This window comes from Micromonospora sp. NPDC048842 (assembly GCF_040649935.1).
Classification (GTDB): domain Bacteria; phylum Actinomycetota; class Actinomycetes; order Mycobacteriales; family Micromonosporaceae; genus Micromonospora; species Micromonospora hortensis.
Genome location: NZ_JBEZGK010000024.1, coordinates 1 through 56742, shown reverse-complemented (window position 1 = coordinate 56742; position 56742 = coordinate 1). Strand labels below are relative to the sequence as shown.

56 protein-coding genes and 1 riboswitch are annotated in these 56742 nt (G+C 71.9%); of the genes, 41 read left to right on the top strand and 15 right to left on the bottom strand.

The genetic code is table 11. From position 1 onward, the window contains the following. Positions 1-18 precede the first annotated feature (18 nt). The 6 genes from AB0C19_RS26860 (at position 19) to AB0C19_RS26835 (ending at position 8957) form a co-directional block, all read left to right on the top strand. Positions 19-1929 carry a primosomal protein N' gene (locus AB0C19_RS26860; RefSeq protein WP_357189745.1) on the top strand — a complete coding sequence of 637 codons (1911 nt, stop codon included), beginning with the start codon at positions 19-21 and terminating at the stop codon, positions 1927-1929. Between the two features lie 257 nt (positions 1930-2186). After that, positions 2187-3170, top strand: a complete 984-nt coding sequence (locus tag AB0C19_RS26855; protein ID WP_357189743.1) for an AAA family ATPase — start codon at positions 2187-2189, stop codon at positions 3168-3170. Positions 3171-3465: 295 nt separating this feature from the next. Then, entirely contained in the window at positions 3466-5949 is a 2484-nt protein-coding gene (locus AB0C19_RS26850) for a tetratricopeptide repeat protein (protein WP_357189741.1), read from the top strand. Positions 5950-6034: 85 nt separating this feature from the next. After that, positions 6035-6592 (top strand): peptide deformylase, encoded by a 558-nt coding sequence (gene def, locus AB0C19_RS26845; protein ID WP_357189739.1) that lies wholly within the window; start codon positions 6035-6037, stop codon positions 6590-6592. A gap of 5 nt (positions 6593-6597) precedes the next feature. Next, the gene (gene fmt / locus AB0C19_RS26840; protein WP_238686778.1) at positions 6598-7524 is read left to right on the top strand and encodes a methionyl-tRNA formyltransferase; all 927 of its coding nucleotides are present in this window, start codon (positions 6598-6600) and stop codon (positions 7522-7524) included. Further along, a complete protein-coding gene (locus tag AB0C19_RS26835; protein ID WP_357189737.1) occupies positions 7521-8957 on the top strand; it encodes a transcription antitermination factor NusB in 1437 nt (478 codons plus the stop codon). The genes fmt and AB0C19_RS26835 overlap by 4 nt, the downstream gene beginning before the upstream one ends. A 74-nt stretch (positions 8958-9031) precedes the next feature. Here the strand turns inward: AB0C19_RS26835 and AB0C19_RS26830 are convergent, their stop codons facing one another. Continuing rightward, the gene (locus tag AB0C19_RS26830) at positions 9032-9922 is read right to left on the bottom strand and encodes a septum formation family protein (protein ID WP_357189801.1); all 891 of its coding nucleotides are present in this window, start codon (positions 9920-9922) and stop codon (positions 9032-9034) included. 82 nt (positions 9923-10004) lie between these two features. Then, a complete protein-coding gene (locus tag AB0C19_RS26825; RefSeq protein ID WP_357189735.1) occupies positions 10005-10895 on the bottom strand; it encodes a septum formation family protein in 891 nt (296 codons plus the stop codon). A 253-nt stretch (positions 10896-11148) separates the two neighbouring features. Here AB0C19_RS26825 and rpe point away from each other — a divergent pair, with 253 nt between their 5' ends. The 7 genes from rpe to ribH all read left to right on the top strand — a co-directional run bounded on the left by rpe (position 11149) and on the right by ribH (position 17358). After that, on the top strand, positions 11149-11829 hold the full coding sequence (rpe, locus tag AB0C19_RS26820) for a ribulose-phosphate 3-epimerase (protein ID WP_357189733.1): 681 nt from the start codon (positions 11149-11151) through the stop codon (positions 11827-11829). A 1-nt stretch (position 11830) separates the two neighbouring features. After that, positions 11831-12787, top strand: coding sequence for a response regulator (locus tag AB0C19_RS26815; RefSeq protein WP_238686775.1), 957 nt, complete (start codon positions 11831-11833; stop codon positions 12785-12787). Between the two features lie 78 nt (positions 12788-12865). Then, positions 12866-13036: riboswitch (FMN riboswitch) on the top strand. A 166-nt stretch (positions 13037-13202) separates the two neighbouring features. Next, complete coding sequence (gene ribD, locus AB0C19_RS26810) at positions 13203-14264, top strand: bifunctional diaminohydroxyphosphoribosylaminopyrimidine deaminase/5-amino-6-(5-phosphoribosylamino)uracil reductase RibD (protein WP_357189730.1); 1062 nt, start codon at positions 13203-13205, stop codon at positions 14262-14264. A gap of 1 nt (position 14265) precedes the next feature. Beyond that, a complete protein-coding gene (locus AB0C19_RS26805; RefSeq protein WP_357189728.1) occupies positions 14266-14904 on the top strand; it encodes a riboflavin synthase in 639 nt (212 codons plus the stop codon). After that, positions 14904-15593, top strand: coding sequence for a nicotinamide riboside transporter PnuC (gene pnuC / locus AB0C19_RS26800; RefSeq protein ID WP_357189726.1), 690 nt, complete (start codon positions 14904-14906; stop codon positions 15591-15593). The genes AB0C19_RS26805 and pnuC overlap by 1 nt, the downstream gene beginning before the upstream one ends. After that, positions 15590-16855 carry a bifunctional 3,4-dihydroxy-2-butanone-4-phosphate synthase/GTP cyclohydrolase II gene (locus AB0C19_RS26795; RefSeq protein ID WP_357189724.1) on the top strand — a complete coding sequence of 422 codons (1266 nt, stop codon included), beginning with the start codon at positions 15590-15592 and terminating at the stop codon, positions 16853-16855. Before pnuC ends, AB0C19_RS26795 begins: the two co-directional genes overlap by 4 nt. Positions 16856-16857: 2 nt before the next feature. Next, on the top strand, positions 16858-17358 hold the full coding sequence (gene ribH / locus AB0C19_RS26790) for a 6,7-dimethyl-8-ribityllumazine synthase (RefSeq protein WP_091401939.1): 501 nt from the start codon (positions 16858-16860) through the stop codon (positions 17356-17358). A gap of 28 nt (positions 17359-17386) precedes the next feature. Here the strand turns inward: ribH and AB0C19_RS26785 are convergent, their stop codons facing one another. The 3 genes from AB0C19_RS26785 to AB0C19_RS26775 are packed head-to-tail and all read right to left on the bottom strand — an operon-like array spanning position 17387 to position 19839. Beyond that, positions 17387-18130: an amino acid ABC transporter ATP-binding protein gene (locus tag AB0C19_RS26785; RefSeq protein ID WP_357189722.1), complete on the bottom strand. Its 744-nt coding sequence runs from the start codon at positions 18128-18130 to the stop codon at positions 17387-17389. Positions 18131-18133: 3 nt separating this feature from the next. Beyond that, positions 18134-18970 (bottom strand): amino acid ABC transporter permease, encoded by an 837-nt coding sequence (locus AB0C19_RS26780; RefSeq protein ID WP_357189798.1) that lies wholly within the window; start codon positions 18968-18970, stop codon positions 18134-18136. 5 nt (positions 18971-18975) lie between these two features. Further along, positions 18976-19839, bottom strand: a complete 864-nt coding sequence (locus AB0C19_RS26775) for an ABC transporter substrate-binding protein (RefSeq protein WP_357189720.1) — start codon at positions 19837-19839, stop codon at positions 18976-18978. A gap of 133 nt (positions 19840-19972) precedes the next feature. Here AB0C19_RS26775 and AB0C19_RS26770 point away from each other — a divergent pair, with 133 nt between their 5' ends. The 9 genes from AB0C19_RS26770 (at position 19973) to pheT (ending at position 28334) form a co-directional block, all read left to right on the top strand. Further along, complete coding sequence (locus AB0C19_RS26770; protein WP_030335709.1) at positions 19973-20236, top strand: phosphoribosyl-ATP diphosphatase; 264 nt, start codon at positions 19973-19975, stop codon at positions 20234-20236. 49 nt (positions 20237-20285) lie between these two features. Further along, positions 20286-21131, top strand: coding sequence for an ATP phosphoribosyltransferase (hisG, locus tag AB0C19_RS26765; protein WP_030488425.1), 846 nt, complete (start codon positions 20286-20288; stop codon positions 21129-21131). Between the two features lie 323 nt (positions 21132-21454). Then, entirely contained in the window at positions 21455-21928 is a 474-nt protein-coding gene (locus tag AB0C19_RS26760) for a PH domain-containing protein (RefSeq protein ID WP_357189718.1), read from the top strand. 360 nt (positions 21929-22288) lie between these two features. Beyond that, on the top strand, positions 22289-22939 hold the full coding sequence (infC, locus tag AB0C19_RS26755; protein WP_124818759.1) for a translation initiation factor IF-3: 651 nt from the start codon (positions 22289-22291) through the stop codon (positions 22937-22939). Positions 22940-22959: 20 nt separating this feature from the next. Further along, positions 22960-23154 (top strand): 50S ribosomal protein L35, encoded by a 195-nt coding sequence (rpmI, locus tag AB0C19_RS26750; protein ID WP_007458415.1) that lies wholly within the window; start codon positions 22960-22962, stop codon positions 23152-23154. Positions 23155-23186: 32 nt separating this feature from the next. Further along, complete coding sequence (gene rplT / locus AB0C19_RS26745; RefSeq protein WP_030488429.1) at positions 23187-23579, top strand: 50S ribosomal protein L20; 393 nt, start codon at positions 23187-23189, stop codon at positions 23577-23579. A 29-nt stretch (positions 23580-23608) separates the two neighbouring features. Then, complete coding sequence (locus AB0C19_RS26740) at positions 23609-24460, top strand: RNA methyltransferase (protein WP_357189716.1); 852 nt, start codon at positions 23609-23611, stop codon at positions 24458-24460. Positions 24461-24679: 219 nt separating this feature from the next. Continuing rightward, positions 24680-25747, top strand: coding sequence for a phenylalanine--tRNA ligase subunit alpha (gene pheS, locus AB0C19_RS26735; protein ID WP_357189714.1), 1068 nt, complete (start codon positions 24680-24682; stop codon positions 25745-25747). A gap of 40 nt (positions 25748-25787) precedes the next feature. Next, positions 25788-28334, top strand: coding sequence for a phenylalanine--tRNA ligase subunit beta (gene pheT / locus AB0C19_RS26730; protein WP_357189712.1), 2547 nt, complete (start codon positions 25788-25790; stop codon positions 28332-28334). Between the two features lie 297 nt (positions 28335-28631). On the opposite strand, the gene AB0C19_RS26725 is transcribed toward pheT, so the two are convergent. The 5 genes from AB0C19_RS26725 to AB0C19_RS26705 all read right to left on the bottom strand — a co-directional run bounded on the left by AB0C19_RS26725 (position 28632) and on the right by AB0C19_RS26705 (position 34852). Then, entirely contained in the window at positions 28632-30623 is a 1992-nt protein-coding gene (locus AB0C19_RS26725) for a hypothetical protein (RefSeq protein ID WP_357189710.1), read from the bottom strand. Then, positions 30620-31789: a 5'-methylthioadenosine/S-adenosylhomocysteine nucleosidase gene (locus AB0C19_RS26720; protein WP_357189708.1), complete on the bottom strand. Its 1170-nt coding sequence runs from the start codon at positions 31787-31789 to the stop codon at positions 30620-30622. The genes AB0C19_RS26725 and AB0C19_RS26720 overlap by 4 nt, the downstream gene beginning before the upstream one ends. Next, the gene (locus tag AB0C19_RS26715) at positions 31786-32520 is read right to left on the bottom strand and encodes an NUDIX domain-containing protein (RefSeq protein WP_357189706.1); all 735 of its coding nucleotides are present in this window, start codon (positions 32518-32520) and stop codon (positions 31786-31788) included. The genes AB0C19_RS26720 and AB0C19_RS26715 overlap by 4 nt, the downstream gene beginning before the upstream one ends. 417 nt (positions 32521-32937) lie before the next feature. After that, entirely contained in the window at positions 32938-33648 is a 711-nt protein-coding gene (locus tag AB0C19_RS26710; RefSeq protein ID WP_357189704.1) for a 5-formyltetrahydrofolate cyclo-ligase, read from the bottom strand. A 10-nt stretch (positions 33649-33658) separates the two neighbouring features. Beyond that, positions 33659-34852, bottom strand: coding sequence for a helix-turn-helix transcriptional regulator (locus tag AB0C19_RS26705; RefSeq protein WP_357189702.1), 1194 nt, complete (start codon positions 34850-34852; stop codon positions 33659-33661). Positions 34853-35070: 218 nt separating this feature from the next. Here AB0C19_RS26705 and AB0C19_RS26700 point away from each other — a divergent pair, with 218 nt between their 5' ends. The 8 genes from AB0C19_RS26700 to argH all read left to right on the top strand — a co-directional run bounded on the left by AB0C19_RS26700 (position 35071) and on the right by argH (position 43067). Beyond that, positions 35071-35394, top strand: coding sequence for a hypothetical protein (locus AB0C19_RS26700; RefSeq protein WP_357189700.1), 324 nt, complete (start codon positions 35071-35073; stop codon positions 35392-35394). A 123-nt stretch (positions 35395-35517) separates the two neighbouring features. Beyond that, positions 35518-36519, top strand: a complete 1002-nt coding sequence (argC, locus tag AB0C19_RS26695; protein WP_357189698.1) for an N-acetyl-gamma-glutamyl-phosphate reductase — start codon at positions 35518-35520, stop codon at positions 36517-36519. Then, the gene (gene argJ, locus AB0C19_RS26690) at positions 36516-37688 is read left to right on the top strand and encodes a bifunctional glutamate N-acetyltransferase/amino-acid acetyltransferase ArgJ (protein ID WP_357189696.1); all 1173 of its coding nucleotides are present in this window, start codon (positions 36516-36518) and stop codon (positions 37686-37688) included. The genes argC and argJ overlap by 4 nt, the downstream gene beginning before the upstream one ends. Positions 37689-37861: 173 nt before the next feature. Next, positions 37862-38767 (top strand): acetylglutamate kinase, encoded by a 906-nt coding sequence (argB, locus tag AB0C19_RS26685; RefSeq protein ID WP_091402003.1) that lies wholly within the window; start codon positions 37862-37864, stop codon positions 38765-38767. Beyond that, positions 38764-39993 carry an acetylornithine transaminase gene (locus AB0C19_RS26680; protein WP_357189694.1) on the top strand — a complete coding sequence of 410 codons (1230 nt, stop codon included), beginning with the start codon at positions 38764-38766 and terminating at the stop codon, positions 39991-39993. The genes argB and AB0C19_RS26680 overlap by 4 nt, the downstream gene beginning before the upstream one ends. Continuing rightward, on the top strand, positions 39990-40958 hold the full coding sequence (gene argF, locus AB0C19_RS26675) for an ornithine carbamoyltransferase (protein ID WP_357189692.1): 969 nt from the start codon (positions 39990-39992) through the stop codon (positions 40956-40958). The genes AB0C19_RS26680 and argF overlap by 4 nt, the downstream gene beginning before the upstream one ends. Continuing rightward, positions 40955-41470 (top strand): arginine repressor, encoded by a 516-nt coding sequence (locus AB0C19_RS26670; RefSeq protein ID WP_350855532.1) that lies wholly within the window; start codon positions 40955-40957, stop codon positions 41468-41470. Before argF ends, AB0C19_RS26670 begins: the two co-directional genes overlap by 4 nt. A 133-nt stretch (positions 41471-41603) precedes the next feature. After that, positions 41604-43067: an argininosuccinate lyase gene (argH, locus tag AB0C19_RS26665; RefSeq protein ID WP_112668626.1), complete on the top strand. Its 1464-nt coding sequence runs from the start codon at positions 41604-41606 to the stop codon at positions 43065-43067. A gap of 43 nt (positions 43068-43110) precedes the next feature. On the opposite strand, the gene AB0C19_RS26660 is transcribed toward argH, so the two are convergent. From AB0C19_RS26660 to AB0C19_RS26650, 3 genes are all read right to left on the bottom strand, one after another. Then, positions 43111-43464 (bottom strand): MmcQ/YjbR family DNA-binding protein, encoded by a 354-nt coding sequence (locus tag AB0C19_RS26660; RefSeq protein ID WP_357189689.1) that lies wholly within the window; start codon positions 43462-43464, stop codon positions 43111-43113. 108 nt (positions 43465-43572) lie between these two features. Beyond that, the gene (locus AB0C19_RS26655; RefSeq protein ID WP_357189687.1) at positions 43573-43998 is read right to left on the bottom strand and encodes a DNA-binding protein; all 426 of its coding nucleotides are present in this window, start codon (positions 43996-43998) and stop codon (positions 43573-43575) included. Positions 43999-44085: 87 nt separating this feature from the next. Then, a complete protein-coding gene (locus AB0C19_RS26650) occupies positions 44086-44541 on the bottom strand; it encodes a hypothetical protein (protein WP_357189685.1) in 456 nt (151 codons plus the stop codon). Positions 44542-44725: 184 nt separating this feature from the next. Here AB0C19_RS26650 and AB0C19_RS26645 point away from each other — a divergent pair, with 184 nt between their 5' ends. The 5 genes from AB0C19_RS26645 to AB0C19_RS26625 all read left to right on the top strand — a co-directional run bounded on the left by AB0C19_RS26645 (position 44726) and on the right by AB0C19_RS26625 (position 48755). Next, on the top strand, positions 44726-45364 hold the full coding sequence (locus AB0C19_RS26645) for a DNA-3-methyladenine glycosylase (RefSeq protein ID WP_357189683.1): 639 nt from the start codon (positions 44726-44728) through the stop codon (positions 45362-45364). An 88-nt stretch (positions 45365-45452) separates the two neighbouring features. Then, positions 45453-46538 carry an exo-alpha-sialidase gene (locus AB0C19_RS26640; RefSeq protein WP_357189682.1) on the top strand — a complete coding sequence of 362 codons (1086 nt, stop codon included), beginning with the start codon at positions 45453-45455 and terminating at the stop codon, positions 46536-46538. Positions 46539-46540: 2 nt separating this feature from the next. Continuing rightward, complete coding sequence (locus AB0C19_RS26635; protein ID WP_357189680.1) at positions 46541-46816, top strand: ubiquitin-like small modifier protein 1; 276 nt, start codon at positions 46541-46543, stop codon at positions 46814-46816. Positions 46817-46977: 161 nt separating this feature from the next. Continuing rightward, positions 46978-48120: an LLM class flavin-dependent oxidoreductase gene (locus AB0C19_RS26630; protein ID WP_357189678.1), complete on the top strand. Its 1143-nt coding sequence runs from the start codon at positions 46978-46980 to the stop codon at positions 48118-48120. Next, positions 48117-48755: an FMN reductase gene (locus AB0C19_RS26625; protein ID WP_357189676.1), complete on the top strand. Its 639-nt coding sequence runs from the start codon at positions 48117-48119 to the stop codon at positions 48753-48755. The genes AB0C19_RS26630 and AB0C19_RS26625 overlap by 4 nt, the downstream gene beginning before the upstream one ends. Here AB0C19_RS26625 and AB0C19_RS26620 read toward each other — a convergent pair. Then, positions 48748-49620, bottom strand: coding sequence for a universal stress protein (locus tag AB0C19_RS26620; RefSeq protein WP_357189674.1), 873 nt, complete (start codon positions 49618-49620; stop codon positions 48748-48750). The genes AB0C19_RS26625 and AB0C19_RS26620 overlap by 8 nt on opposite strands. A 126-nt stretch (positions 49621-49746) precedes the next feature. Between AB0C19_RS26620 and AB0C19_RS26615 the strand changes: the two genes are divergently transcribed. The 5 genes from AB0C19_RS26615 (at position 49747) to AB0C19_RS26595 (ending at position 54493) form a co-directional block, all read left to right on the top strand. Next, positions 49747-50247 (top strand): helix-turn-helix domain-containing protein, encoded by a 501-nt coding sequence (locus AB0C19_RS26615; protein WP_357189672.1) that lies wholly within the window; start codon positions 49747-49749, stop codon positions 50245-50247. Positions 50248-50295: 48 nt separating this feature from the next. Then, positions 50296-51771, top strand: a complete 1476-nt coding sequence (locus tag AB0C19_RS26610; RefSeq protein WP_357189670.1) for a serine hydrolase domain-containing protein — start codon at positions 50296-50298, stop codon at positions 51769-51771. Between the two features lie 30 nt (positions 51772-51801). Next, entirely contained in the window at positions 51802-52302 is a 501-nt protein-coding gene (locus AB0C19_RS26605; RefSeq protein ID WP_357189668.1) for a GNAT family N-acetyltransferase, read from the top strand. Positions 52303-52311: 9 nt separating this feature from the next. Further along, a complete protein-coding gene (locus AB0C19_RS26600; protein WP_357189666.1) occupies positions 52312-52953 on the top strand; it encodes a hypothetical protein in 642 nt (213 codons plus the stop codon). A gap of 202 nt (positions 52954-53155) precedes the next feature. Continuing rightward, positions 53156-54493, top strand: coding sequence for a hemolysin family protein (locus AB0C19_RS26595; protein WP_357189664.1), 1338 nt, complete (start codon positions 53156-53158; stop codon positions 54491-54493). Positions 54494-54515: 22 nt separating this feature from the next. Here AB0C19_RS26595 and AB0C19_RS26590 read toward each other — a convergent pair whose 3' ends face one another. Next, positions 54516-54905 (bottom strand): PaaI family thioesterase, encoded by a 390-nt coding sequence (locus tag AB0C19_RS26590; protein ID WP_354945736.1) that lies wholly within the window; start codon positions 54903-54905, stop codon positions 54516-54518. Between the two features lie 100 nt (positions 54906-55005). On the opposite strand from AB0C19_RS26590, the gene tyrS reads away from it, so the two are divergent. Further along, positions 55006-56298 (top strand): tyrosine--tRNA ligase, encoded by a 1293-nt coding sequence (tyrS, locus tag AB0C19_RS26585; RefSeq protein WP_357189796.1) that lies wholly within the window; start codon positions 55006-55008, stop codon positions 56296-56298. Positions 56299-56742: the final 444 nt, after the last annotated feature.

Sequence of the window (56742 nt, the reverse complement as noted above, 5' to 3'; positions counted from 1 at the left end):
CCGGTCGCGCGCGTCTGCGTGGATGTTCCACTGGCGCACCTGGACCGGCCGTTCGACTACCTGGTGCCGGCGGAGCTGGACGAGGTGGCGGTGCCCGGTACCCGGGTGAAGGTGCGCTTCGCCGGGCAACTCGTCGACGGGTGGTTGCTGTCGCGCGCCGACGACTCCGGGCACACCGGCCGCCTCGCGTACCTGGAGAAGGTGGTCTCCCCGGAGCCGGTGCTGGCCCCCGAGGTCGCCCGGCTGGCCCGGGCGGTCGCCGACCGGTACGCGGGCAGCCTCGCCGACGTACTCCGGCTCGCCGTGCCGCCCCGGCACGCGCGGGTGGAGAAGGAGCCCTACGACGAGCCACCCGCCCCGGCGGCCCCCACCGGGGCGGTCGACCCGCGCGGGTGGCGCGACTACCCGACCGGCCCGGCGCTGCTGCGGGCGCTCGCCGACGGCCGGGCGCCCCGCGCGGTCTGGTCGGCGCTGCCCGGTGAGGACTGGGCGGCCCGTTACGCCGACGCGGTGGCGGCCACCGTCGCCGGTGGGCGCGGCGCGGTGGTCGTGGTGCCCGACGCGCGTGACCTCGACCGCCTCGACGCGGCGCTCACCGGTGTGCTCGGCCCGGGGCGGCACGTCAGCCTCTCCGCCGCGCTCGGCCCGGCCCGGCGGTACCGGGCGTTCCTCGCCGCTCGCCGTGGCCAGGTGCCTGTGGTGATCGGCACCCGGGCGGCGATGTTCGCCCCGGTGGCCCGGCTCGGCCTCGTCGCCGTCTGGGACGACGGTGACGACCTGCACTCCGAGCCCCGGGCGCCCTACCCGCACGCCCGCGACGTGCTGCTCACCCGCGCCCACCTCGCCGAGGCCGGTGCGCTCGTCGGCGGGTACGCCCGGACGGCCGAGGCGCAGCTGTTGGTGGAGACCGGCTGGGCCCCGGAGGTGGTCGCCGACCGGGTCACAGTGCGGGCGCGGATCCCGGCCATCGCGCCGACCGGGGACGACCCACAACTGGCCCGCGACCCCGGGGCCGCCACGGCCCGGCTGCCCAGCCTGGCCTGGACGGCCGCCCGCGACGCGCTCCGCCAGGACCTGCCGGTGCTGGTGCAGGTGCCCCGCCGCGGCTACCTCCCGTCGATCTCCTGCGCCGAGTGCCGCACTCCGGCCCGCTGCGCGCACTGCGCCGGCCCGCTCGCGCTGCCCTCGGCCGGTGGTACCCCGGCCTGCCGGTGGTGCGCCCGGGTGGCGGCCGCGTACGCCTGCCCGGAGTGCGGTGGGCGGCGGCTGCGGGCCGCGGTGACCGGCGCTCGGCGGACCGCCGAGGAGCTGGGCCGGGCGTTCCCCGACGTGCCGGTGCGCACCTCGGGGCGCGAGGAGGTGCTGACCGACGTTCCCGGCGGCGCGGCCCTGGTGGTGGCCACCCCGGGCGCCGAGCCGGTCGCCGAGGGTGGCTACGGCGCGGTGCTGCTGCTCGACTCGTGGGCCCTGCTGACCCGGGCCGACCTGCGCGCCGGCGAGGAGGCGCTGCGCCGCTGGCTGGCGGCTGCGGCGCTGGCCCGCCCGGCGCCGGCCGGTCGGGTGGTGGTGGTTGCCGACGGCGCGCTCGCCCCCGTGCAGGCGCTGCTGCGCTGGGACGCCGGCTGGTTCGCCGGTCGGGAGCTGGCCGAGCGCCGCGAGTTGGGCTTCCCGCCCGCAGTGCGGATGGCGAGCGTCACCGGGGCGGCCGAGGCGGTGGCGGACCTGCTGGCGGCGGCCCGGCTGCCGGACGATGCCGAGGTGCTCGGGCCGGTGCCGGCCGAGGAGGGCCGGGAGCGGATGTTGGTCCGGGTGCCCCGGGCCCGGGCCGCCGCGCTCGCCGAGGCTTTGCACTCGGCCGCTGGCGTCCGGGCCGCTCGCAAGGCCGCCGATCCGGTTCGTCTCCAGGTCGATCCGCTGAGCCTTTTCTGAGGCGTTTCGGCCGGTGCCGACCGTCACGGACCTCGCCCGCTACCAGGGGCCCTCGCACACCGCGTCCGGCAAAGCGGTGGCGCCCGAGTGGTAGCATCGCCCGTCATGCCAAGGCGTACGACGGGCTCCAGGTTTCGAGGGGGCGTCAGCCGCGCCGAGCTGGAGCCGTCGCGGGATGGCGCGACGATGGCGGGAACGCGTCGGTCGGGCGCGAGGTCGATGATGTCAATGAGCCGGTGATCAGGGGTGGACCAGTCGTGACCGTTGGACAATCGATCGTCTTCAACGGCGACCTCGGCAGTGGCAAGAGCACCGTGTCGGTCGAGATCGCCAAGCGGCTCGGCATGCGCCGGGTCAGCGTGGGGGACCTCTACCGGGAGATGGCGCAGCAGCGGCAGATGACCGCGCTGCAGCTCAACCTGCACGCCGAGCTCGACCAGGCCGTCGACGGCTACGTCGACCAGCTTCAGCGGGACATCGCCGCCTCCGGTGAGCGCCTCATCATGGACTCCCGGCTGGCCTGGCACTTCTTCACCGACGCGCTCAAGGTGCACATGATCACCGAGCCGGGCGAGGCGGCCCGCCGGGTGCTCGCCCGCCCCTCCGGGCCGGCGGAGAGCTACGCCTCCCTGGACGAGGCCAAGGCCAAGCTCCGGGAGCGCAGCGCGAGCGAGCGCAGCCGGTTCATCATCCGTTACGGGGTGGACAAGGCCCGGCTGCGCAACTATGACCTGATCTGCGACACCACCCGGGCGTCCGCCACCGAGGTGATCGAGCACATCGTGGCCGCGTACGAGGGCACGCTCGGCGCCGAGGTGCTGCGCGACGCGCCGCCGCTGCTGCTGCTGGACCCGGCCCGGGTCTACCCGACCGAGGACATCGCCACCCTGCGTGGTCTGTGGGACACCGACTTCGTCGGTGGGGTGGCCGAGGCCGGCGACGAGGCCCTCGAACCGCTGAAGATCGGGTTCACCGGCGAATACTTCTTCGTCGTCGACGGCCACCGTCGCCTCAGCGCCGCCCTGCAGAACGGGTTCTCGATGGTCCCCGCCCAACTGGTCGCGGAGGTCGACGAGCCGGTAGTGGGTGGGATGACAGCTATCGACTACTTCGCCGCCCAGGTGCGCCCCGGTCTGATCTACGACTGGGAGGCGGCTCACAAGATCCAACTGCCGCTGCCCGAGCCCGCTCTGCTCCGCGGCGACGCGGTGCTCGCGGGGGACCCGGGCGCCAGCGTCTGAACCCAGCGTGCGGCCGGACCGACGCGCGGGGTACGCGCGCCGGCCCGGGTCACCGGGTCGCACGGCGGTCGCGGAACGGCTCAGCCGAGGATGACGCCTGAGGCGCCCACTCCGCCGTGCCGGAGAAGATGTCCTCGTAGGGCATCCGCCAGGCGCGGACCCGACCGGTGGTCACGTAGCCGGTACGGGCGACGTGGAACTGTCATACATTGGCAGCCGTCTATCGAGCGGCGAGGGGCCGGAATTACCCTGCCCGTGCGCATCCGGGGGGCCGGATGACCGGGGTGGGGGTCGCATGTCTGAGCAGTGGATACCTTCCGGCACTCATCAGACGTCACACGGGTCACCCGAGCTGGCCCGCGCCGGCACCGAGGCGCAGACACTGTCCGAGTTGGCCGGGTTGCTGCGCCAGCTACGCCGCCGCGAAGCCCGGCAGCAGGGCGAGACCCTGCTGACGTACCGGCAGTTGGCTGCGAAGACCGGCTGGTCGCGCGGGATCATCGGGGAGTACTTCGCCGGCAACATCCTGCCGCCGCCGGAGCGGTTCGACGCCCTCATTCGACTGCTCGGGGCCACTCCCGCCGAACAGGGAGTGCTGGCCACCGCGCGGGACCGGGTCGAGGAGCGACGTCGACGCCCGAACCGCGACCACGCCACCACCGGGCGGGTGGTGGCGCGGGCCAGGGCCGGCGGCCCACGCGCCGGCGCCCCGTCCCCACGGTTTCCGATACCCCGCCAACTGCCCCCGGCGCTGCCCGGCTTCGTCGGGCGGGCGGCCCAACTCGCCCAGCTCGATGCCGAATGCGCTCGCGCCGTGGCGCCCGGGGACGACGGCGTGGCGTCGGTCACCGTCATGACGTTGTCGGGTACGGCCGGGGTCGGCAAGACGACCCTCGCGGTCACCTTCGCGCACCGGGTCGCCGATCGCTTCCCGGACGGGCAGCTCTACGTCGACCTGCGCGGGTTCGACGCCACCGGGACTGTGGTGACGGCCGTCGAGGCGGTCCGAGGTTTCCTGGAGGCCCTCGAGGTACCGCCCGAACGCATCCCCACCCACCTGCCCGCGCAGGTGGGCCTCTACCGCAGCCTGCTCGCCGGCCGCCGGATGCTGGTGCTGCTGGACAACGCCCGCAACGCCGACCAGATCCGACCCCTGCTGGTCGGCAGCCCGCACTGCCTGGTCCTGGTGACCAGCCGCAGTCGGCTCGCCGGGCTGATCGCCGCCGAAGGCGCCCGGCCGATCGGCGTCGACCTGCTCAGCACCGCTGAGGCCTGGCAACTGTTGGCGCGGCGGCTCGGCGCGGACCGGCTGGCGGCCGAGCCGCAGGCGGTGGACGAGATCATCGAGCGGTGTGCGCGGCTGCCGCTGGCGCTGGCCGTGCTCGCCGCGAGAGGTGCGGAGAAGCCGACGTTCCCGCTGGCCACCCTCGCGGCCGAACTGCGGGCGGCGCCGCGACCACTCGACTCGTTCGACGGAGGGGACGCCGGCACCGACGTGCAGGCCGTCTTCTCCTGGTCGTACCGGAACCTGACCCCGGCAGCGGCCCGCCTGTTCCGGCTCTTCGGCTGTCATCCCGGACCGGACATCGGGTTCGCCGCGGCGGCCAGTCTGGCCGGGCTACCCCCGGCCCAGGTGCCCCGACTGCTGGCTGAGCTGGCCCACGCGCACCTCGTCACCGAGCACACCCCCGGCCGGTTCGGTGCTCACGACCTGCTGCGGGCGTACGCGGCCGAGCAGGTCGAACGTCTCGAACCGGAGCAGGCCCGGCGGGCCGCGATCCGGCGTGGGCTGGACCACTACCTGCACACCGCGCACGCGGCGGCGCTGCTGCTGCAACCGGGACGGGACCCGGTCACCCTCGCCGCCGCCGCGCCGGGTGTGCTGCCCGAGGAGATCACCGACCTCGGTCAGGCGCTCGCCTGGTTCAGTGTCGAGTACCCGGTGCTGCTGGCGGCGGTCGCGCACGCGAGGCGGGCCGGGTTCGACGGCCACGCGTGGCAGCTGGCCTGGACACTGGTGGACTTCCTGCAACGCCGGGGGCGGTGGCCGGACCTGGCCGTGGCCCAGCGCAACGCCCTGGCCGGGGCACAGCGGGCCGGTGACCGACCCGGGCAGGCGAACGCCCACCGCGACCTCGCCCGGGTGCTGTCGCGGCTGGGTCGGGTGAACGAGGCGGCGAGGAACTACCGGCAAGCCCTGGCGATCTTCGCCGAACTGGGCGACCACACCGGGCAGGCGCGCACCCACCGGGCGTTCGGCGCGATGCTCGACGGGCTCGACCGGCACGCCGAGTCGCTGGAGCAGAGCGAGCGGGCCCTGGCGCTGTACCGGGCCGCCGGGCACGTCGCCGGGGAGGCCAGCGCCCGCAACGCGGTGGGGTGGGCGTACGCCCAGCTCGGCCGGTACGAGCCCGCGCTCGGGCACTGCCGGGAGGCGTTGGCGCTGCTGAGGACGACAGGCGATCGGCACGGCGAGGCGAACACCTGGGACAGCCTCGGCTTCATCCACGCCCGACTGGCCGACCATCGAGCGGCGATCCGCTGTTTCCAGCGGGCGATCGGGCTGTACCGGCGGGTCAGCGACCGCTACGACGAGGCGGACACCCTCTCCCGGCTCGGCGAGAGCCGGCAGGCGGTGGGGGACACGGCCGGGGCCGCGCGCACCTGGCGGCGGGCCCTGGTCATCCTCGACGATCTCGGCCACCCGGACGCCGAGCGGGTGCGGGAGCTGTTTGCCGGGGAGCCCGGCGGTGACCCTGGGCACACCGGCGGTGGTTGAGCGAGGTGCGCCGCCCGACGCCCGGCCGGGCACTCCGTAGACTGGTACGGCACCGCTCGTCCACCCGAAGAAGGAGCCGTCCCGCGTGACCGTCCAGCCCATCCGTCTGTTTGGGGATCCGGTGCTGCGCACGCCGGCCGATCCGGTCGTCGACTTCGACGCCGAGCTACGTCGGCTCGTCGCCGACCTCACCGACACGATGCGTGAGCAGAACGGCGCCGGCCTGGCCGCGCCGCAGCTCGGTGTGAGCCTGCGGGTGTTCACGTTCGACGTCGACGACGTCCTCGGACACCTGATCAACCCGGTGCTGGAGTTTCCCGACGAGGAGGAGCAGGACGGCCCGGAGGGCTGCCTGTCCATCCCCGGGCTCTACTTCGACACCAAGCGTCGGCAGAACGTCATCGCCAAGGGCTTCAGCTCGTTCGGCGACCCGATGCAGATCGTCGGCACCGGCCTGATGGCGCGCTGCGTGCAGCACGAGACCGACCACCTCGACGGGGTGCTCTTCCTGGACCGCCTGGACCCGGAGGGGCGCAAGGAAGCCATGAAGGCGATCCGCCAGGCCGAGTGGTACGACGCGGCGGCCCCGCCCACTGTCAAGCTCAGCCCGCACATCAGCGACCCCTTCGGTCTGGGGCGCTGACCCGGATGCGCGTGATCTTCGCCGGTACGCCGGCCGTCGCCGTACCCGCCCTGGCCGCCGTCGCCGCCTCCCGACACGAGCTGGTGGCCGTGGTCACCCGGCCCGACGCGCCCGCGGGGCGTGGGCGGGGCCTGTCCCGCTCGCCGGTCGGCGCGTGGGCCGACGAGCACGGCGTCGAGGTGCTCACACCGGCCCGTCCCCGCGAGCCGGAGTTCCTCGACCGGCTGCGCGAGCTGGAGCCGGCCTGCGTGCCGGTGGTCGCCTACGGCGCGCTGGTGCCGCCGGCGGCCCTGGAGATCCCCCAGCACGGCTGGATCAACCTGCACTTCTCCCTGCTGCCCGCGTGGCGTGGCGCCGCACCCGTGCAGCACGCCGTGCTGCACGGCGACGAGCTGACCGGGGCCAGCGTCTTCCAGTTGGAGGAGGGCCTGGACACCGGCCCGGTCTACGGCACGCTGACCGACGAGATCCGCGCCACCGACACCTCCGGCGATCTGCTGGGGCGGCTCGCCGACTCCGGTGCCGGGCTGCTGGTGGCGGTGCTCGACGCGATCGCCGACGGCACCGCCCGCGCCGAGCCGCAGCCGGCCGACGGGGTGTCGCTGGCGCCGAAGCTGACAGTGGACGACGCGCGGGTGCGCTGGAGCGACCCGGCCTTCGCCGTGGATCGGCGGATCCGGGCCTGCACGCCCGCGCCGGGTGGCTGGACCACGTTCCGCGACGAGCGGGTGAAGCTCGGCCCGGTCGTCCCGGTGCCCGACGGCCCCGAGCTGAAGCCGGGGGAGTTGCTGGTGGAGAAGTCCCGGGTGCTGGCCGGCACGGCGACAGTGCCGGTACGTCTCGGCGAGGTCCGCGCCGCGGGCAAGCGGGCGATGGACGCGACCGACTGGGCGCGCGGCGTCCGGGTCGGCACTGGAGAGGACTTCGCGTGACGGCACCGGAGGGAACCCGACCGACTCGCTCCGGCCCGTCGACCGGCCGTGGCGGGGATCGCCGCCCGGTCCGACCACCGCTGGACCGACCGCGCCGCGCCGCGTACGAGGCGGTGGCGGCGGTGCACCGCGACGACGCGTTCGCCAACCTGGTGCTGCCCATCATCCTGCGGGAAGAGGGGCTGTTCGGTCGGGACGCGGCCTTCGCCACCGAGCTGACCTACGGCACTCTGCGCCACCTGGGCACGTTGGACGCGATCCTGACCGACGCGGCCGGCCGGGATGTGGCCCGGATCGACCCGCCGGTACGCGACGCGCTGCGGCTCGGGGCGTACCAACTCCTGCACACCCGGGTGCCGCCGCACGCCGCTGTCTCGTCGACTGTGGACCTGGTCCGTTCGGTCGCACCGGGCGCTACCGGGTTCGCCAACGCGGTGCTGCGCGAGGTGTCCACCCGTGACGCGGACGCCTGGGTGGCGAAGCTCGCCCCACCGATGGAGACCGACCCGGTCGGGCACCTCGCGTTGGCGTACAGCCACCCGCAGTGGATCGTGCGGGCCTTCTCCGAGGCGCTCGGCGGCGATCTGGGTGAGACGGAGCGCCTCCTGATCGAGGACAATGAGCGCCCGCCGGTGCACCTGTGTGCCCGGCCCGGCCTGATCGACCCGGTCGAGCTGGCCGACCAGGTTGGTGGAGCGCCCGGTGCCTTCTCGCCGTACGCCGTCTATCTGCCCGGCGGGTCGCCGGGCGACATCCCCGCGGTGGTCGACGGCCGGGCCCACGTCCAGGACGAGGGCTCCCAACTGGTGGCCACCGCGCTCGCCGACGCGCCGCTGGACGGCCCGGACGGGCGTTGGCTGGACCTGTGCGCCGGCCCGGGTGGCAAGGCCGGGTTGCTCGGCGCGCTGGCCGCGCAGCGGGGTGCCCGGGTGACAGCTGTGGAGGTGGCCGAGCACCGCGCCCGGCTGGTCTCCCTGGCGACCCGGGATCTGCCGGTGGCCGTGCTGACGATGGACGGCCGTGAGGTCGGCGGGGACCCGAAGCTGCCGGAGCAGCACTTCGACCGGGTGCTTGTCGACGCGCCGTGCACCGGGCTGGGGTCGCTGCGTCGTCGGCCGGAGTCGCGCTGGCGTCGCCAACCGTCCGACCTGCCGCCGCTGACCCGGCTGCAACGGGAACTGCTCGGCGCGGCGCTACGGGCGGTCCGCCCGGGTGGCCTGGTCGCCTACGTCACCTGTTCGCCGCACACCGTCGAGACGCACGTGACGGTTACCGAGGCGGCCCGCCGTAGCGGGGTTGCTGTGGACTTCGTGGACGCCCGCCCGCTGCTGCCGGCCGGCATGCCCGGTCTCGGTGACGGGCCGACAGTGCAGCTCTGGCCACACCGCCACGGCACCGACGCGATGTTCCTCGCCGTCCTGCGCCGAGGCTGATCCGTTCCACGCGTCCGGCCGGTCAGCCGACCGGCCGGACGCGGTGCGACAACGCTCGGCCCGACCGACACGCGCTAGGTGACCGGGAGGCCCTTGGTGCCGGCGTTCTTCATCGAGCGGGTCAGGTTCCGGTCGGAGATCCAGAGGAAGCACTGCACGCCCCGGTTCCCGTTGCGCCACTCCTCCTCGTACGGCTGGTAGTAGATCGTGCCGGCGCGGAAGTCGAGCTGGGAGTTGTCCGGGACCTTGGCGTACTTGGCGATCATCGTCTGGCAGGCCCGGTGGGTCCGCTTGGTGCTGCGGGTGAACTCGGTGTAGCTGGTGTCCGGCGCCTGCCAGACGCCGACGAACTCGGCGTGGTGCTTGGCGGTGCAGGAGACCGGCACCATCTCGTCGATGTCGTCCTTGACCAGCTTCGGGTTGAAGCAGCGGTACGCCAGCGGGGCCGTTCCGGACAGCGCGCCCTTGAGGCTGCCGGTGCGCAGGTCGACGGCTGTGTCGTCGATGCTGGCGATCTCGGTGACGTCGCAGCGGTACCAGCGGGCCCCGCCCGACCAGGCCTGCGGCGACGGCAGCACGACGGTCAGGCCGAGCCGCCCGGAACGCCAGTCGGCTCCCACCGCCTTGTTGACCGCCGTGTCGCACCCGGTCTGCGCGGCTCGCATGCCGGGCGAGCCGGGCTGCGGGGGCGTGCCACCCTCGGCACCCGGGCCGGTGAGGGTGCCGACGTGCATGGTCTCCACCCGGTGCGCCTCCGTGCACGCCGTCGGGTTGTAGCCGGTCAGGAAGCCGACCTGCTGGGAGCTCTGGTGGCAGACGTCGGCAGCGGGGACGAACTGCTGCGCCGCGACGGGCGCCGGCCAGTCGTCGATGAGGTCACTGTCGACTCCGGCGGGTGCGCCGCACCCGGCCAGCGCCAGGGCCAGCGCCCCACCCCCGGCGAACGCCGCCAACCACCGTCGCATCCCGACCTCCCGCCGCTGCCGGCCCCCGACCGGACCCAGCCGGTCGATAGCGCCACGGCGCAGCAGCATACGGCAACGATGCTCAGATCGCGGGCAGTCCCTCAGGACCGGCGCCGCGCATCGAGCGGGTGAGTTTGCGGTCGTCGCTCCACAGGAAACAGCGCACTCCACGGTCGCCCTCCTCCCACTCCCGTTGCGACGGCGGGTAGTAGATGGACCCGGCCCGGTACGGCAGTTCGCTGTTGTTGGGCACCGCCGCGTACTCGGCGATCAGCGCCATGCAGCGTCGGTGCGCCTGCTCGGCGGACCTGGCGAACTCCGCCCAGCTCATGTCCCGCTCCTCGTAGACGCCCACGAACTCGGCGCGGTGCGGCTCGGTGCAGAGCACCGGCGCCATGTAGTTGAGGTTGTCGCCGATCAGCTTGGGGTCGAAGCAGCGGTGCGTCAGGGGCGTGTCGCCGATCAACGCGCCGCGCAGGCTGCCGGTCCGGTTCACCGGGCGGGTGTTGTCGATGCTGCCGGTCTCGCTGAGGTCGCAGCGGAACCAGCGGGCGCCGCCGGCCCAGGCGGGCCCGGACGGCAACGCGAGGGACAGCGCGAGACGGGCCGTGTGCCAGTCGCCGCCGAGCACCTCCCGGGCCCGCTGGTCGCACTCGGCGCGAGCCGTGCGCAGCGCCGACGATCCGGGTGCCGGTCGGGCCTCGGTCAGCGCGTCGGGCCCGACGAAGGTGCCGACGTGGATGGTCTCGGCCAGGTGGTTGCGCGCGCAGTCCACCGTCTCGTACGTGCTGGCCTGCACAACGGTGGCGATCCGCGGCAGACAGGTGTCGGTGGCGGGTGTGAACGGCTTCGGAACCCGCAGCGTCGGCCAGTCGTCGGTGAGATCACCGTCCGCGCCCCGCGCCGGCGCGCAGCCGGCCAGCAGCAAAGTCGTGACGCTGGCCAGCACCAGCGCTGGAAGCCACCGTCGCATCGTCCGCCCTCCCGGGAGCTGGCGGCCGGTCGCCGCGCCCGCGGCGAGACCCCGGCGGGCGTGCAGCCTACGGCACCGTCCCGGATGGAGTGTCGTCGCGTTTCCGTCGATCGGCCAGTGGCTGATGTCTGTTCGTCCGGATTCGGGGGTCCGGAGCGTCCAATTCTGCACCAATGGTCACTGCTGGGTCACAGCGCGTCCCCACAGGTGCCGCGATGCGGGTGGCGGGTGGCCACGTTCGTACACTGGCCCCGTGACCGTACCGCCGCCGATCGTCGCGCCGAGCATCCTGGCCGCCGATTTCGCCCGCCTCGCCGAAGAGGTCCGTGCCGTCGAGGACGCCGCGGACTGGTTGCACGTCGACGTGATGGACAACCACTTCGTGCCGAACCTGACCATTGGGCTGCCCGTTGTGCAGAGCCTGCGGGCCGTCACGGCGATGCCCTTCGACGTGCACCTGATGATCGAGGACCCGCGCCGGTGGGCCCCCGGGTACGCCGACGCCGGGGCGTACAACGTCACCTTCCACGCGGAGGCGTCCGACGACCCGGTGGCGCTCGCCAAGGACCTGCGTTCGGCCGGTGCGAAGGCGGGCCTGGCCATCGACCGGGACACCCCGATCGAGCCCTACCTGGACCTGCTGCCCAGCTTCGACACCCTGTTGATCATGACGATCAAGGCGGGCTTCGGTGGGCAGCGGTTCATTCCGCAGCTCCTGGAGAAGGTGCGGACGGCCCGGCGGCACGCGTCGGCCGGGCACCTGGAACTGCGCATCGAGGTGGACGGCGGGATCGCCGCCGACACCATCGAGCAGGCGTCCGCGGCTGGCGCTGACGCGTTCGTGGCCGGCACCGCGGTGTACGGGGCCGCCGACCCGGCGGAGGCGGTACGGCACCTGCGGGCACTGGCGGAACGCGCGGCGCCCGGGGCCTGAGGTGGAGCCCGAGGCCGACCGCAAGGACATCATCCTCGTCGTGGACGACGACGAGGACATCGCTCGGTTCGTCGAGTTCAACCTGCGGCTGCACGGCTTCGAGGTGATCCACGCCAGCGACGGCCAGGAGGCCCTGGAGGTCATCGAGCGCCAGCGGCCGGACCTGGCGGTGGTCGACCTCATGATGCCCCGGATCGACGGGCTGGAGCTGACCCGCCGGCTGCGCGCCGACCCGATGACGTCCGCCCTTCCGGTGATCATGCTGACCGCCAAGGGGATGACAGTCGACAAGGTGCACGGGCTCAGCGCCGGCGCGGACGACTACCTGGTCAAGCCGTTCGACACTGCCGAGCTGGTGGCCCGGGTCTCGTCCACGCTGCGCCGCAACAAGGAGTTCCGGGAGGTCTCCCCGCTGACCGGGCTGCCCGGCAACAGCCGGATCCGTCGGGAGATCAGCGATCGGGTGCGAAACGGCGTGGACTACGCCGTCGGCTACGTCGACATCGACCGGTTCAAGAGCGTCAACGACCGGTACGGCTTCGTGCGCGGCGACGACTTCATCTCCGCGCTGGCCCGCAGCCTGCACCGGGCGGTGGTGGGCGTCGGGCTGCCACCGGCCTTCCTCGGTCACGTCGGCGGCGACGACTTCGTCATCGTCTGCGCCCCGGACCAGGTGCGCCCACTGACGTCCCGGGCGGTCGTCGACTTCGAGAACGCCGCCGACACGCTCTACGACCAGACCGACCGGGAGCGCGGCTTCGTCGAGTTGAAGGATCGACGCGGCAACATCCGGCGGGCGGCCCTGGTCACGCTCTCCATCGGGGTGTCCCTCTCCGACGCCGGCAAACGGTTCACCGACCCGCTCGAAGCGATAGCTGTGGCCTCGGAGATGAAGACGGTGGCCAAGAGCCAACCGGGCTCGTACGTGGCGGTGGACCGGCGTCGCGGCGTCACCTGAGCGTGATACCGCTGTGAAGTAGCTCGCCTAGGTGGCGGCGGAGCCGGATCGGCGTGTAAGACTTCCCGTGTACCCACCACGCGCTGGCGGGACTCGGTGAAATTCCGAACCGGCGGTGATCCACGGTCCAACCGTGGTCAGCCCGCGACCCGGACGGCTCTGCCGTCCGGTGGACCTGGTGAAAATCCGGGGCCGACGGTTGGGGGCGGTTCGTCCGCGCCCAGACAGTCCGGATGGGAGACAGCGCGCGGGACGGACGGGTCCGAGCCGGCCGCTGGCTTCAGCGTGCCGTGCCGACCCCCCGGGGCGGCTGTGCCGTTCCCGGAATCCGCCACCGCCTGCCCGTGGCCCCATGGCCACCGCCTCCCTGACCGCCCGCGCGCGGACCGGCGAGTGAGAGGGCAGGGGCAGCGCGATGGCCAGCGTCTCCGTTGATGAGGCGATGCGGCGTGCGATCGAGTTGGCGGCGCGCGGGCTCGGCACCACCAGCCCCAACCCCGTGGTCGGGTGCGTGCTCCTCGACTCCGACGGCGAGGTCGTGGGCGAGGGCTTCCACGCGTACGCCGGGGGGCCGCACGCCGAGATCGTCGCCCTGGCGCAGGCCGGGCGGCGGGCCAAGGGCGGCACCGCTGTCGTCACTCTGGAACCCTGCGACCACACCGGCCGCACCGGCCCCTGCAGTTCCGCGCTCGTCCAGGCCGGGGTGGGCCGGGTGGTCATCGCCGTGCCCGACCCGAACCCTGTCGCTTCCGGGGGCGCCGCCACCTTGCGCGCCGCCGGGGTCCGGGTCGATCTGGGGGTACGCGGCGAGGAGGCCGAGGCCGGCAACGTCGCGTGGTTGACCTCGATGCGCCGGGGCTGGCCGTACGTGATCTGGAAGTACGCCGCCACGCTCGACGGGCGCTCCGCCGCGGCGGACGGCACCAGCATGTGGATCACCTCGGAGGCGGCCCGGATCGACGTGCACGCGCTGCGCGGCACTGTCGACGCGGTCATCGCCGGGGTGGGCACAGTGCTCGCCGACGACCCCCGGTTGACCGCCCGCAACCTGCGTGACGGCAGCCTGGCCATCCGGCAGCCGCTGCGGGTGGTGGTGGACAGCTCGGGGCGTACCCCGGCTGACGCCAAGGTCCGCGACGGCGCCGCGCGCACGTGGATCGCTACCGCCGACGAGGTCGGCGCCGACCCGGACGGCCGGGTCGACCTGTCGGCGCTGCTCGCGGCGCTGCACCAGCGCGGAGTCCGCGCGGTGCTGCTGGAGGGCGGCCCCCGGCTGGCCGGCGCGTTTCTGAAGGCCGGCCTGGTCGACAAGATCGTCGGATACGTCGCGCCGCGGCTGCTCGGCGCCGGCCCGACCGCTCTGGTCGACGTGGGAGTGACCACCATCGCCGAGGCAATCGATCTGGAGTTCGTCGACGTTACGCAGATCGGTCCGGATCTCCGGATCACCGCTTTGCCCCGCAAAAGGGAGGGCTGAGATGTTCACCGGCATTATCGAGGAATTGGGCGAGATCGTCCGGGTGGAGCCGACGGCAGGCGATTCGGCGCTGCTGGGCGTCCGCGGCCCGCTGGTCACGTCCGACGCCCGGCACGGCGACTCGATCGCCGTCAACGGTGTCTGCCTGACCGTCGTGGAGGTGGGCGACGGCGTCTTCACCGCCGACGTGATGGGGGAGACGCTGCGCCGCTCCGCGCTCGGCGCGCTGCGCCCCGGCGACCCGGTCAACCTGGAGCGGGCCGCCGCGCTCGGTAGCCGCCTCGGCGGGCACCTGGTGCAGGGCCACGTCGACGGCGTCGGTGAACTCATCTCCCGGGAACCGGCCGAGCAGTGGGAGACCGTCCGGTTCCGACTGCCCGCCGCCCTGTCCCGCTACGTGGTGGAGAAGGGCTCGATCACCATCGACGGTGTCTCGTTGACAGTCGCCGCCGTCGGCGCTGACGAATTCGCCGTCGGGCTGATCCCCACCACGCTCAAGCTGACCACGCTCGGCGCGAAGGGCGTCGGCGACCCGGTCAACCTGGAGGTGGACGTGCTGGCCAAGTACGTCGAGCGGCTGCTCGGCGACCGGCTCACCGACACCAGCGGGCTGGCCGCGAACCAGGGCGGGGTGGCCTGATGGGCCCGCTCAGTTGGCTGCTGGACGCGCAGGTGCACGTCGCCGGCTCGCCGGTGCTGGCCAGGGAGATCGTCGGCAACGCGTTCGGGCTGGTCTCGGCGCTGCTCGGGTTGCGCCGGCTGGTCTGGGCGTGGCCGGTCGGCATGGTCGGTAACGCGCTGCTCCTCACCGTCTTCCTCGGCGGGGTGTTCGCCACACCGCAGGAGCACGACCTGTACGGGCAGGCCGGCCGGCAGGTGTTCTTCTTCGCTGTCAGCGTCTACGGCTGGTGGCGCTGGCAGCGCAACCGTCGCGCCGACGGCGGGCAGGCCGCTGTCGTGCCGCGCTGGGCCACCGGACGGGAGCGGCTGATGCTGCTGGTGGCCGCCGTGATCGGCACCGCCGCGGCGTACCCGCTGCTCAAGGCCCTGGGCTCGTGGGGCCCGCTGCCCGACGCCTGGATCCTCACCGGCAGCCTGCTGGCCACGTACGGGATGGCCCGCGGCTGGGTGGAGTTCTGGCTGCTCTGGATCGCTGTGGACGCGGTCGGGGTGCCGCTGCTGCTGCGCGGCGGGTTCTACCCGTCGGCCGTCATGTACCTGATCTACGGCGCCCTCTGCGTCTGGGGCTTCGCCGCCTGGTGGCGCACCTCCCGCGCCGCCCGACCGGCGACCGTCCGTACGCCCATCTACACGGAGGCTGTCGCGTGACCAGCTTTGGGGATATTGAGCAGGCGATCGCGGACATCGCGGCCGGGCGGCCGGTCGTCGTGGTCGACGACGCGGACCGGGAGAACGAGGGCGACCTGATCTTCGCGGCCGAGTTGGCCACGCCGGAGCTGATGGCGTTCATGGTGCGCTACACCTCCGGCTACGTCTGCGTGGCGTTGACCGAGAGCGAAGCCGACCGGCTCGACCTGCCGCCGATGCACCACACCAACCAGGACCGGCGCGGCACCGCGTACACGGTGACAGTGGACGCCCGCGAGGGGGTCAGCACCGGCATTTCGGCGGCCGACCGGGCGCACACTAGCCGGCTGCTCGCCGACGCGGCGACCGACCCGACCGACCTGGCCCGCCCCGGGCACGTGGTGCCGCTGCGCGCTCGCGAGGGCGGGGTGCTGCGCCGACCCGGGCACACCGAGGCGGGGATCGACCTGACCCGGCTGGCCGGGCTGCGTCCGGCGGGCGTGCTCTGCGAGCTGGTCAACGACGACGGCACCATGATGCGCCTGCCGGACCTGGAGAAGTTCTCCGCCGAGCACGGCCTCACGCTCGTCACCATCGCCGACCTGATCGCCTACCGTCGGCGTACCGAGAAGCAGGTCGAGCTGGTCGCCGACGCCCGGATGCCGACGAAGCACGGGGTGTTCCGGGCGCTCGGCTACCGCGCCGAGCACGACCCGGCCGAACATGTCGCGATGGTGCTGGGTGACCTCGGTGACGGCCAGGACGTGCTGGTCCGGGTGCACTCCGAGTGCCTGACCGGGGACGTGTTCGGCTCGCTGCGCTGCGACTGTGGGCCGCAGCTGGACGCCGCGCTGGCGCGGGTCGGGCAGGAAGGCCGGGGCGTGGTGCTCTACGTCCGTGGGCACGAGGGGCGCGGCATCGGCCTGCTGCACAAGCTGCAGGCGTACCAGTTGCAGGACCTGGGCCGCGACACCGTCGACGCCAACCTCGACCTGGGCCTGCCGGCCGACGCCCGCGACTACGGCACCGGCGCGCAGATCCTCTACGACCTGGGCGTGCGGTCGATGCGGCTGCTGACAAACAACCCGGCCAAGCGGGCCGGGCTGGAGGGGTACGGGTTGACCATCACCGGCCGCGAGGGGCTGCCGGTCGGCGCGCACCCGGAGAACATGCGCTACCTGCGCACCAAGCGGGACCGGATGGGTCACCTGCTGGACGAGTTGGACGAGGTGTCCGAGGCGCCGCTGGGGCGTCCGGTCGCCAACGACGAGATCGGAGCATGACGATGGCGGGTTTCGGTGAGCCGGGAGTCGAGGCGGTCGACGCCGCGGGGCTGACCGTCGGGGTCGTTGCCGCCCGCTGGCACGGCGAGCTGACCGACCACATGCTGGAGCGTGCGGTGGCCGCCGCCGAGGCGTGCGGTGCGCGTTCCGTGGTCGCCCGGGTCGCCGGTTCGGTCGAACTGCCGGTGGTCGCGCAGGCCCTCGCCCGCCGCTGCGACGTCGTGGTCGCCCTCGGCGTGGTGGTCCGTGGGTCCACCGCCCACTTCGACTACGTGTGCCGTTCGGTCACCGACGGGCTGACCCGGGTGGCGCTGGACGAGGGCAAGCCGGTGGCGCACGGGGTGTTGACAGTGGAGACCATCGAGCAGGCCCGCGACCGGGCCGGTCTGCCCGGCTCGGCCGAGGACAAGGGTTGGGCCGCCACGGTGGCGGCGCTCGACGCCGCGCTGGCCGTGCGGACGGTGGCTGCGGGCAACGCCCAGCGGGTCGGCTTCGGCGGCTGACGCCCGGGCCGTCTCTGAAGGCGGGCCTTCAGAGACGGCCGGCCTCGATGATCCGGCGCAGGAACTGTCGGGTACGGGGCTGCGTCGGCTCGCCGAGCACCTGCTCGGGCGGGCCGCTCTCGACGACCCGCCCGGCGTCGAGGAAGCACACCTCGTCGGCGACCTCCCGGGCGAAGCCCATCTCGTGGGTGGCCAGCACCATTGTCATGCCGTCGGCCTTCAGGTCGCGGATCATCGTCAGGACCTCGCCGACCAGCTCCGGGTCGAGCGCGGAGGTGACCTCGTCGAGCAGCATCAGACGAGGTGAGTTGGCCATCGCCCGGACGATCGCCACCCGCTGCTGTTGCCCGCCGGAGAGCCGGTCCGGGTAGGCGTCCGCCTTGGCGCCGAGCCCCACCCGGTCGAGAAGCTCCCGGGCCTGCGCCTCGGCCTCCGTCCGGCCCCGCCCGTGTACGCGGCGCGGCGCGAGGGTGATGTTGTCCAACACGCTCAGGTGCGGGAAGAGGTTGTACGCCTGGAACACCATGCCGATCCGCCGCCGGACCCGGTCCGGGTCGACCCGGGGATCGGAGATGTCCTCCCCGTCCAACTCGATGGTGCCGTCGTCGAGTTCGTCCAGCAGGTTGACGCAGCGCAGCAGTGTCGACTTGCCGGACCCGGACGCGCCGATCACCGCCACCACCTGATGCTCGGCGACGGTCAGGTCGAGGTGGTCGAGCACGGTGTGCCCGCCGAACTCCTTGCGCAGGCCCCGACAGCGCAGCAATGCCATGGGTCAGCCTCCCGACTGTCGGCGGGCGGCGCGTAGCGTCACCCAGTCGGTGACCGCGATCAGCGGGATGGCGAGCAGCACGAAGAGCACCCCCGCCACGACGTACGGCGTGTAGTTAAAGGTCTGGGCGGTGGCGATCTGCGCGGCGCGGACCGCGTCGATCGGCCCGGCCAGCGAGACCAGCCCGACGTCCTTCTGCAACGCCACCACGTCGTTGAGCAGGGGTGGCGCCACCCGGCGGACGGCCTGCGGCAGGACCACGTGGCGCATCGTCTGCCGGTACGTCAGGCCCAACGAGCGGGCCGCGGCGAGTTGGCTGGAGTGCACCGACTCGATGCCGGCCCGGAACACCTCGGCGAGGTAGCCGCCGTAGGTGAGGACCAACGCGATCCCACCCAGCACCAGCACCGGCGGCATGCCCTGCAACCGCAGCCCCGGCACGCCGAGGGTGAGCAGGTACAGCACGATGATCAGCGGTAGGCCGCGGAAGGTGTAGGTGTAGCCGGCGGCCAGCGCGCGGACCGGGAAGAAGACCGGCCCGCGCAGCGTCCGCAGCACGGCGATCACCAGCCCGAGCAGCAGCGCGCCGACCGCACAGCAGACCAGCAGCCGTACGTTGAGCCAGAGCCCGCTCAGCACCGTCGGCAGCGCGTCGCGGGCGATCTCCGGATCCAGGAACGACCGCCGGACCCGGTCCCAGCCCGGCGCCCCGGTCACCGCGATCACCAGCAGCGTGCCGAGCGCCGCCGTCGAGGACGCCGCGACGAGCACGCTGTAGACGGTCTGCCGACGCCGGTACGCCGACCGCCGCAGCTGCGCCTCCGAGGGCACCTGATCCAGTAGCGTCACCGCAGCTCGGCCGCCCCCGCCACCTGCGCGAGCCACTTTTGTTCCAGTTCCTTCAGCGTGCCCCCCGTGGTGAGCTGACTGACCGCCCCGCTCACGCAGGAGGTCAGTGGGGAGTTCTTGTCCAGCAGCAACCCGAACGCCTCGGGCGTACCGACCTGCGGCACCTGCCCGACGATCGTCGCGTCGGTGATCTCCGCGCCGGTGATGTAGAAGGCGGTCGGAAGGTCCACCACGAGACCGTCCAGCTGCCCGTTCTGAAGGGCCTTCTTGGCGTCGTCGTTGCTGTTGTAGACCTGCGGCTTGGCGGCCGGCTTGATCACGTCGGTGATCGCCTGGTAGCTGGTGGTGCCGACCTGCGCGCCGAGCCGAGCGTCCCGCAGGTCGGCCAGCGACTTCCGGCCGGCGATCTTCGAGGACTTCAACGCGATGACTGTCTGCCGCACCAGGTAGTACGGCGCGGAGAAGTCGACAGCCTGCTTGCGCTCGTCGGTGATGGAGAACTGGTTGATGTCGAAGTCGAAGTCCTTCGGCCCCGGCGCGATGGCGGTGTCGAACTTGACCCTGGTCCAGGTGACGTCGGCGCGGGCGTAGCCGAGCTTCTCGGCCACCGCGTACGCGACGGCGGATTCGAAGCCCTCGCCGCTGTCCGGCTTGTCCTTGGCGAACCACGGCTCGTACGCGGGCTGGTCGGTGGCGATGGTCAGCTTGCCCGGCGTACGCGTGGGCAGGCTGTCCTTGGCGCAGGACGGCGTTGCTGTGACAGTGGGGGTGGGTTTCTCGTCCTGTGGCGCGCATCCGGCGGTGGCTACGACGACGGCGCCGGCGAAGGTGAGCGCGAGGAGACGTGAGCGGCTGGCCATGGCGGACAGCGTAGAGCTCCATGGGCATCGATCGACAATTGTCCCACCATGTTGGTAGGGAATTGTCCGCTTACTGGATTCCGATGGACCCGGACGCGGGGTGCCGCCCGGGTGGCTGGAAGAATCGTTCCCCGTGAAGACGTTCGAGGAGTTGTTCGCCGAGCTGCAGGCCAAGGCCGCCGCCGGCACCCCGGGCTCGGGCACCGTCGCCGCGCTGGACAAGGGCGTGCACTTCATCGGCAAGAAGGTCGTCGAGGAGGCGGCCGAGTCGTGGATGGCCGCCGAGCACGAGGGGCCGGAGCGCACCGCCGAGGAGATCTCCCAGCTGCTCTACCAGGTCCAGGTGCTGATGCTCGCCAGCGGTCTCGAGCTCAAGGACGTCTACCGACATCTGTGAGTGCCCCCACCCCTGTTGATCGCCAACCGGATCGAAGGAGCACTCCGTCATGCTGCGTGTCGCCATTCCCAACAAGGGCACCCTGGCCGAACCGGCCGCCCAGATGCTGCGCGAGGCGGGCTACCGCCAGCGCACCGACCCCAAGGACCTCGTCTGCCGGGACGAGGCCAACGACGTCGAATTCTTCTACCTGCGTCCGAAGGACATCGCCACCTACGTCGGCTCCGGTGACCTCGACCTCGGGATCACCGGCCGGGACCTGCTGATCGACTCGGCCGCGCCAGCCGAGGAGGTCGTCGACCTCGCCTTCGGCCGGGCCACCTTCCGCTTCGCCGCCCGCCCCGACGACATCGCCTCCGTGCAGGAGTTGGGCGGTCACCGCATCGCCACCGCTTACCCGGGGCTTGTCGAACGGCACCTCGGCGAGGTGGGCGTCAAGGCAGACGTGATCCGCCTCGACGGCGCTGTGGAGAACGCCGTACGCCTCGGTGTCGCGGACGTGATCGCGGACGTGGTGGAAACCGGCGCGACCCTGCGCCAGGCGGGCCTGGTGGTCTTCGGCGAGCCGTTGCTGCGCTCGTCGGCGGTGCTGGTCCGGCGCGCCGGCGCGCCCGCGCAACCGCAGGCCGAGCAGTTGCTGCGCCGCCTGCACGGTGTGCTGGTGGCTCGCCGCTACGTGATGCTCGCCTACGACGTGCCGGCCGGTCTGCTGGACCGGGCCAGCGGGCTCACCCCGGGCATCGAGTCGCCCACCGTGTCGCCGCTGCACCGCGAGGGCTGGGTGGCGGTGCAGGCGATGGTGCTCCGCGACGACGTGCACCGCATCATGGACGAGCTGTACGAACTGGGTGCCCGCGCCATCCTCGTCACCAACATCCACGCCTGCCGCCTCTGACCGTCCAGGTCAAGAGCGCCGGTGGACCGGGGTTATCCGCGCGCCCGTCCCAGCGATGCCTAGCCGATCATGGAGTTGTGCTGGGCGACAAAAAGCCCGGAAGACCCTAAACCAGGCACCACAACTCCATGATCGGCAAGCCCGACCTGATCCTGCTCCGCGATCTTGCACATTCTGCACCGACACAAGGTGAATATCACCCTGTATCGACAACCGAAACCGCAAGATCGGCGACCCTTCCGCTCGCCAGGGGGGCACAGGAGTCGGGGGTGGCTCGGCGGGTGGTGCGTTTGGTGGACGAGCGCGGATGGCAGACTGGTGGGGTGAGTGAAACCGAGCTGGTCCGCCTGAAGCCCCGCCGCATCCGCGTGGTCTGCTGGTCGGCGGCGGCCGCCCTGGTGGTGGTGTTCGGTCTGGTCGCCACCTCGCTGAGTGGCCCGACCGGCGATGGTTACGGCAGCTTCCAGCGCGGCGACCAGATCGCCATGATCGGCCTGGGCGTCTTCGGTGCGCTGGGCTTCCTGCTGTTCACCCGTCCCCGGGTGGAGGCGGACGCTCGGAGCATCCGGGTCCGTAACGTCATCAGCTCCTACGAGCTGCCCTGGGAGGTTGTCCGGGGCGTCCGCTTCGACCGGGGCGCGCCGTGGGCCAGCCTGGAGCTGCACGACGACGACCTGCTGCCGATGGTCGCGTTGCAGGCCGCCGACAAGGAGTTGGCCGTCGACGGGGTCCGCGCGCTGCGCCGGCTGCACGAGGCCCACCAGGTCCGTCTCGCCGAACGCGCCGTCGGCCGCTGACCCCGGCGAAACCACCCACCGGCTCGTGCCGGCCGCGGGTCGTGCCCGGTTTGGGGGTCGCCGGGGCGCCGGTGTAGTGTTATCGAGTCGACCAGGCTGTCTCCGCGTGCGAGCAGACAGCCTTGAAAGCGGAGCGCCTGCTCCCACCCGAGTCGCCGCTACGGTGGCCGGGTCCGGTCACCGGTTCCGGGCATGTCCCGGCGCCGGGTGCGCGATCCTTGTGATCGTGCTGACCGGTCGAGCGGGCCCTGGCATGCGCCGGGGCCTTCTGCTTTTCGAGTCGGTTCCCTCCCGGGAGCCGCAGGGGTCGGCGAGTGAGCAGAAACGACTCGAGGAGGCCCCATCAGCGTCGAACCACGCGTGAACGAGCAGATCCGGGCACGTGAGGTCCGACTGGTCGGCCCAGAGGGTGAGCAGGTGGGCATCGTCCCGCTGGAGCGCGCTCTTCAGCTGGCCGCGGACGTCGATCTGGACCTGGTCGAGGTTGCGCCGATGGCGCGCCCGCCGGTGTGCAAGCTCATGGACTTCGGCAAGTTCAAGTACGAGAGCGCACTCAAGGCGCGCGAAGCGCGGCGTAATCAGCAGCAGACCGTCATCAAGGAAATGAAGCTTCGGCCGAAGATCGACCCGCACGACTACGAGACCAAAAAGGGTCACGTGGTGCGGTTCCTCAAGGCGGGCGACAAGGTCAAGGTGACGATCATGTTCCGCGGTCGCGAGCAGAGCCGCCCGGAGCTGGGTTACCGGCTCCTTCGCCGGCTCGAATCCGAGATCACGGAACTGGGATACGTCGAGGCCGCTCCGAAGCAGGACGGCCGAAACATGATCATGGTTCTCGCCCCGCATCGGGCCGTCAAGGCCTCCGCGGTCGCCGCTACGGCGTCTCGCGGCGGACCTCGGGACCGGGCAGGGGACGAGTCCGCCGCTCCGGAAGCCGATGAGACCGCGGCGGTCAGCGAGACCGCAGCAGCCGGTGACACCGGCCTCGCCGCCGACACCAGCGGCGAGTAACAGGGGAGAAGACGTTCCACATGCCGAAGATGAAGAGCCACACGGGTATGGGTAAGCGGGTCAAGGTGACCGGCAAGGGCAAGATCGTTGCCCAGCAGGCCGGCCTCCGCCACAACCTGGAGAAGAAGCCCTCCACCCAGACCCGCCGGCTGACCGGCACGGTCGTGCTGGCCAAGGCCGACGTCAAGCGCATCAAGAAGCTGCTCGGCCGCTGACGCGCGCCACCTTTACGTAATTAGGAGTTGAGATGGCACGCGTCAAGCGGGCTGTAAACGCCCAGAAGAAGCGTCGTACCCTGCTGGAGTCCGCGAGTGGTTACCGCGGTCAGCGCTCCCGCCTGTACCGCAAGGCCAAGGAGCAGGTGCTGCACTCGATGCAGTACGCCTACCGGGACCGTCGCGACCGCAAGGGCGACTTCCGGCAGCTGTGGATTCAGCGGATCAACGCGGGCGCCCGGGCCAACGGGATGACCTACAACCGTCTGATCCAGGGCCTGCGTCTGGCCGGCATCGAGGTCGACCGCAAGATCCTGGCCGACATGGCTGTCAACGACGCCGCCTCTTTCGCGGCGATCGTCGAGCTGGCCCGGGCCGCGGTCACGGCCGAGGGCACCGGCGGCGCGGCGGCTCAGGCCGCCTGATCCCCACGCACCAGAGCGAGGCGTCTCCCGTGTCGGCACCGCCGTCCGGGGGGCGCCTCAATCGTGCCAGAGGAGCGCACATCATGGCTTTCACCCCGCGTACCCCAAGGGTTGTCGCCGCCCGCCGCCTGCAACGCCGCCGGGACCGCGACGCCACCGGCCGTTTCCTGGCCGAGGGCCCACAGGCGGTCCGCGAGGCCCTCGCGCGGCCGGAGGTGGTCACCGAGTTGTTCGGTACGACCACCGCGCTCGACAGGTACCCGGAGTTGGCCGCCACGGCGGCCCGCGCCGACGTGCCGGTCTCCGAGGTGACCGACGATGCCCTCGCGGCGCTGACCGAGACCGTCGCCCCACAGGGGTTGGTCGCCGTCTGCCGGCATTTGGACGTCTCACTGGAGCAGGCCCTCGCGGGTGCGCCCCGGCTGGTGGCGGTGCTCGCCGAGATCCGTGATCCGGGCAACGCCGGCACCGTGCTGCGCACCGCCGACGCGGCCGGCGCGGGTGCCGTGATCTTCGCCGGAGACGCCGTCGACCCGTACAACGGTAAGTGTGTGCGGGCCTCGGCCGGCAGCCTCTTCCACGTCGACGTGGTGCGCGCCAGCGACCCGGTCGCGGTGGTCGACGCGCTGCGCGCCGCCGGGCTGTCGATCTTCGCCACCACCGGGTACGGCGACAACGACCTGGACGATCTGACCGACTACGGTCGGCTCGTCGGACCCACCGCCTGGTTGTTCGGCTCGGAGGCGCACGGGCTGTCCGAGGAGTTGACCGCGGCGGCCGACACCACTGTGCGGGTGCCGCTGTACGGGCGCGCGGAGAGCCTCAACCTGGCTGCCGCCGCAGCGGTCTGCCTGTACGCTTCAGCGAGAGCGCAGCGCTGAGGGTGATTGCCTCCGGCGCGACTGACAGCAGGGGAGAGCGTCCGTCCATGAACGCGACACGGCGTTCGTTTAGCCAGCCCGCCGGTGTCGGCGGGCGGCGGGCCTGACCTGCTCCCTGCGCAACTCCTACCGGCGGGCTGCGGCACAGCCGCGCGTCCGTAGACTCGCCTAGCCGCCCCGGTGAGGGCTGGCGCCGCCGTGAGGGAGTGCCCGTACGCCATGAGCTACCGCAACGATCCGTACGACCCGAAGCAGGTCGCCCTACTCGACCCCGCCGCCCTGGCCGAGGCCGTCGCGGACGCCACCAAGGCGTTCGAGGCCGCCGCCGACCCGGACGCGCTGACCGCGCTGCGCTCGGTGCACCTGGGTGACCGGTCACCGGTCTCCCTCGCTCGCCGGGAGATCGGCGCGCTGCCGCCGGCCGCGAAGTCCGACGCCGGCAAGCGGGTCAACGAGGCCCGCCGGGCGATCGAGTCCGCGTACGCCGAGCGCTCCGAGGTGGTGGAGCGCGAGCAGGCCGAGCGGGTGCTGGTCGAGGAGCGGGTGGACGTCACCCTGCCCTACGACCGGCGTCCGCGCGGCGCCCGGCACCCGTTGAGCACCCTGATGGAGTCGATCAGCGACCTCTTCGTCGGGATGGGCTACGAGGTGGCCGAGGGGCCCGAGGTCGACCTGGAGTGGGTCAACTTCGACGCGTTGAACATCCCCGCCGACCACCCGGCTCGCGGGTTGATGGACACCTTCCACATCGCACCGGAGGGCTCCGGCCTGGTGCTGCGTACGCACACCTCGACGGTGCAGACCCGCACGATGCTCAGCCGCAAGCCGCCGATCTACGTGATCGTGCCGGGCCGCGTCTACCGCACCGACGAGATCGACGCCACCCACAGCCCGGTGTTCCACCAGGCCGAGGGCCTGGTGGTCGACAAGGGCATCACGATGGCCCACCTGCGGGGCACGCTCGACCACTTCGCCCGGGCGATGTTCGGCCCGGAGGCGAAGACCCGGTGGCGGCCGCACTACTTCCCGTTCACCGAGCCGTCGGCGGAGTTCGACGTGTGGTTCCCGGAGCACCGGGACGGCCCGCAGTGGGTCGAGTGGGGTGGCTGCGGCATGGTCAACCCCCGGGTGCTGCGCGCCTGCGGCGTCGACCCGGAGGTCTACTCCGGATTCGCCTTCGGCATGGGCATCGACCGGACCCTGATGGTCCGGCACGGGGTCAGCGACATCCGCCATCTCTTCGAGGGCGACGTGCGGTTCAGCCGCGCGCTCGGGACCGGGGCGTAGGCGATGCGGGTACGAGACACGGGAACGGTGGTCTGAAGTCATGCGAGTTTCTGTCAGTTGGCTGCGGGAGTACGTCGACCTCCCCGCCGACCTGCCCACCGGTGACCTGGAGCAGGCCCTGGTCGACCTCGGCATCGAGGTCGAGTCCGCTGTGGACCTGACCGAGACCGTCACCGGCCAACTGGTCGTCGGTGAGGTCCGCGAGATCGAGGAGCTCACCGGCTTCAAGAAGCCGATCCGGTTCTGCCGGGTCGACGTGGGTGCCGCCAACGGCACCGGCGAGCCGCAGGAGATCGTCTGCGGTGCCCGTAACTTCGCCCAGGGTGACCGGGTGGTGGTGATCCTGCCCGGCGGCGTGCTGCCCGGCGGCTTCGCCATCGGCGCTCGCAAGACGTACGGGCACAACTCGGCGGGCATGATCTGCTCGGCCAAGGAGCTGGGCCTGGGTGACGACCACTCCGGGATCATCGTGCTGGGGCCGGACGTGACGGCCAAGCCGGGTGACGACGCGCGCCCGGTGGTCGGCCTCGACGACGTCGTCCTCGATCTGGAGATCACCCCGGACCGGGGGTACGCGTTGAGCCTGCGCGGCCTGGCCCGGGAGCTGTCGCACGCGTTCGACGTGCCGCTGCGCGACCCGGCCCTGGCGCCGGCTCCGGGCGGCACCGAGACGCCGGCGTACCCGGTGGAGGTCCGCGACACTGTCGGCTGCGACCGGTTCACGGCCCGCCTGGTCCGCGGGGTCGACCCGAGCGCGCCCACACCGTCCTGGATGCAGCAGCGGCTCGTCACCGCCGGCATCCGCAGCATCTCGCTGCCCGTCGACATCACCAACTACGTGATGTTGGAGCTGGGCCAGCCGATGCACGCCTTCGACGCCGACCGGATCGTCGGGCCGCTGGTGGTCCGTCGCGCCGAGGCGGGGGAGAAGCTGACCACCCTCGACGGGGTCAACCGGGTGCTCACCGCCGACGACATGGTGATCTGCGACGACACCGGTCCGATCTCCCTGGCGGCGGTGATGGGCGGCGAGACCAGCGAGGTCGTCGCCGACACCACGACGGTGCTCTTCGAGGCGGCGCACTGGGACCCGGCGATGGTCGGGCGCACCGCCCGCCGGCACAAGCTGTTCAGCGAGGCCGCGAAGCGCTGGGAGCGGGGCGTCGACCCGGCCGTGGCGCTGGTCGCGCTGGAGCGTGCCGTGCGGCTGCTCACCGAGCACGGTGGGGGCACGCCGAGTGCGGAGATCCTGGACATCGACCACGTCCGGCCGCGTACCCCGATCAGCCTTCCGGCGGACCTGCCGACCCGGCGGGTCGGCGTCGAGTACCCGCCGGCGCGGGTGGTCGCCCTGCTGGAGCGGGTCGGCTGCACTGTCGCGCAGGGCGCGGACCGGTTGTCCGAGGACCCGGGCGCTGTCGGCGTGGCCAGCGGCGTCGGGACGGTTCTGAGCGTGACCCCGCCGACCTGGCGTCCCGACCTGACCGACCCGGCCGACCTGGTCGAGGAGGTGGTCCGCCTCGACGGGTACGACAGGGTGCCGTCGGTACTTCCCACCGCGCCTCCGGGTAGTGGTCTGACGCCGCGGCAGCGTCGCCGCCGGGCCGTCGCCTGGTCGCTGGCCGAGCGGGGGTACGTGGAGGTGCTCGCGCACCCGTTCGTGTCGCCGGAGCTTGCCGACCAGCTCGGCCTGCCGGCCGACGATCCGCGTCGGCCCGCGGTGCGGCTGGCCAACCCGCTGTCCGATGAGGAGCCGCTGCTGCGTACCACGCTGCTCGGCCCGCTGCTCGGCATCCTCAAGCGCAACCTCGGCCGGGGTCACCGCGACCTCGCCCTCTACGAGATCGGTGCGGTCTTCCACCCGCGCGTCGGCGCCGGCAGCCCGCCGGCGATGGGGGTGGACCGGCGTCCCACCGACGCCGAGTTCGCGGCCGCCGACGCGGTGGTACCGGCGCAGCCGGTGCACGTCGCGGTGGTGCTCTCCGGCGACCTGGACCCGGCCGGTTGGTGGGGTGCCGGTCGCCCGGCCGGATGGGCGGACGCGATCGAGGCGGCCCGTGACGTGCTCGCCGCCGCCGGGATCCCCGACGAGCGGGTCGAGGTGCGTGCCGCCGAGTACGCCCCGTGGCACCCGGGTCGCTGCGCCGAGCTGCGGGTCGACGGCTCGGTCGTCGGACACGCCGGCGAGCTGCACCCGGTGGTGGTCGCGGCGTTGGAGCTGCCCCGCCGCACCAGCGCGATGGAGCTGAACCTCGACACGCTGCCGCCGACCCCGGTGACGCCGGCGCCGACGGTCTCCGGCTTCCCGCCGGCACTGATCGACGTGGCCCTCGTGGTGGACGACTCGGTGCCGGCGGAGCAGGTGCGCCGGGCACTGGAGGCGGGTGCCGGTGAGCTGCTGGAGGACGTGCGGCTGTTCGACGTGTACTCCGGCGCGCAGCTCGGCGCCGGCCGCCGGTCGCTGGCGTACAAGCTCACCTTCCGGGCGCCGGACCGGACGCTCACCGTCGAGGAGGCGGTCGCGGCACGGGACGCGGCGGTCGCCGTCGCGGCGGAACGCCTCGGCGCCACCCTGCGCGGCGCCTGACGGAGTCGACGCGGCCCCGGCGAGCGATTTCTTAATTCGCGGATTCGGGTTCGTGTCCCTGGCGGCGCATGAACGAGAAAGGCCCTGACCTGGTGGTTCACACTGGGTCGGGGCCTTTTCGTGTTCCCCGGGTGCTGGCGTCGAGTTCCGGCACCAGCGAGGACTGGTTCGACCAGTATTCGCCGATGGATGCTAGCGAGTGCACGCCAGGGCGGCTGAGGGAGCCGATCACGACGTGATCGTGGCTGGTGTTGGCGGGCGGCAGCGTCCGCCGCAATTCCCGGAAACGAGTCGTCGTCAGTCGTTCACGTCCCGAATGGCGCTTGCGAGGCTGGCAAGTTTCTCATCGGCGCGGCGGCGGCGGTGCCTCACCCACTGCTTACCTTCAGCCGCGATCCCCTCCAGGACGTGCAGGGTGTGGCTGAGTCCGGACGCGTCCTGTGACAGCTCGGTGATCTTTGTCGGGTCGTCCTCATGTGGGTCGGTCTCGCCCTCTGGCACGCTCACCTGCACCGAAACCGGGTCGCCGTTGAAGAGCGTCAGCTTAAAGGTCTGCTGCTGTCCGGCGACCCCTTCGATTCGCACGGCGGCGACGGCGTCGAAGCGGTAGTTGAGGCGCTGCGTGATCCGGCTCGTGGCCAGCTCGAAGTCCAGTTCGATGTCGACCTGCCGCACACCATCCTGAGTGAGCAGGAAGAGCAGGAGTTGATACCGGGAGTATCGCCAGGGGCCACGGGGATAGCGGGCCCGCTTGCAGGCGCGGCCGGGTGCCTCGATGAATGCGTGCGCGATGACCTGGCTGGGATGCAGTTGGAATTGCCTCATGGCCTGGTCGACCAGGACCTTGCGGTCGTGTTCTAGCCAGGCCGCCATCTCGGCGTCGGAGGGGCTGTCGGCCAGCTTCGCCTGCCACTTGCGGTACGCCGCCCATTGGGCTTGGTCCCGGAGCAGCCGTTCCGCGTCATCGTCGGCCACGCGGCGCCGTTCGGCGATGATGCGGAACCCGGCACGTTTGGCCGGCACCGCCGAGGCCACCGCCAGCAGGAGCCACACGACGGCGTGTAGGGGATCAAGCGTGATACTGCCCGCCATGGCCAGAATGCCGCCACAGGTGAGCAGTACCAGGCCGCCGAGATGGAGGGTGTGTGTGCGGACGGTGAGACGCAGCTCCTGCCGGTGGGCCGTGAGAGTGTCGCGCTCCCACCGGGTTCGGACGTCCCCGACGAGGTGCCGGATCAACCAGGCGACGCGGTCGGCTCCGATGCGCTGTTCCCGGTAGATCTCCACCAGCTCGTCACGCAGCTGCCTCCGTATGCCCGCGGTCTGGTCGAGCCAGTACCCGCGATCGGTGCCCCGCGGTACATATAGGGCGAAGTAGTGATTGAACATGCGGTCCACCCTGCTCGCGAATCCGCCCGTCGGCGCTTCGGGACGGCGTTGGGTGGGCGGGCGCAGCTGTGCCTCCTTGGCGTGCATGCGCGCCGAGCGGTAGTGGCGATCGGCGCCCCCGACACCGTAGGCGGCGAGCCCGCCGACGCCGACGAGTGCGCCGGCGATGGGACCGAGTCGTCCCGTCGCCATGGCCAGCGCGACCAGGGAGACGACGGAGAGCGCGGCGATGGCCGCGGCGATACCGAACTGGAGCCAGTTGCGCACGGTCACGGCGGCGGGAGCCACCTCCCGGGTACGGGGCTGTGCGGGCACAGGTTGGAAAAACTTCCATACCCGGTCGACCCGGTCGTCGCTGGTGCGCCGTGAAACCGCCAGAGCAACGGACCGTTGCCACATCTCGTCCTGGATCGTGCCGTCGAGCAGTGCCTCGAGGTGGCCGTAGACGCTCTCCCGCTGTCGATCACCCAGCGCGTCGATCTCCTTGATGACGAATTCTGCTTCGGCCGGGCTGACCGGGGTCAGCAGCCGAAGGACAGCCTCCACGCCGGCGGCCCACGGTTCGTTGGCATCGAGCGGCAGCAAGCTGCCGCAGATGGCCGTGAGGCGGTCCAGCTCAGCGTCCCCGAGTTGGCGCAGGGTGCGTCCGCTGAGTAGGGCGATCAACCTGTAGAACTGCACTTCGGTGGTCTGGAGGCCACCGGCGGCGGCGCGTTCGAGCAGCCGCACCGCCTCGTCGCGTACCCGGGCGTCGAGGTACTTCACCCCAGCCTCGAACTGCTGCTCCGGGGTCGGATTGGGGGGCAGGGTGTAGTAGTTGATGCCGCCATGCACGGTACCGGCCTGCACGCCAACGTACGCGTCTCCGTCCGCGACGTTCGTCGCCGCTTCGGTCGTCACTGGAGCGCCTTCACCGCGGCGATGATGCCTGCGAGGTGTGCGGCCAACTCGGCCACCTCGCCGACGAGGCCCCGCAGCCGCCGCAGTGCGAGTAGCAGCCTGCTCCTGCTGCCGGCCACCCCCTCCCGGACGCAGTCGGCGGCGGTGTCCAGCTCCGCTTCGGCGGCCTCGTAGGTGTCGTTGTCGAGGCCGCCGTCCCGGTGTGCCTGCTTCAGGTCACGCCGCAGTTCGCCGAGGCTCGCCGCCAGGTCGGCCGGCCGATCGGCACCGGCGCCGGCGCCGATGACGACGCCGCCCTGAATCTGCCCGGCCTGGATGCCCACCCGAGCATTGCCGGTGGCCACGTTCCGGTTCGTCATTCGCACAGGCGCACTCCTGTCGCTGTCGGTGTCACTGGTTGCGGGGGTTGGGGGGTTCTTCACCAGTTCCTGGGCCAGCGCAACGGCGAACGCGGCGGCGTGCCGTGCCGCCCGGGGCTGCCAGTTGTGTCCGTCGGTGCTCGTCTTGGTGCCGTCGGCGTGGTCACTGATGCCCCGCACCACCACAACCGGCAGGGCGCGGTTGAGGTGCCCGGCCTGGGCGACGCCCGCCGCCTCCATCTCGATCGCCAACGCGTCGTTGTAGTGCTGGCGAATCCACCGCGCCTGCTCCGAGACCGCTGAGTCCTGCACTACCTCACCGGCCGCGATGGCACCGAAGTGGACGGTAGCGGGATGTGGCTCGGCGGTGAGCCCGTCGCGCCACCGCCCGGAGCGTGCTACGTGGTGGGCGATCTGGTCGGCCTCGTGCGGGATCTCCCAGGCCTTGGGCCGGGCCTTAAGCCCGTCGTTTTCGCTCGTGCCGCCGTGGTAGGCGTAGACCTTGCTCGCCACAACCACGTCGCCGAGCCGGATGTTCGGCCACAGACCTCCGGCGACGCCCACGAAGAGCACGGCGGCCGGGGAGAACTCGGCCATCGCGCGCTCCGCGAGGACGGCGGCCGGATGGTTGCCCTTGCCCACCAAGGCCAGCGCGACGCGGCAGCCTCCGCGGCCGAGCCGGCCGACCTCGAAACGGGTCCCGGCAGCGTGCCGGTGCACCGTGAGGTCGGACAACCGCTCGCAAACCGCCTCGTACTCCAGATTGAGCGCCGTGAGGATCACGACGAGCCGATCTTTGGTGCTCATGCCGTCTCCTTGTCCGCCGGGTCCGGTCCAGAAGGCCTGACCATGGGGGGATGCAGTGTGGTGCGAGGGCCCGGCCGGAACAGCTGGGCCGGCCGGCCGCCGTCCGTCCGTCGGGTCGCCTCCACCGGGACGATGAAGCCGTCCACGCTGCGAACCTTGCGGTAGAAGTTGCGGGGATCGAGGGGTGCGCCCCATACCGCCTCATAGACGGTGCGGAGGTCGGCGATCGTGAACGTCGGTCCGCAGAAAGCGGTGGCGAGTGCGGTGCGTTCGAGCTTCTCCCGGGCCCGCTCGACCCCGTCAGCGAGGATCCGCCGGTGGTCGAAGGCGAGCCGGACGTCGCCAGCGAGGGATTCGTCCACGGGCCTCCAATAGGCGGAAGAGGCGTCGGTGCCGGCGACGGGCTCCGGCAGCGCCGGCGCGATCGCCAGGTAGGCGACCGAGATCACCCGGCCCCTCGGGTCGCGTCCAGGTGTCCCGTAGACGCCAAGTTGTTCGAGGTGCGGCCGGTCGGCAGCGAAGCCGGTTTCCTCGGCGAGTTCGCGGTGGGCGGCGGCGAGCAGCTCTTCCTCATTGTGGCCGAGGAAGCCGCCGGGCAGCGCGAGCGCCCCGCGGTCAGGTTCGACGCCGCGCTCGATCAGCAGGACCTGAAGGACGGCTCCGCGCAGCGTGAGGATGACGAGGTCCACCGCGAGAAGAACCCTCGGGGCGACCCAGCGATCGTCGGACATGGATCGACCCTAGAGTTAGTGTCACTCTGACGTAAAGGTGCTCCAGCTGTCGGATTCCGGCACACCCTGGGTGGGCGGACGCCTGGGTCGACCCGATGTAGCAGGGCCGCGGTGATGAGTCGATACCCATTGCCGGCCGGGGTGGGGGATGCCATCGTCGACCGCGACGAAGGGGCGTCCGTGCGCCCACTCGACGAGCTCACGGGTCTTCCAGTGCAGGACGTCGACCTCGTCGGAGCGGGCCGGTCCTCGACGGGCAGAGGTGGTAGCGCGAGCACGTCGTTCGCGTCGCTCATCCAGGGGCGGCGCCGGAATTGTTCTCACCGGGACCTCTCCGCTCCGGCGGCGATGGTGACCCGACCACGCCAGCAAACACCACGGTGACGGCGGCCTTCTGATGTCCTATGGCGCAAGTGGCTAGGCGCGCAGTACCGGAATGCTGTCGAGCTGATCTTGCCGAAGGTTTGATCTGATGATGCCGGACGGCCGTCCCCGGTCGGGCCTGCAAGCCACTACCTCATTCGGCGTGATCACGAAGTCGACGCTGAAGTCATGCTCCGCGTCGGGCAGATCATCCTCGATTAGCTGAGTCTGGTGGATCGTGGTGGCGATGGCGGTCTCGGTGGTGACGAGGCCGGCATCAGTGAGGAGGGCGATCTCCAGGTCGGAGTAGCCGGCTCCTTTGCCGACTCGCACGCCGCTTTGGCGGCTGACGGCGACGCTGCCGCAGACGATGAGGTCCACCGGGCGCATCTCGTCGGGTCCCACGGTGGGAGCGACCTGCGGCGCACTGCTACTCGTAGCTGCTATCTCGATTGGTGCGGTGAGGTCGGCGGGGTCGAGTAGATAGAAGGGCTTGGGGGTGGCGAGTTTCGGGACCGCCATGTAGAGCAGCTTGCCTTCCTGCAGGGCTCGTACCCGGACGGGAAGCTGTGCCCGGTCGGGGTTGCATTTGATAACTCGGGCGTTCTTCCATATGTCCAGCTCCGCGAGGTGGGCTGCGGCTTCTTCCTTGCCAACGAAGTTTGGGATGTGACCGTGCACGCCGAGTGGGACGGCACCTTGACGTTCGAGGAGGTCCCATACGTGTTGCCGAACGGCGTGTTTGGCGCGGTCGATGTCGGTCACGTGGGTGCTCCTATGGGCTCATGAGTGTGAGGAGTCGGTCGTTCACGTCCTGGACCGCGGGCTCGTTGCGCCAGGGGCGTAGCTGTCGGGCGGCGGCGAAGGCGAGGTTGAGTCCGCCGCCGGCACGTGTCCGCTCGATGACGTCGATGGCCTGATGCAGGTAGGACGTTGCGGCGTCGACGTCGCGTTGCAGGATGCTGGCGAGGGCGAGATTGCCGAGGATGACGGCGGTGGATTTGCGGCGTGCGGCAATCAGTTGTCGGGCGTCTTCTAACGCCGGCACTGCTTGGTCTGGCTTGTTGAGCGAGAGCCAGCAGGAGCCCGCGAGCCTCGTGTAGTGGCTGGGACAGAAGATGTCGGTGGCTGGATCTCGGGCGTCGACGGCGGCGAAGTGAGCTTCAGCGGTACCGAGAGCGTTGGAGCAGTCCCCGGCCTGACCGAGCATCGCGTGTGCCTCAGCTCGATGCAGTTGGGCGAGGCCGGCGATGACGTGACTGTCGCTGTGGCTGATGGCGGCGGCGCGGGTCGTCAGGACCAGGCCGGCGTTGGGTTGCTTGGTGCCGTAGAGGGCGAGGTAGCTCTTGCGGAGCAACGCGTTGGCCTCGGCGACTGGGTCTCGCGTTTCCTGGGATGCGCTGATCGCTTGATCGAAATAGGCGGCGCTGGCGACGTGGTCGCGCCGTTGCGAGGCGTCCCAGACGAGTTGACCCATCAGCGTCGCGGACTCCGCGACTGCTGCCGCCAGCTCGCGCTGGACCGGCCCGTTGCTGGCGTGCTGGCGAAGGAAGATCGCCTGACCGTGTAGTTGCCCGGCCTCGGCGAGCAGGAGCGTCGAGGGCGTCTGGTCGTAGCGCTCGTCGAGGCGCCGTACGCGTTCCCTCAGGTACGCCACAGCGACCAGGTCGACGCGGCCGGGGTTGCGCAGCACGTAGCCGAGACGCTCGTCGGGCGGTGACGGTGCCTGGCCGACGTCGGCCAGGAGGTCGGCCAGTTCCTCGATCGACAGCTTGAGGGCCGCAGCGAGACGCGGCCGGTGCCAGGGCTGCGGGTCTGTCTCCGCCCGTTCCCACCGCACGATGGTGGAGCGGTCGACGCCGAGGGCTTCGGCGAGGCGTTCCTGGCTCAGCCCGATTGTCTTGCGGCGCTGTGCAAGCCGGTGCCGACGCCTGTCCGCCACGTGCCGCCCGCCTCCCTTGGCCGCCATCCGTCATGGTCCATTCATCCAGCTCAAGCCGTATGACGCAATGGGGATGCGCCAGTTCTGCGCCCTTGCCGCGCTGGGCACCGGCGACCGCCGGGACTTGTGTAGACGCATGGCCGGAACGGGTGAGAGCAGAAGCCGCTGTGCAAGGTGTGGCGCCTACGTGGGCTCCCGCCCGTTCCGCTGCCATTTCAAACCCGACCGACTGAGTGGGGAAAGAAGTGAGCGCCCAGGAGCGAGACCGGCCCCGAGAGCACATCGCGCTGCGCCCAATTTGGCTCTGCCGTGCCTGCGGCCAACCCTGGCCCTGTGGGCGGGCGAAGCTCGCTCTCGTCACCGAGTACGACGGCAACCCGGTCAGCCTGTTCCTCTACCTGGCCAGTCTGCTCCACGACGCCATCGACGACCTACACAAGCTCAACCCGACCACTACCGGGTGCGCCAGTGACATGTTCGATCGATTCCTTGGCTGGCCGGCCCGACACACCCGCTCCTACCGAATGACTGAGACCGGCTCTCCGCGGCCCGGGGAGCCAGAAGCATGATCGCTGGGCTGGGAGCACATTGCCATGCAGTCGATCTACTCATTACCATGCACTACGCTGCATGAACTTGCACTCGTGAGTCGTCCTTGTTAATCTTCGCTGCATAGTCATGCGGAGGTGAGTATGGGGATCCGAGTCGCGGTCGCCGGAGCGAGCGGGTACGCCGGGGGCGAGCTGCTGCGCCTCATCGCCGGGCACCCGGAGTTCGACCTGGTCGCCGCCACCGCGCACAGCCAGGCCGGGCATCGCGTCGACGTGGTGCACCCGCAGCTCACCGGGCTCGACCTGGTGCTCGGCGAGACCGATCCGGCGACCCTTGCCGATGCGGACCTGGTCTTCCTGGCCCTGCCGCACGGCCAGTCGGCGGCTCTCGCGGCCCAGCTTCCGGCCGAGGTGCGAATCGTCGACCTTGGTGCCGACCACCGGCTGGCCGACCCGTACGCCTGGGCGCAGTACTACGGCGGCACGCACGCCGGGCAGTGGACCTACGGCCTGCCCGAGCTGCCCGGTCAGCGGGAGCTGATCGCCGGCTCCACCCGGGTGGCGAACACCGGCTGCTACGCCGCAGCGATCACCCTGGCGCTCGCGCCGCTGATCGCCGACGGCGCGGCCAACCCCGCCGACGTGGTGGTGGTCGCCGCCTCCGGCACCTCCGGCGCCGGCCGGGCGACCAAGCCGCACCTGTTGGCCAGCGAGGTGATGGGCGACCTGTCGCCGTACCGGGTGGGCACCCACCAGCACGTACCGGAGATCAAGCAGGCCACGGGCGCGACCGGCCTGTCGCTCACCCCGGTCCTGGCGCCGATGCCGCGCGGCATCCTGGCCACCGTCACCGCGGTGCCGGCGCGCGGAGTCGACCCGCAGGAGGTGCTGGCGCGGGCGTACGCGGACGCGCCGTTCGTGCACGTGCTGCCGGAGGGCCGTTGGCCGCACACCGCCGCCACCCTGGGCTCCAACTCGTGTCACCTCCAGGCCACCGTCGACGTCGACTCGGGTCGTCTGATCGTGCTGAGCGCGTTGGACAACCTGGGCAAGGGCGCGGCCGGTCAGGCCGTCCAGAACGCCAACCTGATGCTCGGGCTGCCGGAGACGACGGGCCTGTCGATCTGGGGAGTCACCCCTTGAGCGTCACCACCCCTCGGGGGTTCCGGGCGGCCGGTGTGGCCGCCGGCCTCAAGGCCAGCGGCGGCGCGGACGTCGCCCTGGTGGTCAACGACGGTCCGGACGCCGGCGTGGCCGGTGTCTTCACCACCAACCGGGTCAAGGCCGCGCCGGTGCTCTGGAGCCAGCAGGTCGTGCAGGGCGGTGTGGTCCGCGCCGTGGTGCTCAACTCCGGTGGCGCCAACGCCTGCACCGGCCCGGCCGGTTTCCAGGACACGCACGCCACCGCCGAGCACACCGCCGCCGTGTTGACCTCGGTCAGCCCACGGTTGATCCTCGGTGCCGGTGAGGTCGCGGTCTGCTCGACCGGCCTGATCGGTGAGCGGTTGCCGATGCCGAAGCTGCTGCCGGGCGTCCGATCGGCGATCCGTGGGCTGTCCCGCGACGGTGGCCCGGCCGCCGCCGAGGCGATCATGACCACGGACACCCGGCCGAAGACCACTGTGGCCCGGGGGAGCGGCTGGACTGTCGGCGGCATGGCCAAGGGCGCGGGGATGCTCGCGCCCGGGATGGCCACCATGCTCTGCGTGTTGACAACCGACGCGGTGGCCGGGCCGGCGACGCTGGACGAGGCGTTGCGCGCGGCCACCAGGGTCACCTTCGACCGGGTCGACTCCGACGGCTGCATGTCCACCAACGACACGGTGCTGCTGCTGGCCAGCGGCGCGAGCGGCATCGAGCCGACGCCGGCCGAGCTGGCCGCCGCCGTCACCGCGGCCTGTCACGACCTGGCCCAGCAGTTGGTGGCCGACGCCGAGGGCGCCACCAAGCAGATCGCCATCGACGTGGTCGGCGCGGCGGACGAGGACGAGGCGGTCGAGGTCGGCCGTACGGTGGCCCGCAACAACCTGGTCAAGACGGCTTTGTTCGGCAACGACCCGAACTGGGGTCGGATCCTCGCCGCCGTCGGCACCACCGCCGCCGCGTTCGAGCCGGACGAGGTGGACGTGGCGGTCAACGGGGTATGGGTGTGCCGGGGCGGCGCCGCCGCCGAGGACCGCTCGAAGGTCGACCTGACCGGGCGGGACGTGACCATCCGGATCGACCTGCACGCGGGTACGTCGGCCGCCACGATCTGGACCAACGACCTGTCCCACGCGTACGTGCACGAGAACTCGGCGTACTCGACGTGAGCGCGAGGAACGCAGCGCAGCGGAGTCCCGCAGTCGCGAACGAAAGGCCGGCGACGTGAGCGCGAGGAACGCAGCGCAGCGGAGTCCCGCAGTCGCGAACGAAAGGCCAGCGACGTGAGCGTGAGGAACGCAGCGCAGCGGAGTCCCGCAGTCGCGAACGAAAGGCCAGCACTGTGAGTCTCAGCAGCGATTTGGCTCGCGCCCAGGTCAAGGCGGAGACGTTGATCGAGGCGCTGCCCTGGTTGGCACGCTTCACCGGCTCGACCGTCGTGGTCAAGTACGGCGGCAACGCGATGACCGATCCGGAGTTGCAGCGGGCGTTCGCCGCCGACATGGTCTTCCTGCGTTACGCCGGCCTGAAGCCCGTGGTGGTGCACGGTGGTGGTCCGCAGATCTCCGCCATGCTGGGTCGCCTCGGCATCGCCAGCGAGTTCCGGGGCGGTCTGCGGGTGACCACCGCCGAGGCGATGGACGTGGTCCGGATGGTGCTGGTCGGTCAGGTGGGCCGGGAGCTGGTGGGTCTGATCAACTCGCACGGTCCGTACGCCGTCGGCCTCTCCGGCGAGGACGCCCGGCTGTTCACAGCGGTGCGGCGTCCGGCGTACGTGGACGGGGTGCCGGTCGACGTGGGCCAGGTCGGCGACGTCGAGTCGGTCGACGTGTCAGCGGTGACCGACCTGATCGAGGCCGGTCGGATTCCGGTGATCTCCACTGTGGCACCGGACGTGGAGGGTGTGCTGCACAACCTCAACGCGGACACCGCCGCCGCGGCGCTGGCCATCGCGTTGCGGGCCCGCAAGCTGGTCGTGCTCACCGACGTGGCCGGCCTGTACGCGGACTGGCCGGACACCACCAGCCTGGTCTCCGAGATCGCCGCGGACGACCTGGCCAAGCTGCTGCCCAGCCTGGAGTCGGGGATGGTGCCGAAGATGGAGGCCTGCCTGCGAGCGGTGCGTGGTGGAGTGCCAGCCGCGCACGTCGTCGACGGCCGGGTGGCGCACTCCACGTTGCTTGAGGTGTTCACCTCGGAAGGGTTCGGAACGATGGTAGTGCCGGGAGACGGGACGGACGCGACATGAGCACGTTGGCGCAGCGGTGGAAGCAGTCCATGATGGACAACTACGGCACGCCGCCGATGGCGTTGGTCTCCGGTCACGGTGCCGTCGTGGTCGACGACGCCGGCCGGGAATACCTGGACCTGGTGGGTGGCATCGCTGTCAACGCCCTCGGTCACGCCCACCCGGCGGTGGTGGCGGCGGTGTCGAAGCAGGTCGCGACCCTTGGGCACGTCTCCAATCTCTATGTGGCCGAGCCGCCGGTCGCCCTCGCCGAGCTGCTGTTGGCGCTCGCCGGCCGACCGGGCCGGGTGTTCTTCGCCAACTCGGGCGCGGAGGCGAACGAGGCGGCGTTCAAGCTCTCCCGGCGCACCGGCCGCACCCAGGTGGTGGCCACCAGGGGTGGCTTCCACGGCCGCACCATGGGTGCCCTCGCGCTCACCGGCCAACCGGCCAAGGCCGACCCGTTCCGACCGCTGCCCGGCGAGGTGACCCACGTCGACTACGGCGATGTCGCCGCCCTCGACGCGGCTGTCTCCGAGGCCACCGCCATGGTGATCCTGGAACCGATCCAGGGTGAGAACGGCGTCCTCGTTCCGCCGGCCGGCTACCTCGCCGCGGCCCGGCGGATCACCGCCCGGCACGGCGCGCTGCTGGTCCTCGACGAGGTGCAGACCGGCATCGGGCGCACCGGGCACTGGTTCGCGCACCAGGCCGAGGGTGTGGAGCCGGACGTGGTCACCCTGGCCAAGGGGTTGGGTGGCGGGCTGCCCATCGGCGCGACGCTGGCCTTCGGCCCCGCCGCGGACCTGCTCACCCCCGGCTCGCACGGCACCACGTTCGGCGGCAACCCGGTCAGTTGCGCGGCGGCGCTCGCCGTGGTGGCGACCATCGCCAACGAGGGCCTGCTCGACAACGTCAAGCGGGTCGGTGAGCGGCTGCGTCGCGGCATCGAGGCGCTGGGCCACCCGCTGATCGGTGAGGTACGCGGCGCCGGTCTGCTGCTCGGCGTGGCGCTCACCGCGCCGGTGTCGTCGGTGCTGGCCGAGGCCCTGCGGGAAGCCGGATTCCTGGTCAATCCGGTGCAGCCGGGTGTGATCCGGCTGGCCCCGCCGCTGATCCTCACCGCCGCCCAGGCGGACACCTTCCTGGCGGCGCTGCCCGCCGCACTGGACGTGACCGCCCCGGCCGCCGCCGGTGCGCAGACCACGCCAGCCACAGTGACCACCACGACGGGAACGACTCGATGACCCGGCACTTCCTGCGCGACGACGACCTCTCGCCGGCCGAACAGTCAGCGGTCCTCGACCTGGCGGCGCGGATGAAGGCGGACCGGTTCGGCCACCGGCCGCTGGTCGGCCCCCGCTCGGTGGCGGTGCTCTTCGACAAGCAGAGCCTGCGGACCAGGATCTCGTTCGACGCCGGCATCGCCGAGCTGGGCGGGCACCCCCTCGTCGTGGACACGCAGGTCACCCACTTCGGTCGCGGAGAGTCGCTCGCCGACGCGGGGCGGGTGCTGTCCCGCTACGTCGCGGCGATCGTGCTGCGGACCCACGGTGACGAGCGGATCGCCGAGGTGGCGGCGGGCGCGACGGTGCCGGTGGTCAACGCGCTCACCGACGGTTTTCACCCGTGCCAGCTGCTGGCCGACCTGCTCACCATCCGGGAGCGGTGCGGTGGCACGGCCGGACGGACCCTGGCGTACGTGGGGGACGGCGCGAACAACATGGCGCAGTCGTACCTGCTGGCCGGGGCGACCGCCGGGATGCACGTGCGGATCGCCGGCCCGGCCGGGTTCGCGCCGGACGCGGCCGTTGTGGAACGGGCCGCCCAGATCGCCGCGGAGACCGGCGGGTCGGTGCGGGTGCTGACCGACCCGGCCCAGGCGGTACGCGACGCCGACGTGTTGGCCACCGACACCTGGACGTCGATGGGGCAGGAGTCCGACGGGTTGGACCGGATCACCCCGTTCCTGCCGTACCAGGTCAACAAGGAACTGCTCGGTCAGGCCGCACCGGACGCGATAGTGCTGCACTGCCTGCCCGCACACCGTGGTGAGGAGATCACCGACGAGGTGCTCGACGGCGCGCAGAGCGCGGTCTTCGACCAGGCGGAGAACCGGCTGCACGTGCAGAAGGCGCTGCTGACGTTCCTGCTGGGAACCGCGACGGGAGGCCCCGCGACCGGCGATGCCGCCACCGGAGGGCCGCGATGACCGCGCCGCTGACTCGCGCGGCCCGGCACGCCCGGATCGTGGAGCTGATCCGCGACCGGTCGATCCGGTCGCAGACCGAGCTGGCCGACCTGCTCGCCGCCGACGGGGTCGGCGTCACCCAGGCCACCCTCTCGCGGGACCTGGAGGAGCTGGGCGCGGTCAAGGTGCGCGGCGGCGACGGTCCGGCCGTCTACCTGATCCCCGAGGACGGGCAGCGACCGTTGCGCGACGCCGAGGCCGCGCCGGCCCGGCTGGTACGGCTGCTGCGCGAGCTGCTCAACGGGGTCGACTCCAGCGGCAACATCGCCGTGCTGCGGACACCGCCGGGCGCAGCCCAGTACCTGGCCAGCGCGTTGGACAGGGCGGGCCTGCCCGAGATCGTCGGCACCATCGCCGGGGACGACACCATCCTCGTCGTGGCCCGTGAGGCCGTCGGCGGGGCCGCGCTCGGAGACAAGCTCGCCGGCTGGGCCCGCCGGGACGACACCGCTGAAGGGAACACCACGTCATGACCGAGCGGATCGTGCTCGCGTACTCCGGCGGGCCGGTTGGGCGGTGACGGACAGTGACACGTGTGAGCGCGAAGACCGAGCAGGCGCGACGAGCGGGCCCCGCAGTCGCGAGCGAGAGGCAACCAACGCAATGATGGGCGACGTGGACGACAAGAGCCTGACCGAGAACAGCGCCGCCACCAACCGGACGAGCCTCTGGGGTGGCCGGTTCGCGGGCGGCCCCGCCGAGGCGCTCGCCCGACTGTCGGTGAGCGTGCAGTTCGACTGGCGCCTGGCCCCGTACGACATCGCCGGTTCCCGGGCGCACGCCCGGGTCCTGGCCGGCGCCGGCCTGCTCGATCCGGAGGAACTGGGCCGGATGCTGGCCGCGCTGGACGACCTGGAGGCCGCGTGCGCCTCCGGAACGTTCCGCCCCACCATCGACGACGAGGACGTGCACACCGCGCTGGAGCGCGGCCTGCTGGAGCGTCTCGGCAGCCTCGGTGGCAAGCTGCGCGCCGGCCGGTCCCGCAACGACCAGGTCGCCACCGACCTGCGGCTCTACCTGCGCGACCACGCCCGGGGCGTGGCCAGCCGCCTGGTCGAGTTGGCGGAGGCGCTGGTCGAGCAGGCCGAGCGGCACATCGACACCGCCGCGCCGGGTATGACCCACCTCCAGCACGCCCAGCCGGTCACCTTCGGGCACTGGCTGCTCGCCCACGTGCAGCCGCTGTTGCGCGACCTTGAGCGGCTGCGCGACTGGGACCACCGGGCGGCGATCAGCCCGCTCGGCGCGGGCGCACTGGCCGGTTCCGGGCTCCCACTTGACCCGGTGGCGGTGGCCAAGGAGCTGGGCTTCCGTACGTCGTTCGCCAACTCCATGGACGCCGTCGCCGACCGGGACTTCGTCGCCGAGTTCCTCTTCACCACCGCCCTGATCGGGGTGCACCTGTCCCGGCTCGGCGAGGAGGTGGTGCTCTGGACCTCGCACGAGTTCGGCTGGGTGGAGCTGGACGACTCCTTCGCCACCGGCTCGTCGATCATGCCGCAGAAGAAGAACGCGGACATCGCCGAGCTGGCCCGGGGCAAGTCCGGGCGTCTGGTCGGTGGTCTGATGACAGTGCTCACCATGCTCAAGGGCCTGCCGATGACCTACGACCGGGACATGCAGGAGGACAAGGAGCCGGCCTTCGACGCGGTCGACACCCTGGAACTGCTGCTTCCGGCCCTGGCGGGAATGATCTCCACGATGACGGTGCGGGTGGACCGCCTCGTCGCCGCCGCCCCGGTCGGCTTCTCCCTCGCCACCGAGGTCGCCGACTGGCTGGTCCGACGCAACGTGCCGTTCCGCGACGCGCACGAGATCACCGGCCAGCTGGTGGCGCTCTGCGCGGCTCGGGAGTGCGAGCTCAACGACGTCTCCGACGAGGACCTGGCCGCGATCAGCGGGCACCTCGACCCGTCGGTGCGCGACGTGCTCTCGGTCCGTTCGGCTCTCGCCGCCCGGACGACGCCCGGTTCCACCGGCCCCGGCCCGGTCGCCGACCAGCTCGCCGATGCGGCGGACCGGCTGGCCAGCTGGCGGGAGTGGGCTTCCGAGCGGGTCGTTCCCCGCTGAGCTGTGCCGTGGCGTCGGCGCTGGCCGCCGGCGCCGCGGCGGTTCAGGCCGTCGGGCGCTCCCGCTTGGGGAGCTTGGCCACCACCATGTCGTACGACGAGTCGACCGCCTCGGTCAGCTCCTCGTCGTCGATCCCGCCGTCCAGGCGCAGCGTGTTCCACCCGGACCGGCCGATGTAGGGCATCACGCTGGCGTCGCCGGGGTGGCGGTGCAGCCACTCGTCGGCCACCTCCCGGGTCGCCCCGCACTTGATGCCGACCGTCGGCTTGCCGCTGTCGCTGCCGAGGAACGCGAAGATCCGGCCGCCCACCTTCACCACCTCGTCGCCCTCCCACGGCTGGTCCAGCCACGCTCCCGGCTTGGCCAGGCAGTACGCCAGCATCTCCGCGCGCTCCATGGGTGCCTCCTCGTCGTGCGCACAGTGTGCCCGCCCGGACGCCGTCGCAAGCGCGGCGTGCCGATCCGCCCGGCCCGCTCGCGCTCGCACACGGGCGAGCGCTTGTCGTCAGGGGGTCTGCTCGGCCGAGCGGGCGGCAACCCGCTCGTAGCGCTGCCGGGCCGCCTGCGCGCTGCCCAACCCCAGCCCGTACGCGATCGCCTGCCAGGTCAGCCCCCGGTCGCGGGCCAGCGTCAGCAGGCCGGCCTCGAGGGCGTCCAACTCGGCGCGGACGTGGGGCAGCAGGGTCAGCGCGGCGGTCAGGTCGGCGGCGTCGATCGGCTCCTCCGCGGGTTCGTGCTCGGCCCCGCCGGCGGCCAGCGCGGTGACCAGGGCTACCGCCTCCCACGGGTCGAGCACGTACGGGTGGGCCCACCGGCCCCGCCGCGTGTCGGTGCCGGCGTGCCGCTCGCTGATCCGCTGTAACGCCTCGTGGGTGCGGTGGGCGCGGGCCCGGCCCGGGTCCGGCGCGGTGAAGATGTCCTCGGTCGTCATACCCCGAGCACACCGTATGAACGTCTGATTGTCAACAGATTGTTTAAGCCTGGCGGCACGGGCGATGCCGTGCCGCCAGGCGATCTCTCAGAGCGCCAGGTTGAACTTGCGCTCGTCGAAGATGGGCGTGCAGTACGGGTCACAGGGGCTCGCGGTCACCACACCGAACGCGACGCCCGCTGCGAACGGACGCTCGACCGGAACCACCGCGATCCGCACCTGCTGGGTGCCCTCCGCGCAGGTGACCCTCCGAACCGTCGTGCCCGCGCGCATCGTCTGGCCGACCGCCTGCGCGACCTTGACCGTGACGTCGAACTCGAGGGCCTTCGAGCAGGTGACGGTGACCGGCACGATCGCCGCCGCGCCGTTCGCCTCGATCTTGCCCGTTGCGCCGACCGCGATCGTGGGCAGCGCCGCGTTGTCGGCCTGCGCCGCGGCCCGCAGCGGGACGCTCGCGCTGGCCGACGGGGTGAAGGCCAGTGTCGCGGCTGCCGCGACCAGGCCGGTGGCGATCAGTGGTCGTCGGATGCTTCGTACGGTCATGGTGACTTCCTCCCGTGATGTCGTCGCTCCCTGCGACGACATCGGGAACACTCCCGAGCCGACGGTCCGGTTTCACTGTTCGGCCGGCTGTCCGATGTGCGACGGGAGTCTTGTTCGGTCCGGCGCTTGGTGGTCGGTGCGCCCGGCCGGATGCCGGGGAACCGGGATGGGTACCGTCGGAGACATGGCCCTGTCGTCCGGTGATCGCGGCACCGACGCCGACCTGGCGGTGCTGGCGGACCTGCTCGCCGGTGCACTGCTGCCGGCGGCGCGCGGGCTGCTGGGCTGCCGGCTGTACGCCGGCGGGGTCACCGTCCGGATCACCGAGGTCGAGGCGTACGCGGGAAGTGGCGGCGATCCCGCCTCGCACGCCCACCGGGGCCGCACCCCGCGCAACGCCGTGATGTTCGGCCCCGCCGGGTACGCCTACGTCTACTTCACCTACGGCATGCACTGGTGCATGAACGTGGTCACCGGGGCCGAGGGAGAGGCCTCCGCCGTGCTGCTGCGCGCCGGCGAGGTGGTCGACGGGCTGACCACGGCACGGGAGCGCCGGCCGGCCATCCGGCGGGACGTGGACCTGGCCCGCGGGCCCGCACGGCTCTGTTCCGCGCTCGGCATCGACCGCGAGGCGTACGGGGCGTACCTGCTCGGCGACGGCCCGGTCCGCCTGCGCCCTCCGGCCCGGCCGGTGCCGCCGGAGACGGTGGTGGCGGGTCCCCGGGTCGGCGTGACCGGCGCCCACGATCTGCCCTGGCGGTTCTGGCTGGACGCCGACCCCACGGTCAGCGCCTACCGCCGGCACGTGCCGCGCCTGCGCTGAGCGCGCCGTCCGGCGTGTGGTCGGCGGACTCTGTCGGGGGGTGTGGCCATAATCACCGGACCTGCTCACCGACGGTTCGGAGGACGTCATGGCAACACTGCTCGCGATCGGCACGGCCAAGGGGTTGTTCCTCGCCACCAGCACCGACGACCGGCGCAGTTGGGAGATCACCGGTCCGCACTTCCCGATGACCGGTGTCTACGCGGTCGCTGTCGACACCCGTCGTTCCACCCCACGGCTGCTCGCCGGCATGACCAGCTCACACTTCGGCCCCAGCGTCGCCACCAGCGACGACCTCGGCGCTTCCTGGGACGAGCCCGACGAGGCGCCTGTCGCGTTTCCGGCCGACACCGGCGTCTCCCTCGGGCGGGTCTGGCAGCTGATGCCGGCCGGCCCTGACGAGCCGGACGTCATCTGGGCCGGCACCGAGCCCTCGGCACTGTTCAAGTCCACCGACGGTGGCCGCAGCTTCGAGCTGGTCCGTTCCCTCTGGGACCACCCGCACCGCCCGCAGTGGGAGGCCGGTTTCGGTGGTCAGGCCGTGCACACCGTGCTGCCCCACCCGCGTGACCCGGCTCGGCTGCTGGTCGCCATGTCCACCGGTGGGGTCTACCGCTCGGAGGACGCCGGGGCGAGCTGGGCACCGGGCAACACCGGCATCCGCGCCTACTTCATGCCCGACGAGTGGCCGGAGTTCGGCCAGTGCGTGCACAAGGTCGCCCGGGACGCCGGCAACCCCGAGCGGCTGTACGCGCAGAACCATCACGGCGTCTACCGCTCCGACGACGACGGCCGCACCTGGACCTCGATCGCCGAGGGGCTGCCCAGCGACTTCGGCTTCCCGATGGTGGCCCACCCGGGGCGCGGCGGCGTGGTGTGGACGTTCCCGTTGGTGGCCGACGGCGAGCGGTTCCCGACCGACCACCGCTGCCGGGTGTTCCGCTCCGCCGACGCCGGCGGCAAGTGGGAGCCGCTGTCGGTCGGGCTGCCTGAGGGCCCGTTCTATCCGGCGGTGTTGCGCGACGCGATGTGCGCCGACGGCGCCACCCCCGGTGGGGTCTACTTCGGCACCCGCTCCGGCTCGGTCTTCGCCAGCCGCGACGAGGGCGACTCCTGGTCGACTGTCGCGGCGCACCTGCCCGACGTGCTCTGTGTTCGCGCAGCGGAGGTCTGAGCGTGGTCACCGTGTTGCTGCCCGGCCCGCTGCGTGGCGAGGCCGGCGGCGCGAGTCGGCTGAGCGTCACCGCCACCGGGACGCTACGGGCGGTCCTCGACGAGATGGCCGTCGCGCACCCCCGGCTGGCCCGGCGCATCCGTGACGAGCGCGGCGAGCTGCGCCGTTACGTCAACGTCTTCGTCGACGGGGAAGACTGCCGCCACGCCGGCGGTCTGGCCACGCCGGTCAAGGACGGCGCGGAGGTGCAGGTGCTCCCCTCGGTGGCGGGCGGCTGACCGGGCCGACAGAGGGGGGATTCCCGACCCGGTGTCCGGTTATATGCGTGATCGGCGCCACTGTGGGGCGTCCCGCCGTCGGAATAGTTGCGTCGTCAAATAAGTTGAGAGCTGCGTCCGGGTACCACGACGGCACCCGGTTGACACGCGAGGAGCTGGTCATGCAGTTCGGAATCTTCACCGTCGGTGACGTCACTGTCGATCCGACCACCGGTCGGGAGCCGACCGAGCATGAGCGGATCAAGGCGATGGTCGCGATCGCGTTGAAGGCCGAGGAGGTCGGTCTGGACGTCTTCGCCACCGGCGAGCACCACAACCCGCCCTTCGTGCCGTCGTCACCGACCACCATGCTCGGCTACATCGCGGCGCGCACCGAGCGCCTGCTGCTGTCCACCGCCACCACGCTGATCACCACAAACGACCCGGTGAAGATCGCCGAGGACTACGCGATGCTCCAGCACCTGTCCGACGGCCGGGTGGACCTGATGATGGGCCGCGGCAACACCGGCCCGGTCTACCCGTGGTTCGGCAAGGACATCCGCGCCGGCATCCCCCTGGCCATCGAGAACTACGACCTGCTGCACCGGCTGTGGCGCGAGGACGTGGTCGACTGGAAGGGCAAGTACCGCACCCCGTTGCAGTCGTTCACCTCGACGCCGCGCCCGCTCGACGGCGTGCCCCCGTTCGTCTGGCACGGCTCGATCCGCAGCCCGGAGATCGCCGAGCAGGCCGCGTACTACGGCGACGGCTTCTTCGCCAACCACATCTTCTGGCCCAAGGAGCACACCCAGCGGATGGTCGCGCTCTACCGCCAGCGGTACGCGCACTACGGCCACGGCTCCGCCGACCAGGCCATCGTCGGCCTCGGCGGGCAGGTGTTCATGCGGCGCAACTCGCAGGACGCGGTCCGGGAGTTCCGGCCCTACTTCGACAACGCCCCGGTCTACGGGCACGGGCCGTCGCTGGAGGAGTTCACCCGGGAGACCCCGCTGACCGTGGGCAGCCCGCAGCAGGTCATCGACCGCACGCTCGGTTTCCGTGAGTACGTCGGTGACTACCAGCGGCAGCTGTTCCTGATGGACCACGCCGGGCTGCCGTTGAAGACCGTGCTGGAGCAGCTCGACCTGCTCGGCGAGGAGGTCGTGCCGGTGCTGCGCAAGGAGTTCGCCGCGCTGCGTCCGGCGCACGTGCCGGCGGCGCCGACGCACGCCTCGCTGGTCGCCGCCGCGGGCGGTGCCAAGGACAGCACCGTGCACGCCGTCGACGACGTCACGGGCAAGGCGCCGGAGGGGGCGACCCGATGACCCGCCGCACCCTGGCCGTCGTCTCGGCGGGGCTGAGCCAGCCCTCGTCGACCCGGCTGCTCGCCGACCAGCTCGTCGCGGCCACCCGCGACGAGTTGGTCCGGCGCGGCTCCGAAGTGGAGCTGCACGTCGTCGACCTGCGCGAGTACGCCCACGACGTGGTGAACAACATGCTCACCGGGTTCGCGCCGGCGGCGCTGCGCGAGGTCATCGACACGGTGACCGGGGCGGACGGGCTCATCGCCGTCACCCCGATCTTCAGCGCCTCGTACAACGGGCTGTTCAAGTCCTTCTTCGACGTGCTGGATTCCGAGTCGCTGGTCGACCGGCCGGTGCTGATCGGCGCGACCGGCGGCACCGCCCGGCACTCGTTGGCACTGGAGCACGCCGTCCGCCCGATGTTCGCCTACCTTCGGTCGGTGGTCGTCCCGACAGCGGTCTTCGCCGCCCCGGAGGACTGGTCCGACGGCACCGCCGATGGCGCGTTGCGCGCTCGGATCCGGCGTGCCGCGGGGGAGTTGACCGACCAGATCGAGCGCCGACCACCGGCCACCGGGCCGGCCGACCCGTTCGCCCTCACCACCGACTTCCTGCAGATGCTCGGCCGAGGCGACGGCGGCGCGCCGGTCAGCTGACCGGGTGAGCGACCAGCACCGGGCAGTGCGCGTGCTGGATCGCCGCCTGACCGACCGATCCGAGCAGCAGACCGGCGAACCCGGCCCGGCCCCGGGTGCCCACGACCAGCAGCGACGCAGTGCCGCTGGCCTCGATGAGCCCCTGGGCCGCGCCGGCTGCCCGGACCGGATGTTCCCGCACCACCAGGTCGGGGTGGTCGGCGCGCACCACGGCGGAGGCGTCGGCCAGGAGTCGCACCGCCTCCGCCTGGTACGCGGCCTGCGTCTCCTCGATCTCCTCCGGCACCGTCCGGTCCCCGTCCGGAGGACCGACGTGCACCAGCACCAGCGGCACGTCCCGCAGCGCCGCCTCGTCGGCGCCCAGGCCCACGGCGAGCCGGGACGACTCGGACCCGTCCACGCCCACCAGCACCGGGCCGTCCACCGGGATCGGCTGCTCGTCCGGGCGGACCACCAGCACCGGGCAGTGCGCGTGCGCGGCCACCTGCGCGCCGACCGAGCCGAGCAGCAGCCCGGTGAACCCGCCCAGGCCACGGCTGCCCACCACGACCAGCTCCGCCCGGCGGGACTCCTCGATCATGGTGGCCCCCGGGCCGCCGAGGACCTGACGCACCTCGACGTCGAGGCCGGGCCACCGGCCCGTCAGCTCGGCCGCCGTGCGCTCCAACATCTGCTGCGCCTCCTCGGAGGGCGCCGGCACCCCGAGGTCGTACGGGTTGAGCGGCACGCCGTAGCCGGACGTATGCAGGTAGCCGTGCACCAGGAGCAGCGGCCGGGAGCGGAGCACGGCGGCCCGCGCCGCGTGTTCGGCGGCGACAAGGCTGGACGGCGATCCGTCCACGCCCACCACGACAGGTCGGTTCATCTGCGCTCCCTGGGTCGGTCAGGTCATTGTCGACCGCCCCGCGCGCCGGAAGGGCCGGACGCGCCGGTCTCGGCGGCCTGTCGGTTCGCACTTCCACGTAACTACGTATGTGCGTAGTATCGTCGCATGGACACCGTGGAAGATCGACTCGCCGCGCTGGAGGCACAGGTTGCCGCGCTGAGCGAACGGCTCGCCGCCGCGCCACCACCACCCGCGCCCGAGGGCACCTTCTGGGCGCTCGACGGCCTCAAGCAGCGCCTTCCAGCCGACGGGTCGGGCGCGGTGCTCTACACCGGCACCGTCCGCGTCGCCGGCCAGCACTACGACTGGCAGTACGGCCGCACCGTCGACGACCTGCTCGCCGCCGACTGGGAGGAGCTGCCCAGCACCCTCTCCGCGTTGGCTCACCCGGTGCGGCTGCGGCTGCTGCGGGAGATCCTCGGCGGCCGGCAGAGCACCGGCGAGCTGGCCGAGATCGAGGAGTTGGGCACCACCGGCCAACTGCACCACCACCTGCGCCAGATCACCGCCGCCGGTTGGCTGCGCAGCGCCGGCCGAGGCCGGTACGAGGTCCCCGCCGAACGCGTGGTGCCGCTGCTCGCCATCCTCACCGCCGCCGGCCGCTGACCAGACGCGGCTCTGATGCCCATCCGACGACCCCACGGAGGAACCACAATGCGTCGGACGACAGTCACCGTCCTCGTCGTCGCGCTGATCGCCGGCCTGGCCGGGGTCGCGTTGATGCCCCGGGTGCCCCGACTCGGCGGGCAGACCACCGGCGATCGCGACCTGGCCGCTGCCGCACGCTCGGCCACGCCCGACCCGTCGGGGCTCCGCGGGCTCGCCGTCGCCCTGGTCGAGAACGGCCGGATCCGCACCGCCGGACTGGGTGACCGGGACCTCGCCGGTAGATCCGTGGAACCGGGCACCCCGTTCGAGATCGGCTCGGTCACCAAGGCGCTCACCGGCATGCTCCTCGCCGACCAGGTCGCCGCCGGTGTCGTCGGCCCCGACGACCGGCTCGGCGCCACCTGGCCCGAGGTCACCGGCCCCACCCACGACGTCACACTCGCCGAACTCGCCAGCCACCGCGCCGGCCTGCCCCGGCTCGCCCCCGGCTCCCCGCTGGGGTGGGCACGCATCCTCTGGTCCAACGTCTCCGGCGGAAACCCCTACGCCGGGCAGGGCGTCGACGCCATCCGCAGCGCCACCGACCGGGTCAGCACCGACGACGACGAGCGCGGCGAGGTCCACTACTCCAACCTCGGGCCGTCGGTGCTCGGCCACGCGCTCGCCGCGAAGGCCGGCGTCGCGTACCCCGAGCTGCTGCACGACCGGCTGCTACGGCCGCTCGGCATGACGGCCACCGTCGTCGCCACCCGCGACGACGACCTGCCGGCCGATCGCGCCCAGGGCAGCCGGGCCGGCGGCCGACCGCTCGACCCGTGGGCGGGAGCCGGTTACGCGCCGGCCGGCGCCGGCCCCTGGTCGACGGCCGAGGACCTCGGCCTGCTGCTCGCCGCGACCCTCGCCGGCACCGCACCGGGTGCCGACGCCGCCACCGCCCGCTTCCGCGAGGACGACGACACCCACATCGGGTACGGCTGGTTCACCACCCGGCACGGCGATCGCGAGGTGGTCTGGCACAACGGCGCTACCGGCGGGTTCCGGTCCTACGTCGGCCTCGAACGGGCGACCGGCCGGGCGGTGGTGGTGCTCGGCAACACCGACAAGGGCGTCGAGCCGATCGGGCTGCGGCTGCTCGGGGTGCCGCCGAAGGAGGCCGACTCGGCGACGTCGATGGTGCTGCCGTGGATCGGCGCCGGCCTCGCGGTCGTCCTCACCTTCCTCGGCGGCCTCTCCCTGCTCGGCGCCGCCCGCCGTCGCCAACTGGACCAGGTGACGCTGCTGGCGGCGGCGGTCTGGGCGTTCGCCTATCTCGGGCTGGGGCACCGGATGGGGGACTGGTCGATGGTGCCGGCCTGGCTGTGGCCGCTCGGCGCCGGCCTGTCGGCGGCGGGGGTGGCCCTGGCGGCGACCCGGTGGCGCGCCCTGCCGGTGGTCGACGCGCGGGTGCCGTGGCGTCGACTGCTGTCGGTGGCGAGTTCAGTGGGCGCCGCCGTGCTGGCGGTCGTCGCCGTCGCCGGCTGACTCAGCGCCCCCGTTGCGTACCCTCGGCCGATGACCTCCGATCTGCTGCTGCGCCCGGTCCGTGAGGACGACCTCGTCGAGTTCTTCCTGCACCAGCAGGACCCGGAGGCCAACCGGATGGCCGCCTTCGGCCCCAAGGACCCGTCCGACCGTCGGGAGTTCGCCGCACACTGGGCCCGGGTGCTCACCAACCCGGCGAACCTGGTCCGCACCGCCGAGGTCGACGGCGAGGTGGTCGGCTACGTGAGCGCCTGGCCGGCCGAGGGGCAGACCGAGGTCAGCTACTGGATCGACAGGGCGCGCTGGGGTCGGGGCCACGCCACGGCGGCCCTGGCCGCCCTGCTGCGCGAGCTGCCCAGGCCGGTGCACGCCCGCGCCGCCAAGGACAACGCCGCTTCCCTCGCGGTGCTCCGCAAGTGCGGGTTCGTGGTGGTCGGCGAAGACTCGGGGTACGCCAACGGCCGCGGCGAAGACATGGAGGAGTGGCTGCTGGAGCTGCCCGCCGACGGCCCTGACCTGGGCGGGCACTAGTCTCGCGGCGTGAACTGGTTGGATCTCGTCGGCTGGGCCGGCTCCGCGGTGCTGGTCTGGTCGCTGCTGCAGTCGCGCATCCTGCGGTTGCGGGCGCTCAACCTCGTCGGCTGCTTCGTGCTGATCGGCTACAACGCCGCCATCGAGGTCTGGCCCGGCGTCGGGCTCAACGTCGTGCTCGCGGTGATCAACATCTGGTACCTGCGCGGAATGCTCGCCACCCGGCACGACGAGAAGACCTACCAGGTGGTGGAGGTCGGCGTCGGGGACCAGTTCCTCGCGCACACGCTGCGGGTGCACTCCGCCGACATCGCCCGGTTCAACCCCGGCTTCCACTGGGACCCGGCCGCGTCGGGGCGCTCGGCGTTCCTCGTGGTCACGGCCGACGAGGTGGTCGGCGTGGTCCTGTCGCACGCCGAGGCGCCAGGCGTCGCCCAGATCGACCTGGACTACGTGACCCCGAAGTTCCGCGACTTCACCCCGGGCGAGTTCGTCTACCGGCGCAGCCACCTGTTCACCGAAAGGGGCTTCCACCGGGTGGTCAGCCCGCCCCGGATGGTGGCCCCCTACTACCACCGGCTCGGCTTCCGCCGGGACGGCGACTCGTACGTCCTCGACCTGCCGGGTTCACCGGCGCCCCGGTCGGCCTGACTCACCGTCGCTCCAGCCGGCGTTGCGTCACGTCGCCCGATTCGGCCTAGCGTCACCGTCGCCCGATTCGGCGTAGCCTCGCCCAGGCAGGATTCGTCCGGCGCCGGACGGGGCAAAGACACGCCTACGCCGGGCGGGCTCGCCGACCGGCGGGTGCCGCGCGTAGCGGCCGGTGCCACCACCACGAGGGAGCGAACCGGGCGTGCAGAGCTACGGGAGCCAACTGGCCCTGGTCGGAGTCCTGGTCGTGATCAACGCGCTCTTCGCGGGCAGCGAGATGGCTTTGGTGTCGCTGCGAGACAGCCAGATCCAGCGGCTGGAGCGCACCAGCCGGGCCGGGCGGGTGCTGGCCCGGCTCGCCAAGGACCCGAACCGCTTCCTGGCCACCATCCAGATCGGCATCACCCTCGCTGGTTTTCTGGCCTCCGCCGCCGCTGCGGTCTCGCTGGCAAAACCCCTGGTGCCGCTGCTCGGGGTGTTCGGCGGTGCCGCCGAGACGGTGGCGATCGTGGCGGTCACCCTCGCGCTGACCTTCGTCACCCTGGTCTTCGGCGAGCTGGCGCCCAAGCGGATCGCCATGCAGTCCGCCGAGCGCTGGGCGCTGCTGGTGGCCCGCCCGCTCGACCTGCTCGCCAGCATCACCCGGCCGGCCGTCTGGGCGCTCGGCGCCACCAGCGACGTGGTGGTCCGCCTGGTCGGGCTCAACCCCAAACACGAGCCGGAGGAGATCGGCCCGGACGAGCTGCGCGACATCGTCGCCGGCAACCACGGCTTCACCAAGGAGCAGCGCACCATCATCGCGGGTGCCGTGGAGATCGCCGACCGTCGGTTGCGGGCTGTCCTCGTACCCCGGTTGCAGGTCTTCACGCTCGACAGCGGGACCACAGCGGAGGCCGCGCGACTCGTGCTGGCCGCCACCGGGCACTCCCGGGCTCCGGTCGTGCGCCACGGCGGCCTGGACGACACGGCCGGAGTGATCCACCTGCGTGACCTGGTCGGCGTGCCCGACGACCGCCCGGTCGACGAGATCGCCCGACCGCCCATGCTGCTGCCCGACTCGCTACCGGTGGTGGAAGCGCTGCGCCAGTTCAAGGCCGAGCGTCAGCACATCGCGCTCGTCGTGGACGAGCGCGGCGCCGTCGACGGCATCGTGACGCTGGAGGACATCCTGGAGGAGATCGTCGGCGAGATCTACGACGAGACCGACCGGGATGTGCGCTCGGTACGCCGCGACCCCGACGGCGCTCTGCTGCTGCCCGGCACCTTCCCGGTGCACGACCTCCCGGACATCGGCGTGGAGCTGCCGTCGCGCCCAGCTGGTGACTACACCACAGTCGCCGGGCTGGTGCTGGCCCGGCTCGGGCACATCCCCACCGTCGCCGGAGAGGACGTCACGCTGGACGGTTGGGTGCTGGTGGTGGCCGGCATCGACCACCGGGCGATCACCGAGGTACGGGTCAGCCGCGTACCCGACGAAGCCGACGGCGACGCCGACACCGACCAGGCCGCGGAGCCGGTGCTGGACGAGGCGCGTAGCTGACCCGTCCGACGAGTGCCGTCGCTCAGGCGGGCGAGAGGTTCTGTAGCCGGACCTGACCACGGGCCACCAGCCGCTCGTCGGCGTCGGTGATCTCCACCTGCCACAGCTGCTGGCTGCGGCCCCGGTGCACGGGAGTGCCGACCGCCCTCAGCTCGCCGTCCCGGACGGCCCGCAGGAAGTCGGTCTGGTTCGACACCCCGACCACAGTGCCCCGGTCGGCCAGCCAAAGGGAGCCGCCCACGCTGGCCGCGGTCTCCACGACCGAGCAGTACACCCCGCCATGCTGGATGCCGAACGGCTGGTGCAGCTCCGGGCGGACCTGCCAGCTGATGACCACCCGATCGGCGCTGGCCTCCTCGAACGTGAGGCCGAGCAGGGCAACGAAACCGCCCGTCAGATCCGGAATCTCCATGGCAAAGCCCTCCTCGATCAACGGGGCGCAAGCCTAGCCGGGGCGGGTTGCGCCAAACCCGGTACGGGTCGATGCCGGCGATGGGGGAGAATCGGTGACCGTGACCGACAGCAGCCCTCCGCCGCCCGGGCGGGACTCCCTGACCGACGACCTGCTCTGGCGTGGCCTGATACAGGACTCGACAGGCCTCGACGAGCTGCGCGAGCTGCTCGACGGCGGGACGGCCGCCACCTATTACGTGGGCTTCGACCCCACCGCCCCGAGCCTGCACGTCGGCAACCTCATGCAGGTCACCACGGCCCGCCGGCTGCAACTCGCCGGCCACCGCCCGTTGCTGCTGGTCGGCGGGGCGACAGGGCAGATCGGTGATCCGAAGGAGAGCGCCGAGCGGACCCTCAACCCGCCCGAGGTGATCGCCGGCTGGGTCGAGCGCATCCGTGACCAGCTGGCGCCGTTCGTGTCGTACACCGGGGACAACGCGGCCCAGTTGGTCAACAACCTGGACTGGACCGGCGAGATGTCGATCGTCGAGTTCCTCCGCGACGTGGGCAAACACTTCCCGGTGAACAAGATGCTCGCGCGGGAGGTGGTGCGGGCCCGGCTGGAGACCGGCATCAGCTTCACCGAGTTCAGCTACCAGCTGCTTCAGGGCAACGACTTCTTCGAACTGCACCGCCGGCATGGCTGTCAGCTCCAGTTCGGTGGCTCCGACCAGTGGGGCAACATCACCGCCGGCGTCGACTACGTCCGCCGACGCGGCGCGGGGCCGGTGCAGGCGTTCACGACGCCCCTCGTCACCAAGGCCGACGGCACGAAGTTCGGCAAGAGCGAGGGGGGCGCCGTTTGGCTCGACCCCACGATGACCAGCCCGTACGCGTTCTACCAGTTCTGGCTCAACGTCGAGGACCAGGAGGTCGACCGCTACCTGCGGTACTTCAGCTTCCGGACCCGTGACGAGTTGGAGGAGCTGGCGAAGGCGACCGCCGAACGACCGGCTGCCCGGTTGGCGCAGCGGGCGCTCGCCGAGGAGCTGACCACCCTGGTGCACGGTGCCGACGAGACCCGACAGGCGATCGCCGCCAGCCAGGCGCTCTTCGGCCGCGGATCGTTGGACGAGCTGGCGCCGGAGACCCTGCGCGCCGCCCTGACCGAGGCGGGTCTCGTACGCCTCACCGGCGAATTGCCGGATGTGGCGGGTCTGCTGCGGGACTCCGGTCTGGTGAGTGGCCTCAAGGAGGCTCGGCGGGTGATCGCCGAAGGCGGGGCCTACGTCAACAACAACCGGGTGACCGCTGTGGACGCCGAGGTGTCGCCGGCCGATCTGCTGCATGGGCGATACCTGGTGCTGCGCCGGGGGAAGCGTTCGTTCGCGGGCGTTGAGCTGGGCGAATAGCCACCTGTCGACGATGTGACGGGGGACGCGTCCGGCGGATTTGACGATCATCCCGCCGGACGCGTAACTTTCTCTCTGCCAGCGCGGAACGGACGAAACAGGCGAAAGCCGAAAACGGCCGGAGCGCAGGTCAACGGCCTGGGGGTCGGGTGGGCACGCCTACCGGAGCCCCAACCGGGAGGTGCCACCAGAAACGCCGCGAGGCGGATTTGGCGCGGCGAAACCGACCGGGTATGGTTACGAACCGGTAGGGCACCGGGCGGGTCGCGGGAAACTGCGACGGCCGGCCTACCGAATCCATGACGAGAGCGGCGCAAGCCGGTTGCGACATGGTGCCCGCATTATCGGGTGAAGCAATGACGAACCGCGAAATATCGGTTTGACACGGCGGAAACGAGCGGGTAACGTAGTAAAAGTGCCTGGCGCTGAAAGCGCCGGGTGCGA

Coding starts and splice junctions, on each gene's coding strand:
- pnuC (WP_357189726.1), top strand. CDS start 14,904: ATGGGCCCGCTCAGTTGGCTGCTGGACGCGCAGGTGCACGTCGCCGGC.
- fmt (WP_238686778.1), top strand. CDS start 6,598: ATGCGCGTGATCTTCGCCGGTACGCCGGCCGTCGCCGTACCCGCCCTG.
- AB0C19_RS26630 (WP_357189678.1), top strand. CDS start 46,978: ATGCAGTTCGGAATCTTCACCGTCGGTGACGTCACTGTCGATCCGACC.
- AB0C19_RS26785 (WP_357189722.1), bottom strand. CDS start 18,130: ATGGCATTGCTGCGCTGTCGGGGCCTGCGCAAGGAGTTCGGCGGGCAC.
- argC (WP_357189698.1), top strand. CDS start 35,518: ATGGGGATCCGAGTCGCGGTCGCCGGAGCGAGCGGGTACGCCGGGGGC.
- AB0C19_RS26850 (WP_357189741.1), top strand. CDS start 3,466: ATGTCTGAGCAGTGGATACCTTCCGGCACTCATCAGACGTCACACGGG.
- AB0C19_RS26715 (WP_357189706.1), bottom strand. CDS start 32,520: ATGTCCGACGATCGCTGGGTCGCCCCGAGGGTTCTTCTCGCGGTGGAC.
- AB0C19_RS26615 (WP_357189672.1), top strand. CDS start 49,747: ATGGACACCGTGGAAGATCGACTCGCCGCGCTGGAGGCACAGGTTGCC.
- pheT (WP_357189712.1), top strand. CDS start 25,788: ATGCGAGTTTCTGTCAGTTGGCTGCGGGAGTACGTCGACCTCCCCGCC.
- AB0C19_RS26680 (WP_357189694.1), top strand. CDS start 38,764: ATGAGCACGTTGGCGCAGCGGTGGAAGCAGTCCATGATGGACAACTAC.
- AB0C19_RS26625 (WP_357189676.1), top strand. CDS start 48,117: ATGACCCGCCGCACCCTGGCCGTCGTCTCGGCGGGGCTGAGCCAGCCC.
- AB0C19_RS26825 (WP_357189735.1), bottom strand. CDS start 10,895: ATGCGACGGTGGCTTCCAGCGCTGGTGCTGGCCAGCGTCACGACTTTG.
- AB0C19_RS26720 (WP_357189708.1), bottom strand. CDS start 31,789: ATGAGCACCAAAGATCGGCTCGTCGTGATCCTCACGGCGCTCAATCTG.
- AB0C19_RS26650 (WP_357189685.1), bottom strand. CDS start 44,541: ATGACCGTACGAAGCATCCGACGACCACTGATCGCCACCGGCCTGGTC.
- AB0C19_RS26655 (WP_357189687.1), bottom strand. CDS start 43,998: ATGACGACCGAGGACATCTTCACCGCGCCGGACCCGGGCCGGGCCCGC.
- AB0C19_RS26670 (WP_350855532.1), top strand. CDS start 40,955: ATGACCGCGCCGCTGACTCGCGCGGCCCGGCACGCCCGGATCGTGGAG.
- AB0C19_RS26660 (WP_357189689.1), bottom strand. CDS start 43,464: ATGGAGCGCGCGGAGATGCTGGCGTACTGCCTGGCCAAGCCGGGAGCG.
- rpmI (WP_007458415.1), top strand. CDS start 22,960: ATGCCGAAGATGAAGAGCCACACGGGTATGGGTAAGCGGGTCAAGGTG.
- AB0C19_RS26590 (WP_354945736.1), bottom strand. CDS start 54,905: ATGGAGATTCCGGATCTGACGGGCGGTTTCGTTGCCCTGCTCGGCCTC.
- AB0C19_RS26605 (WP_357189668.1), top strand. CDS start 51,802: ATGACCTCCGATCTGCTGCTGCGCCCGGTCCGTGAGGACGACCTCGTC.
- AB0C19_RS26610 (WP_357189670.1), top strand. CDS start 50,296: ATGCGTCGGACGACAGTCACCGTCCTCGTCGTCGCGCTGATCGCCGGC.
- ribD (WP_357189730.1), top strand. CDS start 13,203: ATGGCCAGCGTCTCCGTTGATGAGGCGATGCGGCGTGCGATCGAGTTG.
- AB0C19_RS26705 (WP_357189702.1), bottom strand. CDS start 34,852: ATGGCGGCCAAGGGAGGCGGGCGGCACGTGGCGGACAGGCGTCGGCAC.
- rplT (WP_030488429.1), top strand. CDS start 23,187: ATGGCACGCGTCAAGCGGGCTGTAAACGCCCAGAAGAAGCGTCGTACC.
- hisG (WP_030488425.1), top strand. CDS start 20,286: ATGCTGCGTGTCGCCATTCCCAACAAGGGCACCCTGGCCGAACCGGCC.
- AB0C19_RS26775 (WP_357189720.1), bottom strand. CDS start 19,839: ATGGCCAGCCGCTCACGTCTCCTCGCGCTCACCTTCGCCGGCGCCGTC.
- AB0C19_RS26620 (WP_357189674.1), bottom strand. CDS start 49,620: ATGAACCGACCTGTCGTGGTGGGCGTGGACGGATCGCCGTCCAGCCTT.
- AB0C19_RS26805 (WP_357189728.1), top strand. CDS start 14,266: ATGTTCACCGGCATTATCGAGGAATTGGGCGAGATCGTCCGGGTGGAG.
- argF (WP_357189692.1), top strand. CDS start 39,990: ATGACCCGGCACTTCCTGCGCGACGACGACCTCTCGCCGGCCGAACAG.
- AB0C19_RS26640 (WP_357189682.1), top strand. CDS start 45,453: ATGGCAACACTGCTCGCGATCGGCACGGCCAAGGGGTTGTTCCTCGCC.
- argH (WP_112668626.1), top strand. CDS start 41,604: ATGGGCGACGTGGACGACAAGAGCCTGACCGAGAACAGCGCCGCCACC.
- AB0C19_RS26830 (WP_357189801.1), bottom strand. CDS start 9,922: ATGCGACGGTGGTTGGCGGCGTTCGCCGGGGGTGGGGCGCTGGCCCTG.
- ribH (WP_091401939.1), top strand. CDS start 16,858: ATGGCGGGTTTCGGTGAGCCGGGAGTCGAGGCGGTCGACGCCGCGGGG.
- pheS (WP_357189714.1), top strand. CDS start 24,680: ATGAGCTACCGCAACGATCCGTACGACCCGAAGCAGGTCGCCCTACTC.
- AB0C19_RS26645 (WP_357189683.1), top strand. CDS start 44,726: ATGGCCCTGTCGTCCGGTGATCGCGGCACCGACGCCGACCTGGCGGTG.